The sequence below is a fragment of the Geodermatophilus poikilotrophus genome (assembly GCF_900111455.1).
Lineage (GTDB): Bacteria > Actinomycetota > Actinomycetes > Mycobacteriales > Geodermatophilaceae > Geodermatophilus > Geodermatophilus poikilotrophus.
On record NZ_FOIE01000011.1, the window covers coordinates 1 to 56,153 of the forward strand.

At 75.8% G+C, this 56,153-nt stretch carries 60 protein-coding genes and 1 pseudogene (1 of these 61 running past the window's edge); 32 read left to right on the forward strand and 29 right to left on the reverse strand.

The genetic code is table 11. The annotated features are described in order from the left end of the window. Positions 1-615, reverse strand: a 615-nt coding sequence (locus tag BMW27_RS21125) for an ATPase, T2SS/T4P/T4SS family (protein ID WP_175486605.1), incomplete at its 3' end; no start/stop codon positions are given. Between the two features lie 293 nt (positions 616-908). On the opposite strand from BMW27_RS21125, the gene BMW27_RS21130 reads away from it, so the two are divergent. Together BMW27_RS21130 and BMW27_RS21135 are read left to right on the forward strand one after the other, a co-directional pair. Beyond that, complete coding sequence (locus BMW27_RS21130) at positions 909-1,307, forward strand: MmcQ/YjbR family DNA-binding protein (RefSeq protein WP_091448105.1); 399 nt, start codon at positions 909-911, stop codon at positions 1,305-1,307. Further along, the gene (locus BMW27_RS21135) at positions 1,304-2,116 is read left to right on the forward strand and encodes a glycoside hydrolase family 16 protein (RefSeq protein WP_217638235.1); all 813 of its coding nucleotides are present in this window, start codon (positions 1,304-1,306) and stop codon (positions 2,114-2,116) included. Before BMW27_RS21130 ends, BMW27_RS21135 begins: the two co-directional genes overlap by 4 nt. A gap of 28 nt (positions 2,117-2,144) precedes the next feature. Here the strand turns inward: BMW27_RS21135 and BMW27_RS21140 are convergent, their stop codons facing one another. After that, positions 2,145-2,648, reverse strand: a complete 504-nt coding sequence (locus tag BMW27_RS21140) for an OsmC family protein (protein ID WP_091448107.1) — start codon at positions 2,646-2,648, stop codon at positions 2,145-2,147. A gap of 85 nt (positions 2,649-2,733) precedes the next feature. Continuing rightward, the gene (locus BMW27_RS21145; protein ID WP_091448110.1) at positions 2,734-2,940 is read right to left on the reverse strand and encodes a hypothetical protein; all 207 of its coding nucleotides are present in this window, start codon (positions 2,938-2,940) and stop codon (positions 2,734-2,736) included. A gap of 324 nt (positions 2,941-3,264) precedes the next feature. Between BMW27_RS21145 and BMW27_RS21150 the strand changes: the two genes are divergently transcribed. From BMW27_RS21150 to BMW27_RS23770, 3 genes and pseudogenes are all read left to right on the forward strand, one after another. Then, the gene (locus BMW27_RS21150; protein WP_139206953.1) at positions 3,265-3,657 is read left to right on the forward strand and encodes a hypothetical protein; all 393 of its coding nucleotides are present in this window, start codon (positions 3,265-3,267) and stop codon (positions 3,655-3,657) included. Positions 3,658-3,898: 241 nt separating this feature from the next. Further along, positions 3,899-4,297: pseudogene (locus tag BMW27_RS24650) on the forward strand (class I SAM-dependent methyltransferase); the annotation flags it as partial. Between the two features lie 14 nt (positions 4,298-4,311). After that, positions 4,312-4,485, forward strand: coding sequence for a hypothetical protein (locus BMW27_RS23770; RefSeq protein WP_217638241.1), 174 nt, complete (start codon positions 4,312-4,314; stop codon positions 4,483-4,485). 182 nt (positions 4,486-4,667) lie between these two features. On the opposite strand, the gene BMW27_RS21160 is transcribed toward BMW27_RS23770, so the two are convergent. From BMW27_RS21160 to BMW27_RS21170, 3 genes are all read right to left on the reverse strand, one after another. Beyond that, positions 4,668-6,218: an acetolactate synthase large subunit gene (locus BMW27_RS21160; protein ID WP_091448114.1), complete on the reverse strand. Its 1,551-nt coding sequence runs from the start codon at positions 6,216-6,218 to the stop codon at positions 4,668-4,670. Continuing rightward, on the reverse strand, positions 6,215-6,535 hold the full coding sequence (locus tag BMW27_RS21165; protein WP_091448116.1) for an EthD family reductase: 321 nt from the start codon (positions 6,533-6,535) through the stop codon (positions 6,215-6,217). The genes BMW27_RS21160 and BMW27_RS21165 overlap by 4 nt, the downstream gene beginning before the upstream one ends. Before the next feature lie 95 nt (positions 6,536-6,630). After that, positions 6,631-7,569, reverse strand: a complete 939-nt coding sequence (locus BMW27_RS21170) for an NADP-dependent oxidoreductase (RefSeq protein WP_091448118.1) — start codon at positions 7,567-7,569, stop codon at positions 6,631-6,633. Positions 7,570-7,700: 131 nt separating this feature from the next. Here BMW27_RS21170 and BMW27_RS21175 point away from each other — a divergent pair, with 131 nt between their 5' ends. After that, the gene (locus BMW27_RS21175) at positions 7,701-8,402 is read left to right on the forward strand and encodes a DUF4230 domain-containing protein (protein WP_091448120.1); all 702 of its coding nucleotides are present in this window, start codon (positions 7,701-7,703) and stop codon (positions 8,400-8,402) included. A gap of 128 nt (positions 8,403-8,530) precedes the next feature. On the opposite strand, the gene BMW27_RS21180 is transcribed toward BMW27_RS21175, so the two are convergent. Continuing rightward, a complete protein-coding gene (locus tag BMW27_RS21180; protein WP_091448122.1) occupies positions 8,531-9,730 on the reverse strand; it encodes an acyl-CoA dehydrogenase family protein in 1,200 nt (399 codons plus the stop codon). 148 nt (positions 9,731-9,878) lie between these two features. Here BMW27_RS21180 and BMW27_RS21185 point away from each other — a divergent pair, with 148 nt between their 5' ends. Next, a complete protein-coding gene (locus tag BMW27_RS21185) occupies positions 9,879-10,442 on the forward strand; it encodes a DUF4190 domain-containing protein (protein WP_091448124.1) in 564 nt (187 codons plus the stop codon). A gap of 100 nt (positions 10,443-10,542) precedes the next feature. On the opposite strand, the gene BMW27_RS21190 is transcribed toward BMW27_RS21185, so the two are convergent. From BMW27_RS21190 to BMW27_RS21200, 3 genes are all read right to left on the reverse strand, one after another. Continuing rightward, complete coding sequence (locus BMW27_RS21190; RefSeq protein WP_091448127.1) at positions 10,543-11,493, reverse strand: HpcH/HpaI aldolase/citrate lyase family protein; 951 nt, start codon at positions 11,491-11,493, stop codon at positions 10,543-10,545. A 60-nt stretch (positions 11,494-11,553) separates the two neighbouring features. Further along, a complete protein-coding gene (locus BMW27_RS21195) occupies positions 11,554-12,414 on the reverse strand; it encodes a DMT family transporter (protein WP_091448129.1) in 861 nt (286 codons plus the stop codon). A 170-nt stretch (positions 12,415-12,584) separates the two neighbouring features. Beyond that, entirely contained in the window at positions 12,585-13,454 is an 870-nt protein-coding gene (locus BMW27_RS21200) for a PhzF family phenazine biosynthesis protein (RefSeq protein WP_091448131.1), read from the reverse strand. A gap of 24 nt (positions 13,455-13,478) precedes the next feature. Here BMW27_RS21200 and BMW27_RS21205 point away from each other — a divergent pair, with 24 nt between their 5' ends. Then, positions 13,479-14,717, forward strand: coding sequence for a magnesium transporter MgtE N-terminal domain-containing protein (locus BMW27_RS21205; protein ID WP_091448133.1), 1,239 nt, complete (start codon positions 13,479-13,481; stop codon positions 14,715-14,717). Further along, a complete protein-coding gene (locus BMW27_RS21210) occupies positions 14,710-15,240 on the forward strand; it encodes a DUF1003 domain-containing protein (protein ID WP_091448135.1) in 531 nt (176 codons plus the stop codon). Before BMW27_RS21205 ends, BMW27_RS21210 begins: the two co-directional genes overlap by 8 nt. A 102-nt stretch (positions 15,241-15,342) precedes the next feature. On the opposite strand, the gene BMW27_RS21215 is transcribed toward BMW27_RS21210, so the two are convergent. After that, the gene (locus BMW27_RS21215) at positions 15,343-15,813 is read right to left on the reverse strand and encodes a DUF4188 domain-containing protein (protein WP_091448137.1); all 471 of its coding nucleotides are present in this window, start codon (positions 15,811-15,813) and stop codon (positions 15,343-15,345) included. 72 nt (positions 15,814-15,885) lie between these two features. Here BMW27_RS21215 and BMW27_RS21220 point away from each other — a divergent pair, with 72 nt between their 5' ends. Next, positions 15,886-16,500: a MerR family transcriptional regulator gene (locus BMW27_RS21220; protein WP_091448140.1), complete on the forward strand. Its 615-nt coding sequence runs from the start codon at positions 15,886-15,888 to the stop codon at positions 16,498-16,500. A gap of 151 nt (positions 16,501-16,651) precedes the next feature. Next, a complete protein-coding gene (locus tag BMW27_RS21225) occupies positions 16,652-17,140 on the forward strand; it encodes a methylated-DNA--[protein]-cysteine S-methyltransferase (protein ID WP_091448142.1) in 489 nt (162 codons plus the stop codon). 72 nt (positions 17,141-17,212) lie between these two features. Here BMW27_RS21225 and BMW27_RS21230 read toward each other — a convergent pair whose 3' ends face one another. Next, the gene (locus tag BMW27_RS21230) at positions 17,213-17,530 is read right to left on the reverse strand and encodes an AzlD domain-containing protein (RefSeq protein WP_091448143.1); all 318 of its coding nucleotides are present in this window, start codon (positions 17,528-17,530) and stop codon (positions 17,213-17,215) included. After that, positions 17,527-18,216 carry an AzlC family ABC transporter permease gene (locus tag BMW27_RS21235; protein WP_091448145.1) on the reverse strand — a complete coding sequence of 230 codons (690 nt, stop codon included), beginning with the start codon at positions 18,214-18,216 and terminating at the stop codon, positions 17,527-17,529. The genes BMW27_RS21230 and BMW27_RS21235 overlap by 4 nt, the downstream gene beginning before the upstream one ends. Before the next feature lie 296 nt (positions 18,217-18,512). On the opposite strand from BMW27_RS21235, the gene BMW27_RS21240 reads away from it, so the two are divergent. Next, positions 18,513-19,664, forward strand: coding sequence for an Mrp/NBP35 family ATP-binding protein (locus BMW27_RS21240; RefSeq protein WP_091448147.1), 1,152 nt, complete (start codon positions 18,513-18,515; stop codon positions 19,662-19,664). A 129-nt stretch (positions 19,665-19,793) separates the two neighbouring features. Here BMW27_RS21240 and BMW27_RS21245 read toward each other — a convergent pair whose 3' ends face one another. The 4 genes from BMW27_RS21245 to sigE all read right to left on the reverse strand — a co-directional run bounded on the left by BMW27_RS21245 (position 19,794) and on the right by sigE (position 23,041). Then, on the reverse strand, positions 19,794-20,156 hold the full coding sequence (locus tag BMW27_RS21245; protein WP_091448149.1) for a twin-arginine translocase TatA/TatE family subunit: 363 nt from the start codon (positions 20,154-20,156) through the stop codon (positions 19,794-19,796). A 103-nt stretch (positions 20,157-20,259) separates the two neighbouring features. After that, positions 20,260-21,831: a S1C family serine protease gene (locus BMW27_RS21250; RefSeq protein ID WP_091448151.1), complete on the reverse strand. Its 1,572-nt coding sequence runs from the start codon at positions 21,829-21,831 to the stop codon at positions 20,260-20,262. A gap of 32 nt (positions 21,832-21,863) precedes the next feature. After that, positions 21,864-22,454 (reverse strand): zf-HC2 domain-containing protein, encoded by a 591-nt coding sequence (locus tag BMW27_RS24430; protein ID WP_091448154.1) that lies wholly within the window; start codon positions 22,452-22,454, stop codon positions 21,864-21,866. Then, the gene (gene sigE, locus BMW27_RS21260) at positions 22,451-23,041 is read right to left on the reverse strand and encodes an RNA polymerase sigma factor SigE (RefSeq protein ID WP_091448157.1); all 591 of its coding nucleotides are present in this window, start codon (positions 23,039-23,041) and stop codon (positions 22,451-22,453) included. The genes BMW27_RS24430 and sigE overlap by 4 nt, the downstream gene beginning before the upstream one ends. A 271-nt stretch (positions 23,042-23,312) precedes the next feature. Between sigE and BMW27_RS21265 the strand changes: the two genes are divergently transcribed. Beyond that, positions 23,313-23,963, forward strand: a complete 651-nt coding sequence (locus BMW27_RS21265; protein WP_091448160.1) for an O-methyltransferase — start codon at positions 23,313-23,315, stop codon at positions 23,961-23,963. 57 nt (positions 23,964-24,020) lie between these two features. Here the strand turns inward: BMW27_RS21265 and BMW27_RS21270 are convergent, their stop codons facing one another. Then, complete coding sequence (locus BMW27_RS21270; protein WP_245743786.1) at positions 24,021-24,605, reverse strand: 2'-5' RNA ligase family protein; 585 nt, start codon at positions 24,603-24,605, stop codon at positions 24,021-24,023. Positions 24,606-24,626: 21 nt separating this feature from the next. Beyond that, positions 24,627-25,847 (reverse strand): glucose-1-phosphate adenylyltransferase, encoded by a 1,221-nt coding sequence (gene glgC / locus BMW27_RS21275; protein ID WP_091448163.1) that lies wholly within the window; start codon positions 25,845-25,847, stop codon positions 24,627-24,629. Positions 25,848-25,921: 74 nt separating this feature from the next. Between glgC and glgA the strand changes: the two genes are divergently transcribed. The 16 genes from glgA to BMW27_RS21355 all read left to right on the forward strand — a co-directional run bounded on the left by glgA (position 25,922) and on the right by BMW27_RS21355 (position 42,658). Further along, complete coding sequence (glgA, locus tag BMW27_RS21280; protein WP_091448378.1) at positions 25,922-27,094, forward strand: glycogen synthase; 1,173 nt, start codon at positions 25,922-25,924, stop codon at positions 27,092-27,094. A 168-nt stretch (positions 27,095-27,262) separates the two neighbouring features. Further along, positions 27,263-28,327, forward strand: coding sequence for a hypothetical protein (locus tag BMW27_RS21285; protein ID WP_091448165.1), 1,065 nt, complete (start codon positions 27,263-27,265; stop codon positions 28,325-28,327). A 60-nt stretch (positions 28,328-28,387) separates the two neighbouring features. Beyond that, positions 28,388-29,143 carry a GAF domain-containing protein gene (locus BMW27_RS21290; RefSeq protein ID WP_091448380.1) on the forward strand — a complete coding sequence of 252 codons (756 nt, stop codon included), beginning with the start codon at positions 28,388-28,390 and terminating at the stop codon, positions 29,141-29,143. 177 nt (positions 29,144-29,320) lie between these two features. Then, positions 29,321-29,746 carry a response regulator gene (locus BMW27_RS21295; protein ID WP_091448168.1) on the forward strand — a complete coding sequence of 142 codons (426 nt, stop codon included), beginning with the start codon at positions 29,321-29,323 and terminating at the stop codon, positions 29,744-29,746. 207 nt (positions 29,747-29,953) lie between these two features. Next, the gene (locus tag BMW27_RS21300; protein WP_091448170.1) at positions 29,954-30,631 is read left to right on the forward strand and encodes a response regulator transcription factor; all 678 of its coding nucleotides are present in this window, start codon (positions 29,954-29,956) and stop codon (positions 30,629-30,631) included. A gap of 25 nt (positions 30,632-30,656) precedes the next feature. Next, complete coding sequence (locus tag BMW27_RS21305) at positions 30,657-31,955, forward strand: sensor histidine kinase (RefSeq protein ID WP_175486606.1); 1,299 nt, start codon at positions 30,657-30,659, stop codon at positions 31,953-31,955. A gap of 135 nt (positions 31,956-32,090) precedes the next feature. Then, positions 32,091-34,151 (forward strand): multicopper oxidase domain-containing protein, encoded by a 2,061-nt coding sequence (locus BMW27_RS21310; protein ID WP_091448175.1) that lies wholly within the window; start codon positions 32,091-32,093, stop codon positions 34,149-34,151. Next, a complete protein-coding gene (locus BMW27_RS21315; protein ID WP_091448176.1) occupies positions 34,148-34,807 on the forward strand; it encodes a hypothetical protein in 660 nt (219 codons plus the stop codon). Before BMW27_RS21310 ends, BMW27_RS21315 begins: the two co-directional genes overlap by 4 nt. Beyond that, entirely contained in the window at positions 34,804-35,427 is a 624-nt protein-coding gene (gene lepB / locus BMW27_RS21320; protein WP_245743788.1) for a signal peptidase I, read from the forward strand. The genes BMW27_RS21315 and lepB overlap by 4 nt, the downstream gene beginning before the upstream one ends. A 116-nt stretch (positions 35,428-35,543) precedes the next feature. After that, positions 35,544-36,623 (forward strand): spore photoproduct lyase family protein, encoded by a 1,080-nt coding sequence (locus BMW27_RS21325; protein WP_091448179.1) that lies wholly within the window; start codon positions 35,544-35,546, stop codon positions 36,621-36,623. Positions 36,624-36,719: 96 nt separating this feature from the next. After that, the gene (locus tag BMW27_RS21330) at positions 36,720-38,384 is read left to right on the forward strand and encodes a SpoIIE family protein phosphatase (RefSeq protein WP_091448181.1); all 1,665 of its coding nucleotides are present in this window, start codon (positions 36,720-36,722) and stop codon (positions 38,382-38,384) included. Between the two features lie 135 nt (positions 38,385-38,519). Next, positions 38,520-40,022: a phytoene desaturase family protein gene (locus tag BMW27_RS21335; RefSeq protein ID WP_091448183.1), complete on the forward strand. Its 1,503-nt coding sequence runs from the start codon at positions 38,520-38,522 to the stop codon at positions 40,020-40,022. A gap of 200 nt (positions 40,023-40,222) precedes the next feature. Beyond that, entirely contained in the window at positions 40,223-41,170 is a 948-nt protein-coding gene (locus BMW27_RS21340) for a hypothetical protein (protein ID WP_091448186.1), read from the forward strand. After that, on the forward strand, positions 41,164-41,541 hold the full coding sequence (locus BMW27_RS21345) for a GntR family transcriptional regulator (RefSeq protein WP_091448190.1): 378 nt from the start codon (positions 41,164-41,166) through the stop codon (positions 41,539-41,541). Before BMW27_RS21340 ends, BMW27_RS21345 begins: the two co-directional genes overlap by 7 nt. Before the next feature lie 78 nt (positions 41,542-41,619). Then, positions 41,620-41,991: a PadR family transcriptional regulator gene (locus BMW27_RS21350; protein WP_091448193.1), complete on the forward strand. Its 372-nt coding sequence runs from the start codon at positions 41,620-41,622 to the stop codon at positions 41,989-41,991. After that, a complete protein-coding gene (locus BMW27_RS21355) occupies positions 41,984-42,658 on the forward strand; it encodes a hypothetical protein (protein ID WP_091448195.1) in 675 nt (224 codons plus the stop codon). Before BMW27_RS21350 ends, BMW27_RS21355 begins: the two co-directional genes overlap by 8 nt. 72 nt (positions 42,659-42,730) lie before the next feature. Here BMW27_RS21355 and BMW27_RS21360 read toward each other — a convergent pair whose 3' ends face one another. The 6 genes from BMW27_RS21360 to BMW27_RS21385 all read right to left on the reverse strand — a co-directional run bounded on the left by BMW27_RS21360 (position 42,731) and on the right by BMW27_RS21385 (position 52,384). Then, positions 42,731-44,173 (reverse strand): hypothetical protein, encoded by a 1,443-nt coding sequence (locus tag BMW27_RS21360; protein ID WP_091448198.1) that lies wholly within the window; start codon positions 44,171-44,173, stop codon positions 42,731-42,733. Continuing rightward, positions 44,173-45,675 (reverse strand): leucyl aminopeptidase family protein, encoded by a 1,503-nt coding sequence (locus tag BMW27_RS21365; protein ID WP_245743790.1) that lies wholly within the window; start codon positions 45,673-45,675, stop codon positions 44,173-44,175. The genes BMW27_RS21360 and BMW27_RS21365 overlap by 1 nt, the downstream gene beginning before the upstream one ends. Before the next feature lie 98 nt (positions 45,676-45,773). Next, on the reverse strand, positions 45,774-45,941 hold the full coding sequence (locus BMW27_RS21370; RefSeq protein WP_012947303.1) for a DUF3117 domain-containing protein: 168 nt from the start codon (positions 45,939-45,941) through the stop codon (positions 45,774-45,776). A gap of 182 nt (positions 45,942-46,123) precedes the next feature. Next, positions 46,124-46,690, reverse strand: a complete 567-nt coding sequence (locus BMW27_RS21375) for a DNA-3-methyladenine glycosylase I (RefSeq protein ID WP_281244780.1) — start codon at positions 46,688-46,690, stop codon at positions 46,124-46,126. A gap of 36 nt (positions 46,691-46,726) precedes the next feature. Then, positions 46,727-51,361: a fibronectin type III domain-containing protein gene (locus tag BMW27_RS21380; RefSeq protein WP_091448205.1), complete on the reverse strand. Its 4,635-nt coding sequence runs from the start codon at positions 51,359-51,361 to the stop codon at positions 46,727-46,729. Between the two features lie 117 nt (positions 51,362-51,478). Next, entirely contained in the window at positions 51,479-52,384 is a 906-nt protein-coding gene (locus BMW27_RS21385) for a DMT family transporter (RefSeq protein WP_091448207.1), read from the reverse strand. Positions 52,385-52,469: 85 nt separating this feature from the next. Here BMW27_RS21385 and BMW27_RS21390 point away from each other — a divergent pair, with 85 nt between their 5' ends. Genes BMW27_RS21390 through BMW27_RS21400 form a run of 3 tightly spaced genes read left to right on the forward strand, consistent with a single transcriptional unit; the run spans position 52,470 to position 54,005 of the window. Next, entirely contained in the window at positions 52,470-52,925 is a 456-nt protein-coding gene (locus BMW27_RS21390; RefSeq protein WP_245743792.1) for a DUF2243 domain-containing protein, read from the forward strand. After that, on the forward strand, positions 52,922-53,662 hold the full coding sequence (locus BMW27_RS21395) for a cytochrome c oxidase assembly protein (RefSeq protein WP_091448214.1): 741 nt from the start codon (positions 52,922-52,924) through the stop codon (positions 53,660-53,662). The genes BMW27_RS21390 and BMW27_RS21395 overlap by 4 nt, the downstream gene beginning before the upstream one ends. Positions 53,663-53,666: 4 nt before the next feature. Continuing rightward, positions 53,667-54,005: a hypothetical protein gene (locus tag BMW27_RS21400; protein ID WP_091448217.1), complete on the forward strand. Its 339-nt coding sequence runs from the start codon at positions 53,667-53,669 to the stop codon at positions 54,003-54,005. A 10-nt stretch (positions 54,006-54,015) separates the two neighbouring features. On the opposite strand, the gene BMW27_RS21405 is transcribed toward BMW27_RS21400, so the two are convergent. The 4 genes in view from BMW27_RS21405 to dapE are tightly spaced (at most 30 nt apart) and all read right to left on the reverse strand, a layout consistent with a single transcriptional unit that may run on beyond the window. Next, positions 54,016-54,483: an SRPBCC family protein gene (locus tag BMW27_RS21405; RefSeq protein ID WP_091448219.1), complete on the reverse strand. Its 468-nt coding sequence runs from the start codon at positions 54,481-54,483 to the stop codon at positions 54,016-54,018. Beyond that, positions 54,476-54,838, reverse strand: coding sequence for a DivIVA domain-containing protein (locus BMW27_RS21410; RefSeq protein ID WP_091448221.1), 363 nt, complete (start codon positions 54,836-54,838; stop codon positions 54,476-54,478). The genes BMW27_RS21405 and BMW27_RS21410 overlap by 8 nt, the downstream gene beginning before the upstream one ends. A gap of 30 nt (positions 54,839-54,868) precedes the next feature. Further along, on the reverse strand, positions 54,869-55,708 hold the full coding sequence (locus tag BMW27_RS21415) for an LOG family protein (protein WP_091448224.1): 840 nt from the start codon (positions 55,706-55,708) through the stop codon (positions 54,869-54,871). Continuing rightward, positions 55,705-56,153, reverse strand: partial view of a succinyl-diaminopimelate desuccinylase gene (gene dapE / locus BMW27_RS21420; RefSeq protein WP_091448226.1) — the 3' end only. 658 nt of this gene lie beyond the right edge of the window; 449 of the gene's 1,107 nt are visible here — the last part of the coding sequence; its start codon lies off the right edge, out of view; it ends in the stop codon at positions 55,705-55,707. Before dapE ends, BMW27_RS21415 begins: the two co-directional genes overlap by 4 nt.

The window sequence follows — 56,153 nt, forward strand, 5'->3', positions numbered from 1 at the left end:
GGTGCCGCCGGCGACCAGCACGTTGAGCCCGGAGACGACGGCGGCCTCGAGGAACCGCGCCGCCTGCGGGGTGAGCGTGCCCAGCGCGACCAGCTCGTCCAGCGAGTGCGCCTGCAGCACGAACTTGCGGATGTTGACCGCCATGTGCCGGCGGGTGATGTCCGGGATGACCACGTGCAGCCGCGACCCATCGGGCATCGTCGCGTCGACGAACGGCGTGGACATGTCGATCCGCCGCCCCGAGGTGCGCAGCATCCGCTCCACCAGGTCGGCCAGCTCACCCGGCGCCAGGATCGTCGTCGTCAGCTCACTGCGCCCCCGCCGGGCCACGAACACCCGGCCCGGCTCGTTGACCCAGATCTCCTCGACCTCCGGGTCGTCCAGCCACCGCTGCAGCGGACCGAACCCGGCCACCCGGTCCAGCACGTCGCGGACCACCGCGTCGGGGTCGCCGATCGGCGGCAGCGCCGAGGTCAGCGACCGCTCGGAGTAGTCGGCCACCACGTCACGCACCAGCAGCCGGACCGGCCCGGGATCGGTGAACGGGTCCAGCCCACGCCGGCGGATCAGCTCCCGCACCTCGCCGTCGACGACCTCCAGCGCACTGGTCGGCACGGCACCCCCGTCGTCACGCTCGGTCAGGACGACGACGGACAGTAGGCGGGCGAGCCGGTCCGCGAGCCGGCGTCGCCAAGATCTGTGGACGGCCGACGCCCAGCCCCACCCGGTCGGGTGTCACACCCGGTCCCCCGGCCGCCTGAGGTGTCCCTCTCCGGAAGCTCTACCGCTGCTCACACCTGTGGGCAGCGGTAGAGCTCGCGGAGGACCACGTCTCTCCTGCCGCGCGGAGGCACGTGCGCCAGCAGCAGCGAGGATCTCGACCCGCCACGACGGGCTAGCCTGCCGGCGTGCCCGGCTGGGAGGACGTCCGCGCACTCGCCTTCGCTCTCCCCGAGGTCGGCGAGCGGACCTCGCGCGGTCATCCCGAGTGGCGGGTGCGTGATCGGCTGTTCGTCTGGGAGCGGCCGCTGCGCCGGGCCGACGTCGCCCACTTGGGGAACCGGGCACCGGACGCGCCGCCGCTGGGTGCGTGGGTGCCCGACCTCGGTGCGAAGGAGGCGCTCCTGACCGACGACCCGGACACCTACCTGACGACGCCGCACTTCGACGGCCACCCGATCGTGCTCGCCCGACTCGACCGCATCGACCCCGGCGAGCTCGCGGAGCTGGTCACCGAGGCGTGGCTGGCCCGGGCGCCCCGGCGGCTGGCGCGCGCGTGGCTCGACGACGCCCCGCCCGCCCCGTGAGCCCGCCGACGGGCGGCACCGGTCGGCTGGACCGCTCCCGCTACGACCTGGAGTTCGGCGAGGACTTCACCGGCACGGAGGTCGACCCGCGCCGGTGGATGACCCACTACCTGCCGCAGTGGACGACCCCCGAGCGGTCGGCGGCCCGGTTCGACCTGCTGCCCGGGGTGCTCCGGCTGCGGATCGACGCCGACCAGCCCGCCTGGCGCCCCGACGACGGCGGGCTGCGGGTGTCGAACCTGCAGACCGGGTCGTTCTCCGGCGAGGTGGGGTCCGACCGCGGGACACACCGGCACCGACCCGACCTCCGGGTGGCGACCGCCGTCCCCACCCGCCGGCTCTACACGCCCAGCAGCGGGCTGGCCGAGGCCCGGCTGCGGGCCACCCCCGACCCGACCTGCATGCTCGCGGTGTGGCTCGTTGGCCTGGAGGAGGCCGACCCGGACCAGTCCGGGGAGATCTGCATCGCCGAGCTGTACGGCTCCGCCGTCGGCCCGGACGGCTCGACCGTGCGCCTGGGCGTCAAGGCCCACCACGACCCCCGGCTCAGGACGGACATGGCCGACATAGCCCTCGACCTCGATGCCACCGACTGGCACTCCTACGCCGCGGCGTGGGACGCCGGGAAGACGTGCTTCTACGTCGACGACGAGTTGGTCCGGGTGGTCCCGCAGGGCCTCGCCTACCCGCTGGTGTTGATGGTCGACCTGTTCGAGTTCCCCGCGGGGGCCGACCGGGACCCGGCGGTCTACCCGAAGGCCGCCGAGGTCGGCCCGGTCCGCGGGTACCGACCGGCCCCCGACCGGTAGGGCCGCCGGGGCCGGGCGCGGCGGACCGTCAGGCGCGGCGGACGGTGAGGTGCGGCGGCTGCGCCAGGGTCTGAGCCACGACGCAGTACCGCTCGGTGAGCTGACCCAGCTTGGCGAGGGTGGCGTCGTCGGCGTCGGTGTCCAGCTCGGCGTCCACCGTGATCGCGCCCAGGCCGACCGGCGCCTCCTTGGAGACGCCGAGCGTCCCGCGGGCGTCCATGTCGCCCCGCGCGCTGAGCCGCGCCGAGCGGATCTCGACGCCCATCGCCGTGGCGACGCTGCGCATCGTCACCCCGGCGCAGGCCAGCAGGGCCTGCAGCAGCATGTCGCCGGAGCAGGCGTCGCTGCCGTCCCCGCCGGTGGACGGGTGCAGCCCGGCGCGGGCAGGCCCGGCCCAGGTCTGCACGGTGGCGGTGACGCCCGGGTCGGCGAAGGTGGCCTCCGCGTGCATCGTCACGCACGCGGACGCTGGCTCGTCCCGGTAGCGCTGCTTGATCGGCGCCTGCAGGTCCCGCAGCTGTGCGGCGTCCATCCGAGGGGCCTCCCGTGTCGTCGAGGCCCCCATGCTCGTGGTGAGCGCCGGCCTCCGCCACGCGGAGGCAGGCGCCCGCCCCGGATCAGTCGCCGAAGGCGTCGCAGAGGTCGACGACGTCGGCGTCGAGCTGCAGGCCGTCCACGGTCGTGGACTCCCCGGTCGCAGGGTCGACCGTCCGGCGCAGCAGGACGCTGCCGTCCGTGAGGAACCCAAGCTGCGGCAGGCCGGCCTCGTCGGCCGCCGCCCCACCAGGACTCGTCGCACCGCGACCACCTCCTCGCCGAGTCACCCCCTCCCCGGCGGCGCAGCGTGGGGAGGAACGCGCCACCTCGCGCCGGTCCGAAGACGGTGCCGCGCGGACCACCGCGTTCCGTCCCCGCCCGTACGGCCGCGGCCACCGCCCGGCGCGCGTCTTCGGGAGGGGCTCCCACCTGATGGCCGGGCTCTCGGTGCGGCGGTCCTCCCGTGATGTGGGGGTGACGGTCGCGTGACGCCGTCCGTTCCAGACTCGCGGTGCCCACACCACGGCGGTCCTCGTCGGCGCCCGCCACGACCGTCGGCGCTCCAGCCGACCGGTGCAGCTCTCGTCGTTGCCGACACGGAGGTGGAGGACATGACACAGCAGGCCTTCGTCCTGTGGTTCGCCGATGACGGCAACACGAACCTGGGTGCGCTGAACAACCTCCTGGGCCAGGGCTGGCGGGTCAGGCTCGCGACGCCGATGAGCGGCAGCGGGGAGACCGGCCAGGAGACCCCGCAGAGTCCGTTCCCCTACTCCCGGGCGGCCCTCGCCCTGTCCCAGGACGGGAGGCACGAACAGCGGGCGTTCGTCCTGTGGTTCGCCGATGACGGCAACACGAACCTGCAGCAGTTGAACGGGCTGCTCGGCCAGGACTGGGAGATCTCCCAGCTGGTCGCCATGAGCGGGGGTGGAGAGCGCGGTCCGGAGACCCCGCAGAGCTCGTTCCCCTACTCCCGGGCACTGGCCGTCCTGCAGCGTTCCTGATCGGACGACGTCCGTGTGCGGTTCGTGGGCCGGGTGAGGTCGACCGCCCGGTCGCCGCGGTCCCGGAGGACGTCCCGCCGCGCCCGGCTCCCCGCCCTTGTCGTCGCCCGTGGAGCGGTCGAGGGTAGCGGTGGGGAGCGGAGGATCGTCCACGGCGGAGGGGATCGGCATGGGTGGCGCGACCGGCGGCACGGGCACGCGGACGGCGGTGACCGGCGATGAGCGTGGCTTCCTCCCCGGGATGCGGCGCACGTGGCTGCTGCCGCTCTACGACCCGCTGAACCGGCTGCTCGGCGTCCGGCGCATCCACCGGCGACTGCTCGACCGGGCCGGCCTGCGACCCGGCCAGCGCGTCCTGGAGATCGGCTGCGGCACCGGCGACCTGCTGCTCGCGGCCAAGCGGGCCCAGCCCGAGGCGGCCGTCGTCGGGCTCGACCCCGACCTCGCCGCGCTGGCCCGCGCCCACCGCAAGGCCCGCCGCCGCGGACTGGCCGTCCAGCTCGACCGCGGCTACGCCGACGAGCTGCCCTACGCCGACGACAGCGTGGACGTCGTCCTCTCCTCGTTCATGCTCCACCACCTGCCGGCCGGCGAGCGGGAGCAGGCGATGCGCGAGGTGCTCCGGGTGCTGCGGTCCGGGGTGCGCTGCACCTGGTGGACGTCGGCGGGTCCGGCGACTCCGGCCACCGGCACCGGTTCACCCGGGAGCACGCCGTCGACGACGTCCCGGGCCTGCTCCGCCGGGCCGGCTTCGCCGAGGTCGGGGAGACCGGCTCCCACGTCCACCGCTGGGTCGGCCGGTACACCTCCTACCGGGCGACCGCCTGAGGGGATCGGCCTCGTCAGCGGCCGGCCAGCTCCACGACCGCGTCGACGAGCGCGTCGCGTCCAGCGGCACGCGGTCGTCGTGGTCGGCGCCGGGGACCTCAACCAGCCGGTGCAGGCCGGCCGCCGCCGCGACGACGACTCCGGCGCGGACCAGGCGCCGCACCGGGCCGGGTGCAGCTACCTCACCTGCGGCCGGGCAGCACCGCGTCGACCAGGTGCGGGCCGGGGGCGGCGAGCGCCGTGCGCAGCTGCTCGGCCAGCTCCTCGGCGGTCGTGGCCCGGGTCGCGGGCACGCCCATGCCGGTGGCCAGCGCGACGAAGTCCAGCGACGGCCCGCCCAGGTGCAGCAGCTCCCCGGCGCGCTTGCCGTCCTCGGCCGCGCCGACCCGGGACAGCTCGTTCTCGAGGATCGCGTAGGAGCCGTTGTCGCAGACGACGACGGTGACGTCGAGCTGCTCGCGGGCCATCGTCCACAGCGCCTGGATCGTGTACATGGCGCTGCCGTCGGCCTGCAGCGCGAGCACCGGCCGGTCCGGGCAGGCCACCGCGGCGCCCACGGCCATCGGCAGCCCGTCGCCGATCGCCCCGCCGGTCAGCGACAGCCAGTCGTGCCGCGGCGCACCCGAGGTCAGCTCGGCCAGGCCGACGCCGGAGGTCAGCACCTCGTCGACGACGATCGCCCGCTCCGGCAGCAGCGCCCCGACCACGGCCGACATCGCGCGCGGCGTCAGCTCGCCGGTCGGCAGCTCGGGCCGCGTCGCCTCCAGCAGCTCCGCGCGCGCGTCCGGTGCCGCCACCTGGGCCAGCGCCCGCACCGCGGCGACGCCGTCCTCCCCCGGCGCGGCGAGCACGTGCACCGTGCAGCCCTCGGGCACCGGCGTGCCCGGCACGTCCGGGTAGCCGAAGAAGTGCACCGGCGAGGTCGCGCCGGCCAGCACCAGGTGGCGCGTCCCGGCCAGCGCGGCGAGCGCCATCTCCGGTGGGTAGGGCAGCTTGGTCAGCTCGGGCAGGCCGGCGCCGCGCACCGCGCGGGTGGAGAACGTCTCGGCCACCAGCCGCGCGCCGGTGCCGGCGGCGATCTGACCGGCGGCCAGCAGCGCCGCCTCGCTGCCGACGACGTCCCCGCCGAGGAACAGCACGGTCGGTTCGCCGGAGCGCAGCACCGCGGCCACGTCGTCCACCACCGCCGGCGCCACCTGCGGAGCCGGGCGCACCGGCTGCGGCGGTGCGGGCTCGGCGCCGTCCTCCCACGAGACGTCGGCGGGCAGCACCAGCGTGGCGATGCCGCGGCGGGCCGACTCCGCGACCGCGTCGGCGGCGTCGGCGGCGACGTCGGCCGGGGACAGCGACCGGCGCAGCCAGCCCGACACCGCGCCGGCCAGCGCGTCGAGGTCGGACTCCAGCGGCGCGTCCAGCCGCTTGTGCGAGCGGGCGTGGTCCCCCACGACGTTGACCACCGGCGCGCGGCCCCGGCGGGCGTTGTGCAGGTTGGCCAGGCCGTTGGCCAGCCCCGGGCCGAGGTGCAGCAGCGTGGCCGCCGGCTTCCCGGCCATCCGCGCGTACCCGTCGGCGGCGCCGGTCGCGACGCCCTCGAAGAGCGTCAGGACGGCGCGCATCTCCGGGACGTCGTCCAGCGCGGCGACGAAGTGCATCTCCGACGTGCCGGGGTTGGCGAAGCAGACGTCGACGCCCGCGCCGACGAGGGTCCGGATGAGTGCCTGCGCGCCGTTCACCGGGGAGCGTGCACCTCGTTCAGCTCGTAGTGCGTCATGGTCGCGCCGCCGGTGGCGAAGTTGGCGACGTCCTCGGCCGCCGCCTTCCCCTCCGCGGAGGTGAACGCGGCACCCATCTCTTGCTCGGACTCGAAGTCCAGCTCCGCCACCAGGTACGGCGCGGGCTGCGACGGGTCCAGCGGCTGGGGGGAGCCGGTGGTGAACCGGACGAGGCCGGGCATCTGCGTGGCGAGCGGCGTGTGCGTGTCGCGGTAGTAGGCGTCGAACGCCGCCGGGTCGTCGGGCTGCCCGTAGCTGACGACGAGTCTGTGCACCATCGCACCACACCTCCGCACCCCGCCGGGCTCCGCTGCCCGGGACCCCCTCACCCTGTCAGGACCGGGCGACGTCCCGCCACCGCGGGACCCCGACCTCAGAAGGCGAGCACCAGCCGCCCGCGGACGCCGCCGCGCGCCAGCCGCCGGTGCGCCTCGGCGGCCTGCTCGGCGGGCAGCACGTCGGCCACGCGCAGGGTGAGCACGCCCTGCTCGGCCTGCTCCCGCAGCCGGTCGAGCGCCGCCCGGTCCTCGGCCACCCGGCGCACGAGCGTCGGGTGCACCCGGACCCGGCCCGAGCCGTCCCCTCGGTAGCCGCGCACGGTCGTCACCGCCCCGCCGTCCCGGACGGCCGGCAGCACGGCCGCGTCCTGCACCGAGCCGTCGGCCAGCCCGTCGACGCCGTCGGGGAACTCCGCGCGGATGCGGTCGGCGACGTCGTCCCCCCGCCGGACGACGACGTCGGCACCCAGGTCGCGCACCAGCTGCTCGTCGGCCTCCGACGCGTCGGCGACGACGGTCAGCCCCTCGGCCTTGCCCAGCTGGACGACGTAGCCGCCGAACGCCCCGGCCGCGCCGGTCACCGCGAGCACCTGGCCGGGCTGCAGGCCCATGAGGTCGAGCGCCAGCCGCGCGGTGAGCCCGTTCATCGGCAGGGTCGAGGCCTCGGCGTCGGTGCTGCCGGCCGGTGAGCGGGTCACCGAGGCGGCCGGCAGCACCAGGTCCTCCCGGTAGGCGCCGTGCGCGCCGGTGGGCACCACGATCGCCATCACCCGGTCGCCGACCTGCAGGTCGGTGTCGGTGTCCGGGCCGATCTCGGCGAGCACCCCGGCGGCGTCCATGCCGGGGACGTACGGGAACTCCTGCACCGGGTCGCGCCCGGCGTAGGCGCCCTCGCGCAGGTGGGTGTCGGTGGGGCTGACCGCCGCCGCGGTCACCCGCACCCGCACCCGCCCCGGCCCCAGCGGCTCGCGCGGGACGTCGACGACGTACAGGGCCTCCGGCCCACCGAACGCGGTCACCCCGACAGCTCTCATGCCCGAAGCCTGGCCGACGCCGGCCGGCCCTGTTCCCGCGGGTGCGCTCGGCGTGTCGGGAATGGGAGCCGCGGGAACATCGCTGGACGGGTGAGCCACCGCACGCCCGCCCCCGACCCGAGAGGCCGAGCATGCCCACGCTGCTGCCGTCCCGCCCCGTCTCCCTGGACCCGGCCCCCCGCCGGCGGCGTCGCCTGCGCCCCAAGCTGGTGGCCGCGGGGATCGGCCTGGCGCTGCTGGTGCCCGCCGGCTTCCAGGTGGCCGACTGGCTGCCGGACAACCCCCTCGGTCAGGACGTCGTCGACACCAGCACTCCCCCGCTGCTGCTGGCACTAGAAGACCTGTCGGAGTACCACGCCGCGACCGGCACCTTCCAGGTCGTCGTCGAGCGCGAGGTGGACACCCGCTACGTCCCCTCGGTGATCAGCGGCGAGTCGGTGAGCTTCCTGGCGACCGGCACCGCCGACGCCTACGTCGACTTCGCGGGCCTGGACGCCGGCCGGGTCACCCTCTCCCCCGACGGCACGTCGGCCACCATCGCGCTGCCCGCCCCGCGGCTGGGCGAGGTGCGCATCGACCCGGCCGAGAGCCGCGTCCTCGACCGCGACCGCGGGCTGGTCGAGCGGGTCGGCGACGCACTCGGCGACAACCCGGTCGACGACAGCGAGCTGTACGCGCTGGCCGAGGACCGGCTGGCCGCCGTGGCCACGCAGAGCGACCTGCGCGAGCGCGCCGAGGCCAACACCCGGGACATGCTGACCGGCCTGGCCCGCTCCCTCGGCGTCCAGCAGGTCGAGGTCACCTTCGACGAACCGGCCGACGGCGACAGCTGAGAGAGGACCTCGTCCCCCTCACCGCTCGCAAGCTCGCGGCGAGCCTCTGGACGAGGCCGGCAGACACCACGGCCGCCTGCAGGGTCCCGCCGCGAGCGCGCGAGTGGTGGGGGGCAGGGGGTCCTTCTTCAGCGCTTGAGCGCGTACTCCTTGAGCAGGCCCCGGCTGATGATCGTCTTCTGGATCTCGCTGGTGCCCTCGCCGATGAGCAGGAACGGCGCCTCGCGCATCAGGCGCTCGATCTCGTACTCCTTGGAGTAGCCGTAGCCGCCGTGGATCCGGAAGGACTGGGTGGTCACCTCGGCGCAGTACTCGCTGGCCAGCAGCTTGGCCATGCCGGCCTCGACGTCGTTGCGCTTGCCGGCGTCCTTGAGCCGAGCGGCCTTGACCATCATCGCGTGCGCGGCCTCGACCTTGGTCGCCATCTCGGCGAGCTGGAAGGCGATGGCCTGGTGCTGGGCGATCGGCTTGCCGAAGGTCTCCCGCTGCTGGGCGTACTGGATGGCCAGCTCGAAGGCGCGGATGGAGATGCCGCAGGCACGCGCGGCAACGTTGACCCGCCCGACCTCGACGCCGTCCATCATCTGGGCGAAGCCCCGGCCGGGGACGCCGCCGAGCACGTCCTCGGCCCTGGCCCGGTAGCCGTCGAACACCAGCTCGGTGGTGTCCACGCCCTTGTAGCCCATCTTGTCGATCTTGCCGGGGATGGTGATGCCGGGGACGACCTCGCCGAAACCGGCGGGCTTCTCGACCAGGAACGTCGTCAGGTTCTGGTGGGCCTTCTCGGCGCCCTCGTCGGTGCGCACCAGCGCGGCGACCAGGGTGGAGCTGCCGCCGTTGGTCAGCCACATCTTCTGGCCGTCGATGACGTAGTCCCCGTCGGCCTGCCGGACCGCCTTGGTGCGGATGCCGGCGACGTCGGAGCCCAGACCCGGTTCGGACATCGAGAACGCCCCGCGCACCTCGCCGGTGGCCATGCGCGGCAGCAGCCGGTCGCGCTGCTCCTGGGTGCCGTGCTGCATCACCATGTGGGCGACGATGAAGTGGGTGTTGATGACGCCGGAGACGCTCATCCAGCCGCGGGCGATCTCCTCGACCACCAGCGCGTAGGTCAGCAGCGACTCACCGAGACCGCCGTACTCCTCGGGGATCACCAGCCCGAAGATGCCCAGCTCCTTCAGCCCGTCGACGATCTCCTGCGGGTACTCGTCGGCGTGCTCGAGCTCCTGCGCGTGCGGGATGATCTCCTTGTCGACGAAGGTCCTGACCGTCGACAGGATCTCCTGCTGGATGTCGGTCAGGTCGGCGGTCTGCGCCAGACGGGTCATCGCGTCGCTCCTCCGGGGGGACTCCGGTGTCCGGGTTACCGGTGAGTATGGGCCACCGCAGGACGCCGTCCGCGTGCGCCTGATCACTCTCCGGGCCCTGCGCGTCTAGCGTTCGGCACGAGGACCCGCCGACCGTGGGAGGACGACGATGACGCAGGACGAGCCCCACCGCGGTGCCCCCGACCCCGCAGAGCCACCCGCGGGCGGCGAGGGCCAGCGGCAGCCCGGACACCCGCCGCTGACCCCCTACGGCACGCAGGGGTCCACCTCCGCCGGCGGCCAGGAGGGGTACGGCACCCAACCCGGGTACGGCCCGCCGCCGGGGTACGGCGGCCAGCCGGGGTACGGCGGCCAGCCGGCGTACGGCGGCCAGCCGGCGTACGGCCCGCCGCCCGGGTACGGCCAGACCGCGTGGGGCCAGCCGGGGTACGGCCCGCCCGGCTACGGCCCGCCGCCCGGCTACGGCTACCCGCGGCCGACCAACACCCTGGCGATCCTGGCGCTGGTGATGGCCTTCGTCTTCAGCCCGGTCGGGCTGGTGCTCGGCGTCGTGGCCCGCCGGCAGATCCGGCAGACCCGCGAGCAGGGAGACGGCCTCGCGCTGGCCGGGATCATCATCGGCGGCATCGGCACCGCGCTGGCGGTGCTGGGCTTCCTGTTCTTCTTCCTCGCGCTGGCCGCGGCCGGCTCGTCGGGCGCCTTCGCGCCGTAGACCCGCCGCACCCGACGACGGCCCGCCCAGGTGCTCCCCGGGCGGGCCGTCGTCCGGCCTCGTCCGGCGCACCGCGCCGAGCCTGAGAGGCGGGGTCCTCCTACTCCGGCGGGGTGAAGGTCGAGGTGCGCTGCATGCCGGCGGCCCGGCCCTTGCCGGCGATCACCAGCGCCATCTTGCGGCTGGCCTCGTCGATCATCTCGTCACCGAGCATCGCCGAGCCCTTCTTGCCCCCGGCCTCCGAGGTCGCCCAGTCGTAGGCGTCGAGGATGAGCTCGGCGTGGTCGTAGTCCTCCTGGGACGGCGAGTAGATCTCGTTCGCCGCGTCGACCTGGCCCGGGTGCAGCACCCACTTGCCGTCGAACCCGAGGACGGCCGAGCGCTTGGCGACCTCGCGGAACGCCTCGACGTCGCGCACCTGCAGGAAGGGGCCGTCGATGGCCTGCACACCGCGGGCGCGGGCGGCCATGAGGATCTGCATGAGGATGTAGTGAAAGGGGTCCCCGGCGTAGTCCGGGTGCAGGGCGCCGACCACCAGCGACTTCATGTTGATGCTGGCCATGAAGTCGGCTGGGCCGAAGATGATCGTCTCGATCCGCGGGCTGGCGAACGCGATCTGGTTGACGTTGATGAGCCCCTGCGCGGTCTCGATCTGCGCCTCGATGCCGATCCGCCCGACCTCCAGGCCGTGGGCCTTCTCGAGCTGGGTCAGCAGCATGTCCAGCGCCTGCACCTGGGCGGCGTCCTGGACCTTCGGCAGCATGATGCAGTCGAGGTCGGCGCCGGCACCGCCGACGACCTCGATCACGTCCTGGAAGGTCCACTCCGTCGTCCAGTCGTTGACCCGGACGGTGCGGATCTTGTCGCCCCAGCCGCCCTCGTTCAGCGCCGCGACGATGTTCTTGCGGGCACCGGGCTTGGCCAGCGGCGCGCACGCGTCCTCGAGGTCGAGGAACACCTGGTCGGCGGGCAGGCCCTTGGCCTTCTCGAGGAACCGGGGGTTGCTGCCCGGGACGGCCAGGTTGGAACGGCGGGATCGGAGCTCGGCCACGGTGCCTCCGCTTGATCGGGATCGGGTCCACCGGAGGGTAGCGACGGCCTCCGCGGGCCCTCAGGTGCCGGGCTCGGCCAGACCCGCCGGGCGGCTGGCCCGGACCACCAGGCCGACACCGACGACCACCAGCGCCACCCCGGGCAGGGCCAGCAGCGGGGGCACCTGCTGCAGCAGCACCAGCGCGAACAGCAGGGCGCCGGGCACCTCCAGCAGGATCACCAGGCTGACCATCGTCGGGCCGACCGAGGAGAGCACCAGGTTGAACAGCGTGTGCCCGAGCAGCTGGGCGCAGACGGTGATGGCGGCGATGAGCACCCAGTCCCGCCCGGCGAAGCCGGCGAGCGGGTCGCCGACCACGACGGCGGCGACGGCGACGACCGCGGCGCACACCGAGTAGCAGACCACCGCGTACGCCGAGGTCGACAGCCGCTGCCGCGCCCGCGCCCCGGCCAGCACGTACCCGCCGGCGCAGAGCGCGCCGAGCAGCGCCAGCCCGTCCCCGGCCAGGGCGCGCAGGCTCACCGTGACGTCGACCCCGGCGATCAGCGCGACGCCGAGCACCGCCAGCACCAGCCCCCACCAGGTCGCGGTGGGCAGCCGCACCCCGCTGATCCGCGCGGCCAGCGCCGTCCAGATCGGGGTGGTGGTCACCAGCGCGGTGGAGGCGGCGACCGTCGTCATCGACAGGCTGGGCAGCCACGCGGCGAAGTGCGCGGCGAGGAAGAGGCCGGCGACGACGGAGCTGGTGAGGTCGCGCGGTCGCAGCCCGGTGAGGACCCGGCGCTCGCGCAGGAGCAGCACCGGCAGCAGGACCGCTGCCCCACCGAGGTTGCGCCAGAACGCGAGCGCGAGCATCGGCGCGGCCAGCATCGTGGTCAGCGGCGCCGACAGCGAGACGCCGACGACGGCGACGGCCATGATCCCGACGTCCCGTCCGCCCGGCCGGTGCAGCGCCCAGGCCCCGGCTCCGCCCCCACGGCCCTCCTGCGGGGACCCTGGCCCCGTCCCGGGTCCCGCCCGGAGCCTGCGAGGGGTGGGGAGGACGGGGTCCTTCCCCGGGTGGTGGGGGGCGGGGGGGTCCTCCGGCTTCAAGGCACCCGGATGCGACCGCGCGCGACCGGGACCACCGCGCCGCGGACCGTGGCCGCGACCGCGCGGCCCCCGGAGGCGGTGACCGTGCAGGAGAGCACCGAGGGCCGGCCCATCGCCTCGCCCTGGTGCACGGCGTAGGACGACGTCCCCTCCGGTGCGAGCAGTCCGGCGGCGACCAGCCAGACGCCGGTGCCGAGCGCCGCCGAGCCGGTCGCCGGGTCCTCGCCCCAGGCCAGGTCGGCGGCGAACACCCGGGCGCGGGCGGTGGCGGTGGCGCCGTCCCAGGACAGCACCGAGACGCCCTCCCCCACGCCGTGCCCACCGAGCAGCGCGGGGACCGGCGCGGCCTCGTCCACGACCTCCGGGCGGACGGCGAGGAACGCGAACGGCAGGCCGCAGCCGGCGACGTGCGCGGGCAGCCCGATGGTGTCGGCGGCCGAGAGCCCCAGCGCCTCGGCCAGCGCGGCCGGGTCGGGGCCGTCCTCGAGGGTGGGCCGGCCACCGGACAGCGTCGCGCCGTCGTCGTCGACCACCACGTCGAGGACGCCCGCACCGCACTCCTGGCGCAGCGCGCCGGCGGGCAGCCGGCCGGCCCGCACGAGCGTGTGCGCCGCACCCACGCTCGGGTGCCCGGCGAAGGGCAGTTCGGCGTAGGGGGTGAAGATGCGCACCCGGTAGGAGGCGCCCGGCTCGGTCGGCGCGCACAGGAACGACGTCTCCGACAGGTGGAACTCGTCGGCCAGCGCCTGGCACTGGTCGGTGGAGAGGTCGTCGGCGTCGAAGACCACGGCCAGCGGGTTGCCGGCGAAGGCGCGCGGCGCGAAGACGTCGACGACCTCGTAGTCCAGCTCTCCGGGGGTGGCCACGGCTCGACGGTAGCCTCGCTACCCGTGACCACGGCGACCAGGGCGTACGTCTCCCGGCTCGCCGGGCTGCCCGTCTTCGACCCCAACGGTGACCGCGTGGGCAAGGTCCGCGACGTGGTGGTGGCGCTGCGGGTGGGGACGGCGCCGCCGCGCGTGCTGGGCCTGGTCGTCGAGGTGGTCGCCCGCCGCCGCATCTTCGTGCCGATGGGCCGGGTGACCACGCTGGACCCCGGCTCGGTGGTGCTCTCCACCGGCACGCTGAACCTCAAGCGCTTCGAGCAGCGGCGCGGCGAGACGCTGGTGCTCGGCGAGCTGCTCGACCGCCGGGTGCAGATCGCGGAGTCCGGCCGGCCGGCCACCGTCGTCGACGCCGGCATCGAGCAGAACCGCACCGGTGACTGGGTGCTCTCCCGGCTCGCCGTCCAGGAGCCGGGCCGGCTGGGCCGGCGGGGGCAGCTGCACCAGCTGGCCTGGGACGAGGTGACCGGCCTGGCCCTGCCGCAGACCGGGCAGGGTGCCGAGACGCTGATCGCCACCTACCGCGAGCTCAACGCCGCCGACGTCGCCCACGCACTGCAGGACCTGCCGATCCAGCGCCGGCACGAGGTCGCCGAGGCCCTCGACGACGAGCGGCTGGCCGACGTGCTCGGCGAGCTGCCCGAGGCCGACCAGATCACCATCCTCGGCACGCTGGAGGAGAAGCGGGCGGCCAACGTCCTGGAGGTCATGGACCCCGACGACGCGGCGGACCTGCTGGCCGAGCTGTCCAACGTCGACCGCAACCGGCTGCTGGAGCTCATGGAGCCCGACGAGGCCGAGCCGGTGCGCCAGCTGCTGCAGTACACCGAGGACACCGCCGGCGGGATCATGACCAGCGAGCCGGTGATCCTCACCCCGGACGCCACGATCGCCGAGGCGCTGGCCCGCGTGCGCGAGCCCGAGCTGTCCCCGGCCCTGGCCAGCCAGGTGTACGTCTGCCGGCCGCCGTCGGCCACCCCGACCGGCCGCTACCTGGGCCTGGCGCACATCCAGCGACTGCTGCGCGAACCGCCGTCCACGCTGGTCAGCGGGGTGCTCGACGACCTGGAGCCGCTGCGCCCGGAGGCCCCGCTGGCCGAGGTCACCCGCTACTTCGCCACCTACAACCTGGTCGCCGCGCCGGTGGTCGACGCGCAGGGCCGGCTCGTCGGCGCGGTGAGCGTGGACGACGTCCTCGACCACCTGCTGCCCGAGGACTGGCGCGAGCGGGCCCGCCGTGGCTGAGAGCCGCCGGCTCGACGTCCCCCGCGGTGCGCGCGGCTTCGGCAACGTCCTGCGGCTGGACCCCGACGCCGTCGGCCGCTTCGCCGAGGCGATCGCCCGGTTCCTCGGCACCGGCCGCTTCCTCGCCGTCCAGACCGTGATCGTCATCGTCTGGATCGGGCTCAACGTCTTCGCCGTCCGGCTGCAGTGGGACCCCTACCCCTTCATCCTGCTCAACCTGGCATTCTCCACCCAGGCCGCCTACGCCGCGCCGCTGATCCTGCTGGCCCAGAACCGGCAGGCCGACCGCGACCGGGTGCAGGCCGAGGAGGACCGGGCGCGGGCGGCGCAGACCCGCGCGGACACCGAGTACCTGGCCCGCGAGCTGGCCGCGCTGCGGGTCGCCATCGGTGAGCTCGCGACCCGCGACTTCATCCGCGGCGAGCTGAACCGGCTGTCCGAGGAGACCTCCGAGGACGCCGAGCGGCGGGAGCGCAAGGCGAGGAAGAAGCGGGAGGCCGCCGCCCGCGACGCCACCGGCTGAGAGGACCACCCTCCCCCCACGCCTCGCACGCTCGGCGCGGGCCCCTGGAGGCCGGCCGCCCTGCTCGCCGCCGTCGTGGACGGTGGGGAGGGGGTCCTCTCCTCAGCCGGCGAGGCGGGCCGCGGCACGGTCCAGCCGGCCGGTCACCGGCCGGGGCGTGGTGGCGGCGGCCAACCCCTGGGTGGGCAGGTCGACGTAGACGCTCTCCGCTCGGGCGACCTCGTAGGTCTCGTGCCAGATGCCGACCGCGCCCGGGACCCGGCGGGCCCGCCGGTTGAACGCCGTCCACGCGGGCCGGTGTCCGGCACCGGTGTCGGTGGCGTAGCGGTAGAGGTCCTCCGGGCGGCGCCAGTACTGCACCACCAGCGGACCGTCCGGCCCCATCGCCAGGCGGTGACCCAGGAAGCCGGACGAGGGGTCGGTCGCGAGCTCCCGGAGCATCCGCGGCATGGCGAGGAACACCGGCAACCAGGCGTCCGGCCGCCACGGCCGGTTGATGCGCATGCCGATCAGGAAGACGGTGAGGTCTCCTTCATGGGTGTGGGTCCAGCGACCCCGGGCGATGCGTGCCATGCCGTCCTCCTGGTTGGATAGTCCGAGTATCCAACTCTAGAGAGTGTCACTATCCAATGTCGAGGGGGGCGCGTGCAGATCTCCGAACTGGCCCGCCGGACCGGCGTCCCGGTGGCGACCGTGAAGTACTACCTGCGGGAGGGCCTGCTCCCGCAGGGCGAGCTGACCGGCGCCACCCGCGCCCGGTACGGCGAGGACCACGTGGAGCGGCTGCGGCTGGTCCGCGCCCTGCTCGGCCCCGGCGGCCTCTCCGTGGCCCGGGCGCGCGCCGTGCTGGCCGCCGTCGACACCCCGGACACCTCGGTGCACGCGGCCCTGGGCGCCGCCCACCGGGCCCTGCCCGGCGTCGGGGCCGAGGGCCCGGCCGACCTCGAGCAGGCCCGCAGCGTCCTGCGGCGCCGGGGGTGGCGGGTGGCCGAGGACTCCCCCGCCCTCGTCGCGCTGGCCGGTGCCCTCGAGGCCCTGCGCGCTGCCGGCGCCGCCCCGACCGACGAGCTGCTCGACCGCTACGCCGAGGCCGCCGGTCGGATCGGTGAGCAGGACGTCGCCGAGGTGCCGACCGGCTCCGTGGCCGAGGCCGTGCGCTTCGTGGTGGTGAACACCGTGCTGCTGGAGCCGGTGCTGCTGGCGCTGCGCCGGCTGGCCCAGGAGGACGCCTCCCGCCGCCGGTTCCCGGGCGACTGCTGAGGGGTCAGCCGAGCAGCGCGGCCAGGACGTCGAGGCCCCGGCGACGTCGGCGACCGCCTGCACCCGGTGCCCGGCGGGTCCTGTCGGTCCCCCGCTCTACGGTCACCCCACGTGGGACCTCGGTCGTCCACCGGACATGGGGAGGTTGACGATGCGCAGAACGCACACGGTGGTGCCGTCGCCGATCGGCCCGCTGACCGTCGTCCGGGACGAGGACGGCGCGCTGGTACGGCTGGCGATGTCCCCTCCGGACGCACTCGGGGCCGACGCGCTCGGTGAGCGGACCGACGCGGGGTTCGAGGACGTCGCGCGCCAGCTCGCCGAGTACTTCGCCGGCGAGCGGACCGCCTTCCACCTGCCCGTGCGACCCGTCGGCAGCCCCTTCGAGCTGGCCGTGTGGGACCAGCTGACCCGCATCCCGTACGGCGAGACCCGCTCCTACGGGTACGTCGCCACAGCGGTCGGCGACCCGGGCGGCGCCCAGGCCGTCGGCGCGGCGAACGGGAGGAACCCGATCGCGGTCGTGGTGCCCTGCCACCGGGTGATCGGCGCCGACGGCAAGCTGGTCGGGTTCGGCGGAGGGCTGCCTCGCAAGCGGTTCCTGCTCGACCTGGAGCAGCGCGCGGACCGGCTGTTCTGACCTGCGGCGGAGCGGTTCGAGGCGGTGGTGCGGCGGCACGGACCGGTCGTCTCGAGGGTCTGCCGCACCGGGTCAGCCGGCGAGGGCGTGCACCAGCGCGCCGGTCGCCCCGGCCAGCACCAGGACGACGATGAACGGCGCCCGCACCGCCAGCGCCAGCGCGGCGACCGCCAGGCCGGCCAGCCGCCCGTCCACCACCAGGTCCGGACCGGAGGTGGCCGCCTGGACGGCGACCAGCGCGGCCAGCAGCGCCGCCGGGACGAACTCCACGACGCGGGTCACCCACGGGTGCTCGACCCAGGCCGCCGGCACGGACAGGCCGGCCAGCTTCAGCAGGTAGCAGCCCACGGCCGCGACCAGCACCACCGTCCACAGCGACCCGCCGATCACCGGACCGCCTCCTCGTGCCGCGGCCGGCCGGCCAGCGCCACGGCGACGACGGCCGCGACTACCTGCACACCGGCCGGCACCACCGGGGTGAGCAGCAGCGCGACGACCGCCCCGCCGACGGCGACCCGCCGCTGCACCACCGCCTCGGGGGACGTGCGCTGCAGCCGGGGCCACAGCAGGGCGAGGAACGCGGCCGGGACGACGGCGTCCAGCGCGGCCTGGGCCGTGCCCCCCAGTCCGGAGGCGCCGAGTGCGCCGAGCACCGTGGTCAGGTTCCAGCCGACGTAGATGGTCGCCCCGGTGACCCAGAACGCCAGCCGACCCAGCTCCCGGTCCGGGGCGGCGACGGCCATCGCGGTGGTCTCGTCGATCACCCAGTGCGCGGCGCCGACCCGGCGGAGCACGCCGCGGGGGGCGAGCAGCGGGGCCAGCCGCACCCCGTAGACGGTGTTGCGGGTGCCCAGCAGCAGGGCGCTGCCGATGGCGGCGAGCCCGCTGCCCCCGGCGCCCAGGACGCCGACCAGGGCGAACTGGGACGCACCGGTGAACATCAGCGCGGAGAGCACCAGCGCCTGCCAGACGTCGAGGCCGGCGGCGTCCGCGGCGGCGCCGAAGGCCACCCCGTAGAGGCCCACTGCCAGGCCCAGTCCGACGGCGTCGCGGAGGGTGGCGGTGCGGGCGGACACGGCAGCGAGGCTAGCCAGGCAGCCGGGCCGGCCCCGCACCCCTCCGAGGGGCGCAGCGCAGCGGCTGACGGGGCACGCCGACGCGCACCTCCACCGCGCCGAGGCCACCGGCAGCGCGGTGTGCGCCGACCCGTGCGCGCCGGTCGCTGAGCGCCCGGTTGAGCAGTAGATCACCCTCCGCACGACGGCCGACCCGCCCGACGGCCGTACAGTGGGCGGAGGCCCGTGAACGCAGGTCACCGCCACTCCTCGGCGGACCGGACCGGGTCCCCCGTCGAAGGAGACAGACGCACACGATGTCCGCCCCGCTGACCGGCGCGCCGGCGCTCGACGCCGTCAACGCCGCACTGGCCACCGTCCAGGACCCGGAGATCAACCGCCCGCTCCCCGAGCTCGGCATGGTCAAGGACGTCCGGATCGCCGACGACGGCACCGTCCGCGTCGAGGTCTACCTCACCGTCTCCGGCTGCCCGATGCGCGAGACGATCACCAACCGGGTCACCCAGGCCGTGTCCGCCGTCCCCGGTGTCACGTCGGTCCAGGTCGCGCTCGACGTGATGAACGACGAGCAGCGCGCCGAGCTGCGCAAGACGGTGCGCGGCACCGACGCCCCGGAGCCGGTCATCCCGTTCGCCCAGCCGGGCTCGCTGACCCGCGTGTACGCCGTGGCCTCGGGCAAGGGCGGCGTCGGCAAGTCGTCGGTCACGGTGAACCTGGCCGCCGCGCTGGCGAAGAAGGGCCTGTCGGTGGGCGTCGTGGACGCCGACATCTACGGCCACTCGGTGCCGCGGATGCTCGGCGTCGACGACAAGCCGACCCAGGTCGACAACATGATCATGCCGCCGCAGGCCTACGGCGTGAAGGTCATCTCGATCGGCATGTTCACCCCGGGGAACACCCCCGTGGTGTGGCGCGGGCCGATGCTGCACCGCGCGCTGCAGCAGTTCCTCGCCGACGTGTGGTGGGGCGACCTCGACGTCCTGCTGCTCGACCTGCCGCCCGGCACCGGCGACGTGGCGATCTCCATCGCCCAGCTGCTGCCCAACGCCGAGATCCTCGTGGTGACGACGCCGCAGCTGGCCGCCGCCGAGGTGGCCGAGCGGGCCGGCGCGATCGCCACGCAGACCCACCAGCAGGTTGTCGGCGTCATCGAGAACATGTCCTGGCTGGACCTGCCCGACGGCGGCCGCATGGAGGTCTTCGGCTCCGGCGGCGGCGAGGCGGTCTCCGACGCGCTCACCCGCACCCTCGGTGCGCGGGTCCCGCTGCTGGGTCAGATCCCGCTGGACACCCGGGTCCGCGAGGCCGGGGACGCCGGTGCGCCGGTCGTGCTGGCCGACCCCGACTCCTCCGCCGCGCAGGCGCTGGCGAAGATCGCCGACGGCCTGGCCACCCGCCAGCGCGGCCTGTCGGGCATGTCGCTGGGGCTCACCCCGGTCCGCCACTGAGCTGACCTGCGACGAGGCCGGTCCCCGTTCCCGGGGGCCGGCCTCGTCGCTGTCTCCTGCGGTGTTCCGCGCGCTCCTGCGGCGGTGCAGCGGCGCCGGAGCGACTGCTGGACCGCAGGAGCCGACAGGTCACGTCGCGTCGGGGTCGAACGGGGGCGGGGCGGAGTGGTCCCGCGTGCGCGCGGCGGCGGCCGCCACCGTGGTCGCGGCCGTGGCCCCGGCGGGCGGCCGGGGGGCGTCGTCGTCGGCGAGCAGCTGGTTCCTGATGAAGGTCCGCGGGTGGTACTGCCGCAGGTCGAGGTCGCGGAGCCGGGCGAGGTCGTCGCCCAGCGACTCGTCGACCTGGGCCCGGACCCCGGTGATCGCCGTGCGCACCTTCTTCAGCCCGGCGGCGGCGTCCTTGGCGAGGTCCGGCAGCCGGTCGGGCCCGAAGATGAACAGCGCGGCGAGCGCGAGGACGATGATCTCGCCCCAGCCGATCGAGTCGAACACGCGCCCGCTCCTCTCCTCGTGCGCCCGGTCCGGCCGTCGCGCGTGTCCAGCGTAGGCAGCGCGCTCGCCACGGTCAGTGCCCCGATGAGGGGGGTCCTTCTGCTCAGGCCTCGTCGAGCGTGGCCTCGACCGTGGTCGACGACCCGTCCCGCACCAGCTCCAGGCCGATCGTCTCCCCCGGCTCGTGGGAGTCCACCGCCACGACCAGCTCCTCGGAACTGCCGACCGGCTCACCGTCGACGGCGATGACGACGTCCTGCTCGCGGATGCCGGCCTCGGCCGCGGCGCTGCCCGGCTCGACGTTGACCACCAGCGCGCCGTCGCGGGTGCCGTCGGTGACCGAGCGGGCGTTGACCCCCAGCGCGGCGTGCACCGCGCGCCCCGTGCCGATGAGCTGCTCGGCGATGTCGCGCACGGTGTCGACCGGGATGGCGAAGCCGAGGCCGACGCTGCCGCCACCCAGCGAGGCGATGGCGGTGTTGATGCCGATGACCTCGCCGGCGCCGTTGACGAGCGCGCCGCCGGAGTTGCCGGGGTTGATCGGGGCGTCGGTCTGCACCGCGCTGATCACCGCGTTGGTGTCGCTGCCCTCGCCGGCCAGCCGGACCGGCCGCTCGAGCGCGCTGACGATCCCGCTGGTGACCGTGCTGGCCAGGCCCAGCGGGGAGCCGATGGCGACCACCGGGTCGCCGACGACGACGTCGCCGGAGTTGCCGAGGGCGGCGGTCAGCAGGCCGGGCTTCTCCACCTTGAGGACGGCGAGGTCGCTGGCCGGGTCACGGCCGACGATGCGCGCCGCTGAGCCGCTGCCGTCGGAGAAGACCGCGCGGATCTCGGCGCCCTCGACGCCGTCGGCGCCGGAGATGACGTGGTTGTTGGTGACGATGTAGCCGTTGGCGCCGTCGATGACGACCCCGGACCCGGTGGCGCCGGCCTCGCCGATGCGGACCTCGACCGAGACGACCGCCGGGGTCACCCGGGAGGCGATGTCGGACACCGAGCCCGGCTCGCGCGCGATCCCCTCGTCGGTCTCGTTGAGCTGGGTGCCCGGGGCCAGCAGCGGCGACTCGTCGGCGGTGCGGGTCAGCCAGTAGCCGGCCGCACCCCCCACCAGGCCGGTCAGCAGCACGGCGAGCAGGGCGAGCACCGACAGCCGGATCGACACGTCGGCCAGCCGCAGCCGACGGCGTCCCCGGCCGTCGACGACGACCGGGCCGGTCCGCTGCTCGGGCTCCTCGAACACCGCCGGGCCGGTGAGGCCGGCCGGGGCGTGCGGGTCGCGCCAGGGGTCGGAGCGGGCGTCGGGCTTCCACCACGGCCCGGTGGCGGTGCGGCGGCGTCCGGGCCGGCCGCCGGGCGGCTCCTGCAGGCCGCGCTGGCCGGCCCCGGGGGCGAAGGCGCGCAGCACCGCCTCCGGCGGCGGTGGCGGCAGCGGGCGGGGCGGCGCGACCGGGCGGTCGCCGGCGAAGCCGCCCTGCACCGCGGCGGGTCGCCCGAAGGCGGCCTGCTGGGCGGGGCTGGGCGGGGGCAGGTGCTGCGGCGCGGGCTGCGCACGAGCGGGCGGGTCGAAGCCGCCGACGCCGTCCCGGGGGCGCGCGAACGCCTCGTCCGGCAGCTGTGCCGCCTGGTCGGGACGGCCGTCGGCGGTGTGCGGGGTCTGCGGATCGGGGTCCACCGGATCTCCCGACGGGGTGCCGGCGTGGGTGGTCAGGGCGTCCCGCCCGGGCTCGCCGAGGGCTGGACGGCGGTGCCGACGGTGGTCGCGCGCACCACCGGGGGGACGATCTCGGTGCGCTCCTCGAGCGTGGCCCCGGCCACCGGCTCCTGGGACGGGCGGACGCCGTCGGAGCTGCCGGCCGGCAGGTTCAGCGCCAGCGCGGTCACGCCCACGCCGAGGATGCCGAGCGCCCCCGTGAAGCCGCGGCGCAACCAGCGGGCGTGACCGGGCCGCTGGTGGCCGGCCGGCGCCGGGGCCAGCGGCACCGCCCACGAGCCGGTGGCGCCGCTGACGGTGAGCTGGCCGGGGCCGGCGCTCAGCGCGCCGAGCCCGCCGCCGGTGCCCGGGACGTCGGCGGTGAACGGGATGGCGCGCAGCCGGGACAGCAGGTCGCCGGGGACGGCGACGTCCGCGGAGGCGTGCAGCGCCTCCTTGGCCTCCCGTTGCGCCTGCACCGCCATGCGGCACTGAGCGCAGCCGGTCAGGTGGCGCGCCGCGCGGGCGGCGGGACCGCCGGCCAGCTCGCCGTCCACGAGGGCGGCGACGGCCTCCTGGGCCAGGTGGCTCTCCGGGATGTTCACCCCACGCTCCCCTCCGCGACGGCGTCCTGGGTGGGAGCCGGCCGGCGCGGGGCCAGGTGCGCGAGCGCCTCGCGCAGCTGGACGCGGCCGCGGTGGATGCGGCTGCGCACCGTGCCGAGCTTGATGCCGAGGGTCGCCGCGATCTCCTCGTAGGTCAGTCCCTCGATGTCGCAGAGGACGACGGCGACGCGGAACTCCGGGGAGAGCGCGTCGAGCGCGGCCTGCACCTGCGGGTCGAGGTGGGTGTCGGAGTACACCTGCTCCGGGCTGGGCGCCGTCCCGGGCAGGCGCTCGGTGTCCTCCGGCAGGGCGTCGAACCGGATCCGCTGCCGGCGCCGCACCATGTCGAGGAAGAGGTTGGTGGTGATGCGGTGCAGCCAGCCCTCGAAGGTGCCGGGCGAGAAGTCGGCGAGCGAGCGGAAGACGCGGACGAAGGTCTCCTGGGTCAGGTCCTCGGCGTCCTGCGGGTTGCCCGAGAGGCGGTAGGCCAGCCGGTACACGCGGGCGGAGTGGTCGCGCACGACCTGCTCCCAGGTCGGGGCGACCCACGCCTCGGTCACGGGGGCGGGATCGGCGGCGTCGGACACGGTCCCAGGATCGCAGACCGGAGCCGTCGTCGACCCCCCGACGTCGGCGGGTCGGGCGGGGGCGGCTCTCTCGGGGCGCACGACACGTCCAACGGGCCGGGGACCGGGCGGTGTTCCCGTTCACAGGGAGCTCACAGCTGCGCGGGCGGCCGGGCGCGGGCCGCACCGGCCACTACCCTCGGCCGGTGATGAGCGCCGCGACGACGACGGGCAGGCGAGCGTCGCAGCCGGCGTCGGTGAGCGAGCAGCGGAACGAGCCAGGGGTCGAGCAGTGACCATCGCGGCACCCGGACCGGGGAGGAACGGCGCGGCCTACGCCGACCGCTTCGCCGCCGAAACGCCCGCACTCGTGTCGGCCCGGTCCCGCGCGGCGGGGCTGGCCGGCGCACCACTCGTGACACCGGCGGTCGGTGCCACCCTCGCCGTCCTGGCCGCCGGGGCCGCTTCCCGCACGGTGGTCTCCATCGGCAGCGGCGGCGGCATCGCCGGGTTGTGGCTGCTGGAGGGGATGCGGCCCGACGGCGTCCTCACCGTGCTGGACAGCGACGCCGAGGCGCTGCGCGCCACCCGCGGGGCCTTCGCCGAGGCCGGCCACCCGCCCGGGCGCACCCGGATGATCTTCGGTACGACCGGGGAGGTCCTCCCCCGCCTCTCACCCGGCGCCTACGACATGGTCGTGTGCGCAGGGGCGCCCACCCAGTACGCCGCGCACCTCGGGGCGCTGCTCGAGCTGGTCCGGGTCGGCGGCACGGTGGTGTGCCACGGGCTGCTCGACGGCGACCGGATCGCCGACCCCCACGCGCGGGACGACCAGACGACGGCCTGGCGGGACGTCGCCCGCGCCGTCCGCGAGCACGAGGACCTCACCTCCGCCGTCCTGCCGATCGGGGCCGGCCTGCTCGTCGCCACCCGCCGCCGCTGAAGAAGGACCTCGTCCCCCTCACCGCTCGCAGGCTCGCGGCGAGCCTCTGGACGAGGCCTACCCGGGACGGGGACACGGGCCGGTGTCAGCCCCGAACGGGTACTCCGCGACCGGCGCCCACGGCCCGCCCAGGTAGCGCCACAGACCCAGGCCGCGTGCGCCGACCCGGTGCGGCACGAACCCGGCGGCCAGCCGGTCGCGCAGCACGCGGGCGACGGCCGGCTCCACCTTGTTCTGCACCGTCACGTGCGGCGCGTGCCGCTGCCGGTCCTGCCGGGTCAGCCACGGCTCCCAGGCCGCGGCCAGCCCGGCGCGCAGCGCGGTCAGCTCCGGGGCGTCGAGCGTGTACGCCACGCCCCGGCCGAGCAGTCGCAGGCCGGTGACGGCGACGTCGAAGGCCGGCCGGCGTGCCGCGTCAGCGAGGTCGGCGGCGACCGCGTCGGCCTGCTCGCCGGGCAGCGCGTGGAACAGCGTGACGTGCGCGCGCAGGTGGTTGCGCTCGGCCGGGAAGTGCGCCGCGCGCAGCCGGTCGAACCGCTCCTGGGCCTCGGGCTCCAGGAGCAGCGTGACGACCAGAGGGGACGTGCTGGAACGGCCCTCGTGCAGGTGCCCGGGCCGAGCGGAGCGAGGGTCGGGGGGCACGAGGGTCCTCACGGGGGCCGTTCAGCGATGGGCCCGGGCACCCTTGCCGAGGACCGTCACGCCGCCGGAGCTGACGTGGTAACGCTCGCGGTCGGCGGCGAGGTCGACGCCGATGCGGGTCCAGTCCGGGACGACGACGTTCTTGTCGAGGATGGCCCGCCGGACGTAGGCGCCCTCGCCGACGTACACGCCGTCCATCAGCACGCTGTCCTCGACCCGCGCGCCCCGCTCGACACGCACCCCCGGCGAGACGACCGAGTTGTGCACCGAGCCGCCGCCGATGATCGCGCCGGCACTGACCATCGACTCCTCGGCCCGTCCGCCGAGCACGAACTTGGCGGGCGGCTGCTGCGGCGGCAGGGTGAGGATCGGCCAGCGGTCGTTGTAGAGGTTGAAGATCGGGGTGACCGACACCAGGTCCATGTGGGCGTCGAAGTAGGAGTCGATCGTCCCGACGTCGCGCCAGTAGCCCTGGTCCCGCTCGGTGGCGCCCGGGACGACGTTGGTGGAGAAGTCGTAGACCCAGGCGTCCCCGGCGTCGGCGAACATCGGCATGATCGAGCCGCCCATGTCGTGCGCCGAGCTCTCGTCCTCGCCGTCCTTGCGCAGCGCCTCGAGCAGGGCGTCGGTGGAGAAGACGTAGTTGCCCATGGAGGCGAAGCTCTCCTCGGGCGAGTCCGGCAGCCCCGGCGGGTCGGCCGGCTTCTCCAGGAAGCCGCGCACCCGGCCGTCGGCGTCGGCGTCGATGACGCCGAACTCGGTGGCCTCGTGACGGGGGACCCGCAGCCCGGCGATCGTCACCCCCGCGCCGGTCCTCAGGTGCTGGTCGATCATCTGCGCCGGGTCCATCCGGTACACGTGGTCGGCGCCGAAGACGACGACGATGTCGGGCCGAGCGTCGTAGATGAGGTTGAGGCTCTGCAGGATCGCGTCGGCGCTGCCGGTGTACCAGCGCGGGCCGAGACGCTGCTGCGCGGGGACCGGGGTGATGTAGTTCCCGAGCATCTGCGACAGCCGCCACGTCGTGGTGATGTGCCGGTCGAGGCTGTGGCTCTTGTACTGGGTGAGCACCGCGATCTGCCGGATCTCGGCGTTCACCAGGTTGGACAGGACGAAGTCGATGAGCCGGTAGTTGCCGCCGAAGGGCACCGCCGGTTTGGCCCGGTCCTGCGTCAGGGGGGCCAACCGCTTGCCCTCACCGCCGGCCAGGACGATGCCGAGAACCCGAGGACCGCCACGCATGGGTCGCAACGTATCCGCTGTTCGCCGCGGGCGCTCCACCGCGGTGCGCGCCATTCACCCCTAGGGTGACCTGCGTGCGCATCGGCATGGTGACCCGGGAATGGCCGCCGGACGTCTACGGCGGCGCAGGCGTGCACGTGGAGCACCTCGCGGCGGCGCTGCGCGCGCTGCCCGACGGGCCCGACCTCGACGTCCACTGCTTCGGCGGACCGCGGGCGGACGCGACCGGGCACGAGGTCCCCACTGGGTTGCAGGGCGCCAACGGCGCACTCCAGGCGCTCGGGGTGGACGTCGAGATCGCCGGGGCGCTGGCCGGTGTCGACCTGGTGCACAGCCACACCTGGTACGCCAACGGCGCGGGCCTGTTCTCCTCGCTGGTGCACGGCACCCCGCACGTGGTGACGGCGCACTCCCTGGAACCGCGCCGGCCGTGGAAGGCCGACCAGCTGGGCGGGGGCTACCGGCTGTCCTCCTGGGTGGAGCGCACCGCCTACCTCGCCGCCGACGGCGTGGTCGCGGTCAGCAACGGCATGCGCGCCGACGTGCTCGACGCCTACCCCGACCTCGACCCGGCGCGCGTGCACGTCGTCGGCAACGGGGTGGACGCCGAGGCCTACCGGCCGGTGCACGACCCCGACGTCGTCCGCTCGCTCGGCGTGGACCCCGACCGGCCCTACGCGCTGTTCGTCGGCCGGATCACGCGGCAGAAGGGCGTCGTCCACCTGCTGCGGGCGGCCGAGCAGCTGCCGGCGGACGCCGGGCTGGTGCTGTGCGCCGGCGCCGCCGACACCCCGGCGGAGCGCCAGCAGGTCGCCGACGCGGTCGCCGAGCTGCAGTCCCGGCGGGATGGCGTGGTGTGGATCGAGGCGATGCTGCCGCGCGAGCAGCTGGTGCCGCTGATCACCGGCGCGACGGTCTTCGTCGTGCCCTCGGTGTACGAGCCGCTGGGCATCGTGAACCTGGAGGCCGCCGCGTGCGGCACCGCCGTCGTCGCCAGCGCCGTGGGCGGCATCCCCGAGGTGGTCGCCGACGGCCGCACCGGCCTGCTGGTCCCCTACGACCCCGACGCCGTCGACGCCTTCGAGGCGGGCCTCGCCGAGCGGGTGACCGAGCTGCTGCACGACCCGGAACGGGCCACCCGCATGGGCGCCGCGGGTCGCGAGCGGGTGCTGGCCGAGTTCGGCTGGCCGGCGATCGCGCGGCAGACGGTGGACGTCTACGCCGCGGTCCTGGCCGCCCGGGGCTGAAGGAGGACCACCCCCCTCCCCACACCTCGCAGGCTCGGCGCGGGCCCCCGGAGGGTGGCGGTTCCAGCACGTCACCGAGCTCGTGGCGGGCCCCTGCAGGGGGCCGCGGACCTCCCGGGATGATCGGGCCCCGGCGCGCCACCTGGGCCGCGTCGGGAGGGAGCACCGTTGTCGCAGGCCGTCGCGCCCGTCGTCCAGGTCGGGCTGGTCGCCGCCCCCGGGGCACCGGCCGAGCTGGCCGGCTGGCTGGCCGGGGAACTGGGCACCGAGCTGGCCGCGGCGCACCCGCAGGTGCGCTGGGACGTCCGGGCGGTCGAGGACGGGCTGGTGCAGCCCCCGGCCGACGACGACGAGATCGTCGCGGCCACCCGTCAGCGGCTGCTCGCCGAGGACTGGGACCTGGCCGTGGCCCTCACCGACGTCCCGCTGGAGGTCGACCGGCGGCCGGTGGTCGGCTCGGCGAGCCCGGTGCACGGCGTCGCGCTGCTGTCGCTGCCGGCGCTCGGCGCGGTCGGGCTGCGCAAGCGGGCACTGCAGACCGCGCTCGGGCTGGTGCGCACCCTGCTCGGCACCCCGGAGGACGGCGACGCCGACGACCACGCCGCGATGGGACGGCGGCTGCGCGAGCTGGCCACCGACCCGGCCGACGCCACCGCGGGCGTGGCCTTCACCGCCCGCGTGCTGACCGGCAACCTGCGGCTGCTGCTCGGCATGGTGCGGGCCAACCGGCCGTGGCGCCTGGCGGTGCGGCTGTCCCGGGCGCTCACGGCGGCCATCGCGGCCGGCGTCTTCGCCCTCATCACCGCCGACATCTGGCGGTTGGCCGACAACTCCGGCTGGCCGCGGCTGACCGTCGTCGCCGTCGGCTCGGTGGCGGCCGTCGTGGCCACGCTCGTGGTCGGGGCGCAGCTGTGGGAGCGGCCGCGCTCGCCCCGGGTGCGCAAGCAGGTGCTGCTGTTCAACGTGGCGACCACCGCGACCGTCGTCATCGGCGTCCTCACCTTCTACGTGGTGCTCTTCGCCCTCGCCCTCGTCGGCGCGCTGCTGCTGGTCGTCGGGCCGCTGTTCGCCGAGGGGCTGGGACACCCCGCGTACCTGTCGGACTACCTGGAGCTGGCCTGGCTCACCTGCTCGCTGGCGACGGTGGGCGGTGCGCTCGGGGCCGGGCTGGAGTCCGACGAGGCGGTGCGGGAGGCCGCCTACACCTACCGGTCGGAGCAGCCGGCGCACTGATCCGGCGCCGCGGCAGACCCCGGCACCCCTGTTGCCCGGGCGTGCCGGATCATCGTGGTCGTGTCGTCGATCGCCGAGCGCTTCCGCGTCGCGCTGGAGGACGTCCGCGAGCCCCGCCTCGCCGTCCCCGAGCTGCTCCCGGTGCAGCTGGCGCGCGCCTGCGCCCGGACGCTCGGGGTGGATGCCGCCGGGCTGAGCGTCACCGCCGGCGAGGAGGGCCGCGCCCCCCTCGGGGCCAGCTCGGCGACCGCCGACCTCGCCGAGCGGCTGCAGTTCACCGCCGGGGACGGTCCGTGCACGTCCGCGCACCGGGACCAGGAGCCGGTGTTCGCGGCGTCGGCGGACCTGCAGCGCCGCTGGCCGGCGTTCGCCCGGCTGCTGGCCCAGCACACGCCCTACCGCGCGGTGGTCGCCCTGCCGATCGGCGAGACGCTGGCCGGCCCGGGCGCCCTGGACCTCTTCTTCACCGACGAGGCGGCCGTCCCCCGGCTCGACGTCTTCGAGGCCATGGCCGTCGGCGACCTGACCTGCGCGGCGCTCGGCGACGCCGCGGTGTGGGCACCGTGGTCACCGCGCGGCGGGCCGGCGTGGCTGCACGGTCCGGCCGCCCAGCGCCGGGCGCTGGTGTGGACGGCGATCGGCCGGGTCGCGATGGCCCAGGACACGACCGCGCCAGCGGCCCTGGACGTGTTGCGGGCCGCGGCCGCGAGGACCGGGCGCACGGTGGACGAGCTCGCCGGGGACGTCGTCGCCGGCCGGCTCGACCCGACCGTCCTGCCGGCACCGGACGACCTCCCGCCGGCCCCTCGGGGCTGATCGACGAGTCGGCCGGGTCGTCGCCCGGTCCCGGAGCCCCCGAGGTGGGGGGTCGGCTCCCCCCGGGGTCGGGCTGTCCCCGGCCGTGGGCGGTCGGCAGACTGACCGGGTACCGCCAGCAGCGGCACGGCGGCCGGTGGACACGACCGCCACGGAACGGCGGGATGGAGGCGCGGCGTGATCACTGTCCTGGTCGCGGACGACCACGCTTTCGTCCGCGACTCCCTGGTCGAGCTGTTCACCGCCAGCGGCGACCTCACGGTGGTGGCCGAGTGCGAGGACGGGGCGCAGGTGCTCGACGTGGCCCGGCGCACCCGACCCGACGTCGTCCTCCTGGACCTGGCGATGCCGCGGGTCACCGGCCTGCAGGCGGCCCGGGAGCTGCTCGCCGACCGCCCCGAGTCGCGCGTCGTCGTCCTGACCGGCTCGCTCACCCCGGCACTGGTGCGGGAGGCGCGCGAGATCGGCGTCGTGGGGTACCTGCTCAAGGGCGATGACCCCGGCGCCCTGCCCGGCCACGTGCGCACGGTGGCCGCCGGAGGAACCGCCTGGAGCGATGCCGCCGCCTCGGCGACCACCGGCGACGGCGGGCGCGGTCGCTGAGGCCTCACCCCGGAGGGTGAACCCGCGGACACGCACAGGCACCGCGCCCTGTACGCAGAGTCGTGACTCGCTCGCAGGTGACGCAGGAGACCGGGACCTTCGTCCCATAGGGGTGTAACGGCCCTGGTCAGTCGGCCGTGAGTCAGGTCCCATGATCGGGCTCCCCCGCAGCGGCGGCCGGGGCACGGGACGACAACGGGGGTTCCCATGAGGCTTGCCCAGCTGGAGCGGCCGACCGACCTGGCGCGGGTGCTGGTGGTCGACGACCACCGCACGTTCGCCGAGCTCCTCTCCGGGGCGTTGGCGTCGGCCGGGATGGACGCGATCGGCACCGCCCACTCGGCGGCGCAGGCCGTGGCCATGGCGCAGGACCTGCAGCCCGACATCGTGGTGATGGACATCGAGATGCCCCGGCAGGACGGGCTGGCGGCCACCCGCCGCATCCGCGAGGTCGCGCCGGACGCCGTCGTCGCCGTGGTCACCGCCCACCGCGACCCCGACTGGGTCGTCCGCGCCGCGCAGGCCGGCGCCTCGGCGTTCATCCCCAAGGACGGCTCCCTGGCCGAGATGATCGACGTCCTCTCCCGCGTGCAGCCGGGACAGATGCTGGTCGCCCCCTCCACCTTCGCCGGTGGCGCGCCTCGCACCTCCTCGGCCGGGAACCGGGGCGCGGTGCCGCAGCTGACCCGGCGCGAGCAGGAGGTGCTCGACTGCCTGGGTCGCGGGATGCAGGTCAAGGCCATCGCCCGGGTGCTCGGCATCACGCTGGAGACCTGCCGCGGCTACGTGAAGTCGCTGCACGCCAAGCTCGGTGTCCGCTCCCAGCTGGAGGCGGTCGTCAAGGCCCAGCAGCTGGGGCTCCTCAGCGCTGCGGATGAGCGCTGAGCCCGGTTCCTCCTCCGCGGGACCCGTGCCCGCCCGTCGTCGCACCGTCTGGGGCCGTGAGCTGGCGGCCTTCTGCGCCACCGCGCTGCTGGTCCTGCTCGCCGTCTCGGCGGGCACGGTCTGGCTGAGCGAGCGCATCGCACGGGCGAACGCGCTGGAGGAGGCCGAGCGCACCGCGCAGCGGCTGGCACAGTTCCTGGTCGAGCCGGCGCTGGCCGAGGCAGCGACCGGCGCGCCGGGGCGGTTCGACGAGCTCGACAGGGCCGCGGAGAACCGGATGAGCGACGGGTCGGTCGTCCGGATGGTCGTCTGGCGGGCGACCGGCGAGGTCGTCTGGGCCACCGAGCCCGAGCTCCTCGGCCGGGAGTTCGACCCCTCCGACGGGGTGCTGGCCGCGATCGGCGGCGACACCGTCGCCGAGGTCGACGAGCGACCGGAGACCACGGCCGACGGCGAGCCGCAGGCGCTGCTGGAGGTCTACACCCCGCTGGCCGGACCCGGTGAGCAGCTGGCCTTCGAGGCGTACCTCGCCTACGACGGCATCGCCCGCCAGGCGGCGCGGCTGCGCGGCCAGATCATCCCGATGGCCATCGGGGCACTGGTCGTCCTGCAGCTGGTCCAGGTGCCGATCGCGACGTCCCTGGCCCGCCGGGTGCGCCGCCAGGAGGCCGAGCGGACGGCGCTGGTGCAGCGCAACGTCGAGGCCTCGGACCGGGAGCGGCGGGCGATCGCCGCCGACGTGCACGACGGGCCGGTGCAGGACCTCGCCGGGGTGAGCTACGCGCTGTCGGCGCTGCGCGGCAGCCTGCCCGAGGAGCGACAGCCCACCGCCGACAAGCTGGTGGGTGCCATCCGGCACGCCGTCCAGTCGCTGCGCCGGCTGATGATCGACATCTACCCGCCCGACCTCAGCGGGCCGGGCCTGGGGGTGGCGATCTCCGACAGCGCCGAGCCGCTGCGCGCGGCCGGCATCGAGGTGCTCATCGACGCCGCCCCGCTGCCGGAGACGCCTCCGGAGGTGACCGCGGTGCTGTACCGCACCGCCAAGGAGGCGCTGGCCAACGTCGCCCACCACGCGCAGGCCAAGCGCACCTGGATCACCCTCGAGGAGACCGCGCTGCGCGGCACCCCCGCGGTGCGCCTGGAGGTCGCCGACGACGGCGTCGGCTTCCCGGCATCCACCGACAAGCGCGCCGAGGGCCACCTGGGGCTGGCCCTGCTCCGCGACCGGGTGGTCGACCTCGGCGGGACGGTGACCCTGGGTGATCGTCTCGGCGGTGGCGCACTGCTGACCGCTGTGGTGCCACTGCACCACGGACAGTGACGCCACGAGCGTCTGACCTGCACGGACCCCCCAAATGCGGGAGCCCCCCGCCCCCCTCGTTCCGGCTGTGACGAGGGGGGCGGACGCGGGAGTGTTCCTCCACCGATCACCAGCGGTAAGTGAGGAGCACCCCCGATGGAGACGCCGAGCCTGAACCGCCGCGACGTGCTGAAGGTGTCGCTGGCCGGGACGGCGGCCATGGCCCTGCCGTACCAGGCCGTCCTGTCGGCGCGGACCGCCTCGGAGCTCGACTCGAAGAAGATGCCGCGGCCCTACGTCGCCGCCTTCACCGCGCCGCCGGTGCTGGCGCCCTACCGCTCCGACGACAAGCCGGGCAACAGCTACGGCGCCGTCCCGGGCACCGGCGCCCCGATCGTCGGCGCCGCCTACACCGGCACCGACTACTACAAGATCGAGCAGAAGCCGACCCAGGTCGAGCTCATCAAGGGCATCAAGACCACGATGTGGGGCTACAACGGCCTGGTCCCGGGGCCCACCATCCGCGTCTACCAGGACAGCTACGTGACCACCGGCCAGAGCCGCCGGGTCGTCATGCAGCAGATCAACAACCTGCCGGCCAAGCACCCGACCATGGGCTACGTCCCCTGGACCTCCACCCACCTGCACGGCTCGCCGTCCAAGCCGCAGTTCGACGGCTACGCCGGCGACCTCACCGACCCGGGTGAGTGGAAGAACTACATGTACCCGAACAACTGCTCGCCGCGGACGCTCTGGTACCACGACCACGGCGTCCACCACACCGCACAGAACGTGTACATGGGCCTGGCCGCCCAGTACCACCTGGTCGACGAGCGGCTCGAGCGCGACCTCGGCATCCCCCGGTACGACCGGGAGAAGGCCCGGCTGGGCCGGCCGCAGTACGAGTTCCCGCTGATCATCAGCGACGTCATGTTCGCCAGGAACGGCCAGCTGATGTGGGACGACGACGGGGAGTCCGGCCTCTACGGGGACGTGATCCTGGTCAACGGGGTGCCGTGGCCGACGATGAAGGTGGAGCCGCGCAAGTACCGCTTCCGGGTGCTCAACGGCTCACTGGCCCGCGGCTACACGCTCAAGCTGAGCAACGGCAAGCCGTTCCAGGTCATCGCCACCGACGGCGGCTTCATGCACGCGCCGCAGACGGTGACCACGCTGACGATCGGCATGGCCGAGCGCTACGAGATCGTCATCGACTTCGCCGACCTGAAGGGCACGAAGGTCCAGCTGCTCAACGGCGGCGTCAAGAACGCGCGGGACTACGACCACACCGGCAAGGTGATGCAGTTCGAGGTCGGGCACACGGTCACGAGCACCGACGGCAACACCGTGCCGCGCACCCTCGGCGCCCCGCACCCGGTGATGGCGCTGGACCCCGCCGAGTCCAGGGCCACCCGCCGGATGCGCCTGGAGCGCAGCAACGGCCTGTGGGTCATCAACGGCGAGACCTGGGACGACGTGGTGAAGAGCAGGTACGAGCACGTCTTCGCCGCGGTCGAGCCCCGCAGCACCGAGATCTGGGAGGTCGAGAACTCCTCCGGTGGCTGGTTCCACCCGCTGCACGTGCACCTGGTCGACTTCCAGGTCCTCAGCCGCAACGGCCGCCCGCCGCGGCCGGAGGAGCTGGGCCCCAAGGACGTCGTCTACGTCGGCGAGGGCGAGACCGTCCGCCTGCTCCTGCACTTCGAGCACGAGGAGGGGCGGTACATGATCCACTGCCACAACCTCTCGCACGAGGACCACGACATGATGACCCAGTACCAGGTGGGTCACCACGACATCGACTGCGACTCGATCAACACCTGCCCGCCCACGCGCGGCACGCCCGACGACTTCGAGTCGGCCGACCCCGACGAGGTGCTCAAGGCGTACGAGAAGGCGCTCGAGGAGCAGGCCGAGGCGGCGGAGGAGGCAGCCGAGCAGGTCGCCGAGACGCCGCCGGCGGCCCCGACGACGGGCACCGGGACCACGGGCACCGGGACGACGACGGCCACCGGGACCACGGCCACCGGGACGACGACGGGCACCGGGACCGCGGGTACCACCGCCACGACGGCACCGGCGGCCCCGAGCTCCTCGGCTGCGGCACCCACCACGTCGGCTCCCGCCCGCCGCGGCGCCAGCACGACGCCGACGCCGACCCCGGCGACGACGCCGGCCCCGGTGACCACCACCGCGCCCCGCCGGCGGACGCGGTGACCGCCGTCGCCGACGCCCCGGCCGCTCCCCGGGTCGAGCTGAGGGCACGTCGCAGCAGCGCCCGGTGGCAGCTGGTCGCGGCGCTCGGCCTGGCCACCGCCGGCGGGCTGCACGTGGCCGCCGCGGTCGACCACCTGTCCGCAGGCCAGCTGGCCGTCGGGTTCTTCCTGCTCACCGCGCTGGCCCAGGCCGCGCTGGCTGCCCGGCTGGTCCTCGGCGCCTGGGCCGGCACCCGCCCGGACCGGCACCTGGTGGCCGTGGCGCTGCTCGGCACGGTCGGCCTGCTGGGCCTCTACGTCGTCGCGCACACGACCGGGCTGCTGGATTCCTTCGCCGTGCACGACGCCGCGGCGGCCGGGCACCTGCACGACGTCCCCGGCCGGCTGACCACGGCGGTCGACCCGGTGACCGGCGTCGAGTTCGCCCGGGGCATGCCGCTGGGCTCGTCCGGGCCGGTGGCGATGGACGGGCTGTCTGCGTCCTCCGGCGGGCACGGCCCCGAGGCCGTCGGCACCGCGGTCGTCACCGCCGAGCTGCTGGCCGTGGCTGCCCTGGCCGCGCTGCTGCCGACGTCCTGGCGGCGTCGCACGCTCGACGCCCTGCTGGTCCTGGGCGGGTCCGCGTGGGCACTGTGGCTCACCGGCGTCCTCGGGTGAGGACCGCCCCCCGAACCGCCGTCGCGGTCTCCGGTGACCCCCGCACCGGAGACCGCGGCGGCTCCCCCCGGCACCGGGCCCCGCGGTCCGGCGGCCGGCCCGGGCAGCGGCTGCGCGACGCCGTCCTGTGGGTCGCGGCCGGGGCGGCGCTGCTGCTGGTGGCGGCCACGGCCGGCTTGCTGCCGGTGCAGCCCATGCGGGTCGACTCCGACAGCATGACGCCGACCGTCGCCTCCGGTGACCTGCTCCTCGTGCGGCACGGGCAGGGGCCGGTGCGGCGCGGCGACGTCGTCGCCGTGACCGCCCCGCTCGACGACGGCCTGCTGGTCAAGCGGGCCGTCGGGGTGGGCGGGGACGAGGTGGCCATCGAGGACGGCGTCCTGGTGGTCGACGGGACGCCGGTGTGCGAGCCGGCGATCGACCCCGCCCGGCTGGACGGCGTCTGGTTCGGGCCGGTGACGGTGCCCGAGGGCCAGCTGTTCCTGCTGAGCGACTCCCGCGACGGGTCGGTCGACTCCCGCTCCTTCGGCCCGGTGCCGACCTCCTCGCTCGTCGGCACCGTGACCGCCCGGCTGTGGCCCCACCCGGGGTCGCTGCCGTCGCCGTCGGCCGGCTGCTGAGAACCCGCCGCGACGCGTCGACCAGGGGGAACACCGCGTGCGGGCGCGGCGCTGCACCCGTCGTGGGAAGCCCTGCTGCTCCGTCGTCCGCCGCCCGCCCTGCCGCACCGCCCCCCGTGCCCCGCTCCGCCGACGCCCTCTCCCGCCTGCTGCAGGTGCGCCAGGTCTACGCCGAGCCCGCCGCCCTGGCCTCACCGCGCGGGCAGCAGGTGCTGGCCCGCTTCCCCGCCGCCGAGGTCGTCGAGGTCCCCTCGCACTGGAAGATCCCCGAGCTGCACGGCAACGAGGGCAACGTCGAGCGCTGGGTGCGGGTGAAGTCCGAGACGCTGGTGCTGGGCGTCAAGAAGTCCCTGACCGCCCGGCCAAACGGCCGCTCGGCGAACTGGATCGCGCCGTCGACGGCCAACGGCTGTGCCATGGCGTGTTCCTACTGCTACGTGCCGCGGCAGAAGGGCTACGCCAACCCGATCACCGTCTTCACCAACATCGAGCAGATCACCGGCTACCTCCGCCGGCACGTGGCGCGGCAGGGTCCCAAGACCGAACCCGACCAGTGCGACCCGAACGCCTGGGTCTACGACCTCGGCGAGAACAGCGACTGCTCGGTCGACGCGCTGGTCAGCGACAACGTCGCCGACCTGGTCGAGACCTTCGCCGAGCTGCCGACGGCCAAGGCGTCCTTCGCCACGAAGTACGTCAACCGGCAGCTGCTCGAGCTCGACCCGCGTGGCCGGACCCGCATCCGCTTCTCGGTGATGCCGGAGGACGACGCCAAGGTCCTCGACATCCGCACCAGCCGGGTCGCCGAGCGCATCGCCGCGGTCGACGACTTCGTCGAGGCCGGCTACGAGGTGCACCTCAACCTCTCCCCCGTCGTGCTGCGCGAGGGCTGGGAGGCCGACTGGGCGCAGCTGCTCCGCCGGCTGGACGACGAGCTCTCCCCCGCGGCCAAGGCCCAGGCCGCCGCGGAGGTCATCCTGCTCACGCACAACCGGGACCTGCACCAGGTCAACCTGGGCTGGCACCCCAAGGCCGAGGAGCTGCTGTGGCGCCCGGACCTGCAGCAGCCCAAGCGCAGCCAGAACGGCAGCTGGAACGTGCGCTACCGCAACGACGTCAAGCGCGCCGGCGTGACCCGGGTCCAGGAGCTCATCGCGGCGCACGCGCCGTGGCTGCGCATCCGCTACGCGTTCTGACCCGGCACGCGCTGCCGACATGTCGACAGCCCGTGCCGAGACGCTGACGCAACGTGTGGTTTCCTGGAAGCCCGCCCCCAGGGAAGAGGTGAGGGGATGGCACTGGACCACGACGCCGCGGTGATCGCGCCGTCTCTGCTGTCCGCGCTGCCGGACGCGGTCGTCGTGGCCGACCGGCAAGGCCGCATCGCCTACGTGAACCCCGCGATCCGGACGTTGCTGGGGCACGAGCCGGCCGACCTGGTGGGCGGGCCGCTCACCGTGCTCATGCCCGAACGCCTCCGGCGGGGTCACGGGGAGGGCTTCGCCCGCTACGCGGCCACCGGCCACGGCAAGCTCGTGGGGGCGACCACCCAGCTCCCCGCCCTGCACGCCGCCGGCCACGAGGTCGCGATCGACCTCACCCTGTCCCGGCTGCCGCAGGCGGCCGATGACGGGCTCGTGGTCGCCGTCCTGCGTGACGCGAGCACGACGATCCTGCTCGAGCGGCAGTTCGAGGTCAGCCGCTACCTGGCGGCGACCCTGCGGGTCACCGCGGCGCTCACCGAGGCGCCCGACGCCGACGTCGCCTTCCGCGACCTGCTGCCGACGCTGTGCACGGAGCTGGACTGGGACGCCGCCACCCTGTGGGAGCCCGACGGCGCCAGCCGCCGGCTGCACCACGTCGGCACCTGGACCACCCCCGGCTCGGCGGCGCCGGCCCTGCACGCCGCCTCCCACGCGCACCGCATCGGCCGCGGCGAGCCGTTGCCGGGCCTGGTCTGGTCCCGCCGGGAGCCGGTCGTCATCGAGGACCTGTGGGCCGAGCCCCGCCTCACCCGGCTCTCGGCCGCCCGCACCGACGGGCTGCGGACCGGCGTGGCCTTCCCGGTGGTGCGCGGCGACGAGCTGCTCGGGGTGTGCGAGCTGTTCTCCCACGAGCAGCGGCCGGTACCGGACGAGCTGCTCGACGTGCTCGCCCACGCCGGCCGCCAGATCGGTCAGTTCCTCGGCCGGCTGCGCGCCGAGTCCGAGGTCCGCAAGCTGGCCGACACCCTGCAGCGCAGCCTGCTGCCCTCGCACCTGCCTGCCATCCGCGGCGTGGAGCTGGCCGCCCGCTACCGACCCGGCGGCGGCGGCGGGCTGGTCGGCGGCGACACCTACGACGTCATGCCGCTGCCCGACGGCCGCTGGATGGTGCTGATCGCCGACGTCTGCGGCACCGGCGCCGAGGCGGCTGCGGTCACCGCGCTGACCCGGCACACCGCCCGCGCGGCGGCCAGCCCCGCGGCCGAGACCACGGCCGGCCCGGCCGACGTGCTGCGCGCGGTGAACGCGGCGCTGCTGCGGGCGCACACCGGCGGCCCGCTGCGCTTCGTCACCGCGGTCTGCCTGGTGCTCTCCCCCGGTCCCGGCGGTGTGTGCGCGACCGTCGGCGTGGCCGGCCACCCGCTCCCGGTGCTCGCCTGTCCCGACGGTCCGCGGGAGATCGGGGTGCCCGGCCGCCCGCTGGGCATCTCCCCCGACCTCGACGTCCCGGTGGTGCAGGTCGAGCTGCCGCCGGGGACGACGATGGTGCTCTACACCGACGGTGTCACCGAGGCCCGCGACGACACCGGTGCACAGTTCGGCGAGGACGGGCTGCACCGGGTGCTCGCCACGGGTTGCCGGGACGCGGAGGCGACCGTCGAGGCGGTCACCGCCGCGGTGGAGGACCAGCTGCGTTCCTCCCGCTACGAGGCCGACGACCTCGCCGTCCTCGCCTTGTCGGTACCTGCGTGAACCGTTCCCCCGGGACGGCGAGATCTGCACACCCGCTGCCATCAGGCCGCTGAAGACCGCCAGTGTGCAGACCTCGCAGGGCCGTGGCGGCTCCGGCCGGCTCGCTCGTCGTCGGGGTCGCCGTACCGTGGCGGCGTGGCTCGGGTGGCGGTGGTGGGCGCCGGACTCGGTGCCCTCGCGGCCGCGGCCCGGCTGGCCGCCCTCGGCCACGCGGTGACCGTGCTGGAGCAGGCGCCGCAGGTGGGCGGCAAGCTCGGCTGGTACGCCCGCGACGGGCACGGCTTCGACACCGGGCCGAGCCTGGTCACCCTCCCGCAGCTCTACCGCGACCTGTTCGCGGTCACCGGCGGGCCGCTGGAGGACGCCGTCGACCTGGTGCGCCTGGACCCGGCCGTCGCCTACCGCTTCGCCGACGGGACACGGCTGTCGGTGCCGGGCCACGCGGCTGCCGTCCCCGGCGCGCTGGACGCCGCACTGGGGGCCGGCAGCGGCGCCCAGTGGTCGGCGCTGATGGCCCGGGCCGCGGCGATGTGGCGGATCACCGAGCAGCCGTTCCTTCGGTCCCCGCTGGCCGGGGCGGCCACGCTGGCCCGGCTGGCGCTCAGCGGCTCCGACGTCGCGACGGTCGCGCCGTGGCGCACGCTGCGCGGCCTGGGGACGGCGTACCTGCGCGACCCGAGGCTGCGCACGCTGCTCGACCGCTACGCCACCTACTCCGGCTCCGACCCGCGGCGGGCCCCGGCGGTGCTGGCGACCGTGCCCCATGTCGAGCAGGCCTTCGGCTCCTGGTACGTGCGCGGGGGGCTGCGCCGGCTGGCCGGGGCGGTGGCGCAGCGGGCGGTCGAGCGCGGCGCCGTCGTGCGCACCGGGACCCCCGTGGAGCAGGTGCTGGTGGAGGGGGGCCGGGCCGCGGGTGTGCGGCTGGCCGGCGGCGAGGTGCTGCGGGCCGACGTCGTGGTCTCCGGCGCCGACGCCGCGGCGCTGTACGCCGATCTGCTCCCCACCTCCCGCCCGACCCGGCGGGTGCGGCACGACCTGGCCCGGAGCACGCCGTCCCTCTCGGGGTTCGTGCTGCTGCTGGCGCTGCGCGGGCGGACGCCGGGACTGGCGCACCACACGGTCCTCTTCCCCGACGACTACGACGCCGAGTTCGACGCGGTCTTCGGTGTCGGCCGGTTTCGCGGCGCCCCCCGGCCGGTCGCCGACCCCACCGTGTACGTCAGCGCGCCCGACGACCCGGCGACCCGGCCGGACGACGCCAGCGAGTCGTGGTTCGTGCTGGTCAACGCGCCGCGGCACGATCCGGCCGGCGGGGTGGACTGGGACGCCCCGGGGCTGGCCGACCGGTACGCGCGGCAGGTGCTCGAGGTCATGGCCCGCCGCGGCCTCGACGTCCGCGACCGGGTGCGCTGGTGCGTCGTCCGCACCCCGGCCGACCTGGAGCGCGACACCCGCAGCGTGGGCGGCTCCATCTACGGGACGTCGAGCAACGGCGCCCGGGCGGCGTTCCTGCGGCCGGGCAACGCCTCGCCCGTGCCCGGGTTGTTCCTGGTCGGTGGCTCGTCGCACCCGGGCGGTGGCCTGCCGCTGGTGGCGCTGTCGGCGGAGATCGTCGCCGGCCTCGTCGGTCCGGCCTGACCCCGGCCCTCCTCAGCGCACCGGCCGACCCACGTGGGTCGAGCCGTCGCGTGGTGGCGGCGGCGCGGACAGCACCACTCCCCGCCGTGAGCATCCGGGAGCGCTGCCGCCGGGGACCGGACCCGTCCGGTGGCTTGCCGACCACCACGCCCTTCAGGCATAGTTGTTCTAGTAGAACTAGAACAACCTGGAGGTGTCCGGTGCAGCGCACGCTCCCCGTGACCGTCGGGGCGCCGCTCCTGGCAACGGGCGCGGTGGCCCTCGCTGCGCTGGCCTGGCGGGACCGGTTCCCGGCAGGGGTGGCCTCGCACGTCGGTCCCGGCGGACTCGTCGACGACGTCACCACGACCGGGACGTTCGCCGCGACGGCGCTGACGATCGGCGCCGGCCTGGCCGTGCTGTGGGGTCTGGTGGCACGCAGCGTGCGGAGCAACCCGACCGGGCTGCGGGTGCTCGCGGCCGCCTCGGTGGGCTCGGCCGCCGTGCTCGCCGCCGGCCCCGCGGTCCTGCTCGTGACCAGCCTCGACCGCGGCAGCGTCCTGGGGGAGCCGGCACCCGCCTGGCTGCTGCCGGTGGTCGTCCTGGCGCTGGCCGCGGGGAGCCTGCTCGGGTGGGCGCTGGCGCGGGTGCCGGCTCCGGCCGAGACGCGGCAGCCCCCGCCGCCGGACGCACCCCGGGTCGAGCTGCCGGCAGGCGGTCGCGCCGTGTGGACCCGCGTGGTGGTGGCCCGCCCGGTGCTCGTCGGCGCCGTGGCGCTGGCCGCCGTGGGCGTGGCGCTGTCGGCCACCGTCAGCCCCGGCGCCGGCGTCCCCGCGCTGGTCGTCGCCGCCCTGCTGGCCCCGACCACCTCCGTCCGCGTCACCGCCGACCACGCCGGGGTGAGCGTCCGCGCGACCCTCGTCCCGCGTCCCCGCGTGCACGTGCCGCTGAGCCGCGTGGTCCGCGCCGGGCGGTCCGACGTCCGGGCCCGGGAGCTGGGCGGCTGGGGGCTGCGGGTGCGCGGCGAGCGGACGGCGGTCCTCCTCCGGAGCGGCGAGGCGCTGGACCTGGAGCTCGCCGACGGCTCCCGCCTCCTCGTCACCGTCGACGACGCCGCGACCGCCGCCGCCCTGGTCAACACCCTCGCCGAGCGGAGCCGGGTGTGCTGATCGGGATCGACCCGGCCGCGCAGGTCCCGCTGGGCGACCAGGTGGCCGCGGCGGTCCGCCGGAACATCGCCACGGGCGCGCTCGGCCCCGGCGACCGGCTGCCGGCGGCCCGCGACCTCGCCGTCTCGCTCGACGTCAACGTGCACACGGTGCTGCGCGGGTACCAGCTGCTGCGGGACGAGGGACTGATCGAGCTGCGCCGCGGCCGGGGAGCGGTCGTCAGCGCGGCCGCGACGGCGGACGGAGCGGAGCTGGCCGAGGCCACCGGCCGGCTGGTCGCCGCGGCACGCCGGCTCGGCCTGGCGGAGGCGGACGTCCTGGAGACCGTGCGGCTGGCGCTGCGCCGGCCCACGACCGCGCCACCCGGCTGACGGCCCCGGCCCCGCGCTCCCCCCGCGACACACCGCGGGTGCGCGGCGCACGGGCCGTCGACCGCTACCTTGTTCTGCATGAGTCCGCCGGTGGAGCGCCGCTCGCTCGTCCTGCGCGGCGTGCTGGACCTCTGCCTGCTCGCCCTGCTGCAGGACCAGCCCGTCTACGGCTACGAGCTCACCGAGCGGCTGGCCGACCGCGGCCTGCCCGTGGCCGCCGGCTCGACCTACCCCCTGCTGGCCCGGCTCGAGAAGGCCGGGTTGGTGGTCACCGACCAGCGGCCGTCGCCGACCGGTCCGCCGCGCAAGTACTACTCGCTGTCGGGCGCCGGACGGGCCGCCCTCGATGCGGGCCGCGCCGAGTGGCTCGACGTCGCCGGCGCCGTCAGCGGCCTGCTGTCCCCCGCACTCGCCTCGCCCGCCGTCCCCCAGGAGGTCTCCCGTGCCTGACACCGCCGTCCGTCCCGACCCGACGCGGGAGCGGCAGGCCGCGCTCACCGAGGCCGACCGCGCCTGGCGCCGCGCCGGCGTCCGGGCCCGGGACCGCGCCACCCTCGCGCGGGAGCTGGAGGCCGAGCTGATCGGTGCGCAGGACGACGCCCGCCCGGTGCGGGCCGTCCTCGGGGAGGACCCGGCCGCGACCGCACGGCAGTGGGCCGAGGAGCGTGGGCTCACCGGACGCGCCCTGCGCCTCGGGCTGCTGCTCCCGATCGCCCTCCTCGGCGTGCTGGCGGGCTCCACCGTCACCCTCGTCGACCTCGGGGTGGGCTTCACGACCGGCCACGGCTCGGGGCACGCCGCCGTCGTCCTGACGGTCTGGGCCACCAGCGTCGTGCTCGCCGTCCTGCTGGCCGCCCTGGGGTGCTGGGCCGCGCTGGCCCGCCTGGGCGATCCGCGCGCCGCCGGCACCGCGGGCTGGGTGGCCGGCCTGCTGCCCCTCGGTGGCGGCGTCGCGGCGGTGGCCGGCGCGGTCACCGCCGCGACCCAGCACTTCAGCGTCCGTGCGGAGACGTTCGTCGCGGTGGGCGTCGTCGTCCTCGCCGTGCTGGCCGGGACCGTCGTCCTGGCCCGGCTGCTCGCCGTCCGGCTGGTGCGCCGGGAGGACCCGACCGGCTGAGCGAGGACCCCCACCCCACCATCGGCCTCCCCGCAGGGGCCCGCCGCGGACGTGCGCACGGTGGGGGGTCCTTCAACTGCGGGCGGCGCCGTAGCCGAGCAGGGCCGCCAGGCCCAGCGCGCTGCGCGGGGCGTAGGCCGCCCGCCACAGCCCGCCGTGCACCGCCGCGTACGCCTCGTCCTGCCACGGCTGCTCGTGCGCGGGACCGCCACCGGTGTGCAGGTCGTGCACCAGCAGTGCGGCCATGAGCACGTTGGACGTCGCCGGCTCGAACACCTCGACGCCGAACCGGTGCGCGCCTGCGTAGGCCGCCGCGAGGGCGCGGTTCTTCAGCACCGAGCGGGTGCGGGTCGGCGGCGCGACGTTCATCGACACCGTCGTCCCGGCGGCCCGCGCAACCGTCGCCCGCCACCGCTGCAGCCGCTTGGCCAGCGCGTAGTTCGGCCCCTGCTGGGCCACCAGGCTGTCCAGGACGCCGGGGTCGCTGCCCGGCAGGTACGCGCGCTGCAGCAGCCGCCCGGCCGACAGCGTCCGCAGCGGCCGGCCCAGCAGCTTCGCCGCCCGCGACCGCCCGGCGTAGGCGCGCACCGACTGCGCCACCGCGTCCGGCGGGACGGCGAAGACGTCGGTCGGCGTGGCGAGGAAGGCCAGCGCGACGTCGTTCCGGGCCGCGGCCAGCCGGACGGTCAGCGCGTCGACGGCCGTCGACACCCGCACGTTGGTGGCCCCGTCGGCGTAGACGTAGTCGCCGAGCACCAGGCGCCCCGGCAGGCCGGTCAGCCAGTCGGCGACGGCCGGCACCTCGGTGATCAGGTCCGCACCGACGTCCTCCCCGGCGACCGGGTACAGCAGCGTCCCGGCGCCGCGGCGGGCGGTGTCGAGCACCCGCTCCCACAGCTGTGGGCGGGGCAGGTCCACACCGGCCACCCGGGCGCCCCAGCGCAGCAGCGCGGTCAGCGGCCCCATCTCCGCACCGGCACCGAGCACGACGACCGTGGTGTCCGGCAGCGCCAGCCACTCCGGGTGCGCGACCACGGTGCGCACCGCCTCGGCGGCCGAGGGCTCCACGACCCCGTTCTCCACCCAGGCGTCGAGCCGGCGCAGCAGCGCGTCGCCGCGCAGCCGCTCGCCACGGAAGGGCAGCGACAGCTCCCGCTCGGGCTCGGCCGTGCCGGTGACCTCCGCCGTGCCGAGGACGCGGCCGGCCGGTGCGGCGACCAGGTCGCCGAGCGCGGTCTCCGCACCGTCCGGGGCGGCCACCCGCATCCGCCGGTGCAGCGAGGCCAGCCCCGCATCGGCGATCGCCAGCGCCGCCTCCCGCGAGGCGATCCCGGCCTCGACCAGCCGGCGGAAGTGCGGCAGGTAGCCGGCCCGCCAGTTCGTCTCCCGCTCGGCTGCGCCGGCACCGGCCGGGTCGACCGGCCGCAGCGCGTCGGCGACGACGGCGCGGCCGAGGGCAGCGGTGCTGCGCCGGCCGTCCGGCCCCGCCGGGAAGACGACGCCGAGGTCCGCCATCAGTCGACCACCGAGGACGCGTCGACCGGCGCGCCGGCCTCCAGCCAGCGCAGCAGGGTGCGCGCGCCGAACCCGGTGCCGCCCTTGACCACCTCGGCCTCGTCGGACCCGGCGCGGGCCGGCCCGGCGACGTCCAGGTGCGCCCACGGCAGGTCCCCGGCGAAGGGTCGCAGGAACAGCGCGGCGGTCGTGCCGCCCGGGTTGCCCGGGGCGTTGTTCGCGTCGGCCACGGCGCTGTCGAGCAGGTCGGCGTGCTCCTCGGCCAGCGGCATCCGCCACACCGGCTCACCGGCGTGGCCGGCGGCGGTGCGCAGTGCGTCGGCCAGCCCGTCGCTGGTCGCGTACAGCCCCGCGGTGCGGGTGCCGAGGGCGACCTTCATCGCCCCGGTCAGCGTGGCGACGTCGACCAGCACCGTGGCGCCCAGCTCCAGGCGCCCCCACGCCAGCCCGTCGGCGAGCACCATCCGGCCCTCGGCGTCGGTGTTGAGCACCTCCGTGGTCCGGCCGCCGACGTGCCGCACCACGTCGCCCGGGCGGTAGGACGAGCCGGAGACGGCGTTCTCCGCGGCCGGGACGACGGCGGTGACCGTCACCGGCAGCTCCAGCCGGGCCGCGGCGTCGACCGCGGCCAGGACGGCGGCGCCGCCGGCCATGTCGGTCTTCATCTCCCGCATGCCGGCGTTGGGCTTGATCGAGATGCCGCCGGTGTCGAAGGTGATCCCCTTGCCGACCAGCACGACGTGCGCGGCCCCGGCGCCCGGCGGGCGGGAACTGGCCACGACCACCCGGGGCGGGCTGGCCGAGCCGCCGCCCACGGCGAGCACGCCACCGAAGCCGCCGGCCCGCAGCTCCTCGGGGCCGAGCACGGTGACCGTCACGTGCGGCAGCCCGCCCAGCCGCTCGACGGCCCGGTCGGCCAGCCAGGCCGGGTCCTTGGTGTTGCTGGGGGTGTTGACCAGGTCCCGGGCCCAGGCGACCGCGGAGGCGGTGACCTCGCCGGCCCGCGCGGCGGTGGTGACCGCCGGGTCCGTGCCGTCGGCGACGACGACCGTGACGGTCTCCAGCCGCGGCGGGTGCGGCGCCGAGGTCTCCCGGAAGCGGTAGCCGGCCAGCAGCGCGGCCTCGACGGCGACGCGCACCTCCTCCGCACCCGCGGGGGCGGCCGGCTCGTCCAGCGGCAGCACCAGCCGGCGCGCGCCGTGCTCGGCGAGGGTCTGCGCGCGGCGGACGGCGGTGGCCACGTACCCCCGCAGGTCCGGCAGCGTCGCGTCGCCGATCCCGACGGCGACCACGCTGCGCGGCCGGCGGCCGGGGACCGGCAGGTTCGTGACGTTCCCCGGGCGGCCGGTGTTGCCGGTGTCGGCCAGCGCGCCGGCGAGCAGGCCGGTGTCGACCGGTGCGCCCGCACCGGTCAGCCACGCGGGCAGCGTGGCGCCGCTGCCCACCGGCACGGCCAGGACGTCGTCCTCGCCGAGCGCCGGGAGTTCGGTGCGGACCTCCACGCGCGGCAACGGCGCGGCCCCGGTCGCCGGCGTGCTGCCGGCGGCCGGGGCCGCGTCGTCCTGCGCGGGACTGCCCGGGGGCAGGTGCGCTGCGGTGTTCAGCTGGTCGCGCCCTTCAGGGCCTCGGAGAGGGCCGCGGCCTCGTCGGGCGACAGCTCGACGACGAGACGGCCGCCGCCTTCCAGCGGAACGCGCATGACCAGACCGCGCCCTTCCTTGGTGACCTCGAGGGGACCTTCACCCGTGCGCGGCTTCATGGCCGCCATGCGTGCCTCCTTCGTCGGCCGAGCGCAGCCCGTGGGCTGCTCACGGCGTCGTCGATGCTGTGCGCTCCGCTCCCATGATCCCGTATCCCGCGCGCAGGTCCAACCCGAGGGGGAAGGACCCTCCTGCCCCCCAGCCCTCGCAGGCTCGGGCCGGGGCCCTGCAGGAGGGCCGTTCCAGCACGTCACCGGGCGCGGAAGCAGGTGGTCACGTGGTCGTCGACCATCCCGGTCGCCTGCATGAGCGCGTAGGCGGTCGTCGGGCCGACGAAGGCGAAGCCGCGGCGCTTGAGCTCGCGGGCCATCGCGGTCGACTCCGGGCTGGTCGCCGGGACGTCGGCGAGGGTGGCCGGGCGGGGCCGCGGAGCCGTCGGCGCGAAGGACCACAGCAGCGCAGACAGCCCCTCGGGGACCCGCTGCGCGGCGCGGGCGTTGCCGACGGCGGCGGCGATCTTGGCGCGGTTGCGGACGATGCCGGCGTCGGCGAGCAGCCGCGCCTCGTCGGCGGCGCCGAACCCGGCCACCGCGTCGATCGAGAAGCCGGCGAAGGCGGCCCGGAACGCCGGGCGCTTGCGCAGGATGGTGATCCAGGACAGCCCCGACTGGAACGCCTCGAGGCAGAGCCGCTCGAAGAGGGCGTCGTCGCCGTGCAGCGGCGTCCCCCACTCCTCGTCGTGGTAGGCCACGTACTCGGGGGCGCTGTCGCCCCATGCACACCTGACCAGCCCCGCACAGCGGGTGCGCTCGTCCACGACCGGCACGCTAGCCACCGGCAGTGACGGCGGGTGTCAGCCCAGGCCCACACCCACGGCGCCGGTCCGCAGGTCCTTGGTGTACAGGTCCCTCAGCCGGTTGACGTCCGACGCGGCCAGCGGCTGCGACGTCGTCACCAGCACCCGGTCGCCGGTGACCGCCAGCAGCCGCCCGTACTCGGCCGGCGTGATCGCGCCGGTGGGGCCGGTGGTGGGCCGCCCGGAGGCGTCGGCGGTCACCAGCACGAGGGACCCGGCGACACCGCCGTCGAGGTCGCGCCGGTAGTGGTCGGTGTGCCCGTTGGTGTCAGCCGGCAGCGCGGCCGCGGCGGTCGAGTAGAAGGCGTAGCGGCCGGTCGGGTCGAGCTCGACCTGGTGCTCCCACACCGTCGTCTGCCCCGTCCCCAGGGGGACGACGGCACCGGTGACGGTGTCGACGCGGTACGCCAGCCCGGTCGACCAGGTCTGCGCGGGGAAGTTCGTGGTGACGCGGTTGCTGGTGACGAGGGCGACGTAGCGCCCGTCGTCGCTGACCGCCAGGTCGCCGGTGTCGCGGAAGACGGCGAACGGGAGCATGCGGCCGGTGGAGGTGGTGACCTGGGAGACCACCCGCAGCTCCCCCGCGCCCGCCCCGGACAGCGTCTTGCGGTGGGCGACCACGCCGGAGGCGCTGTCGGCACCGAAGACGGCGAACCGGCCGTCCGGGGTCAGCGCCAGGGCGGGGCCCGTGGCGGGGCCGCTGAGCTCGCCGCCGGTGGTGGTCGTGGAGACCCGGGTGACCGTCCCGTCGGAGAGCCGCTTGGCGAAGACGTCGACCCGGTTGTTGGTGTCGCCGGCGACGAGGTCCGCCCGCGCCGAGTAGAAGAGCACCAGGTCGCCGTCGCCCGACACCGCCACCGACGGGCCGGTGGCGTACACCGACGCCGCGGGCTGCAGCAGGGTGCCGGCCACCGACGGGGAGGCGGTGCCGCCCCGCGGTGCGCTCACCAGCGCCCAGCTGCGGGCGCCGACGTCGAACCGGTAGACGTCGGCCAGCCTGTTGGTGTCGCGCGGGTCCAGGGCCGCGGTCGTGGCCAGGACGACGGAGCGCCCGTCGTCGCTGATCGCCGGGACGCTGGTGTTGGTCGCGTCGCCCGCGCCGGTGGCGGTCGGCGGCAGCGGCGCGATCCGCGTGCGGGTGCCGACGGTGCGGTCGACGACGTACATCTCGTATGCGGTGTTGGTGTCCGACGGCTCGAGGCGGGCCCGGGTGCCGACGACGACGAACCGGCCGTCGCTGCTCGCGGCCACGCCGCCGCTCTCCCCTGCCCCCTCGACCGGGACGGCGGCGTAGCCCGGGGTCACCGACACCGCGGCGGAGCGCGCCGAGACGTTGCCCGCGGCGTCGACCGCCACGACGGTGTACGCGTCCGTCGTGTCGTTGGTCAGGCCGGTCACCGTTGCCGAGGTCCCCGGCGCCGGCACGGTGGCGACGGTGCTGCCGTCGGCGGCCAGCACCCGGTGCTCGACGACGTCGGCGCCCGCGGCGTCCCACCGCAGCTCGGCCTGCCGGTTCCCCGCGACGGCGGTCACGCCGGTCGGCGCCGGCGGCGGGGTGAGGTCGGTCGGGGTGGCGCTCGCGGTCGCGGCGTCCGAGCGCTTGCCGCCGGCGTCCACGGCGACCAGCGCGTAGGCGTAGCTGCGGTCGTTGACCAGCCCGGCATCGGTGTACGTCGTCCCGGCCGGGGTGGCGATCTCCACCCCGTCCCGCAGCAGCACGTACCCGGCCAGGTCGGACTCCCCGTTGGCCGTCCACGTGAGCGAGACCTGCCCGTCGCCGCGGACGGCGCTGAACGCCTCCGGCACGGCCGGGGCCAGGTCGACGGGCGTGGCGCCGGCCGTGGCGGGGGCGGAGCGGTTGCCGCAGGCGTCCACGGCGACCAGCGCGTAGGCGTAGCTGCGGTCGTTGGTCAGCCCGGCATCGGTGTGGCCGGTCCCGGCCGGGGTGGCGATCTGCACCCCGTCCCGCAGCAGCACGTAGCCGGCCAGGTCGGGCTCGCTGTTCGCCGCCCAGGTCAGCGCGACCCGTCCGTCCCCGCGGACCGCCGTGAACCCGGCCGGCACGGCCGGCGGGGTGAGGTCGGTCGGGGTGGCGCTCGCGGTCGCGGCGTCGGAGCGGTTGCCGCGGGCGTCCACCGCGACCAGCGCGTAGGCGTAGCTGCGGTCGTTGGTCAGCCCGGCATCGGTGTGGCCGGTCCCGGCCGGGGTGGCGATCTGCACCCCGTCGCGCAGCAGCACGTAGCCGGCCAGGTCTGACTCACCGTTCGCCGCCCAGGAGAGGGTCACCCGCCCGTCACCGCGGACCGCCGTGAACCCGGTCGGCACGGCCGGCGGGGTGGAGTCGAGGGGCCGCGCCACCCCGGGCTCCGAGGGCCCGGAGGCGTTGGCCGAGGTGTCGACGGCGACGACCTGGTAGCTGTACCAGCGGTCGTTGACCAGCCCGGCATCGGTGTAGGTCGTGCCGGTCACGGTGTCGATCTCCACGCCGTCCCGCAGCAGCAGGTAGCCGGCCAGGTCGGGCTCGGTGCTCGCCGTCCAGACGAGCGCGACCCGCCCGTCGCCGGCGGTGGCGACCAGCCCGGTGGGCGCGGCCGGCGCCGTCCGGTCCGCCGGGGGCACCGTCGCCGCGGTGGAGGGGGCCGACCGGTTGCGGTGGGTGTCGACGGCGACCACCGCATAGCCGTGGGTGGCACCGTCGACGGGGCTGCTGTCGACGTGGGTCGTCCCCGGGACGCTCGCGATCTCCGTGCCGTCACGCAGCACGACGTAGCCGGCGAGGTCGGGCTCGCCGTTCGCCGTCCACGAGAGGCTGACCCGACCACCGCTCTCCACCGCGGTCACGCCCTGCGGCGCGGCCGGTGCCGTGAGGTCGATGGGCGTGGCCGACGCCGTCGCGGCGGCGGAGCCGTTGCCGGAGCCGTCGACGGCGACCAGCGCGTACGCGTAGGTGGTGTCGTTGACGATGGCGGTGTCGGTGTACGTGGTCGCACCGGTCACCGTGGCGAGGACGGCGCCGTCGCGCAGCACCCGGTACCCGGCGAGGTCCGGCTCGCCGTTCGCCGTCCACGACAGGTCGACGCGCCCGTCGCCGCGGGTGGCGGTGAGGCCGGTCGGCCGGGCCGGGGCGACGCGGTCCGCCGGCGTCGCGCGCACCGTCTCCGACGGGGCGGAGGCGTTGTCGTGGGTGTCGACGGCGACCAGCGCGTACGCGTAGCTCGTCTCGTTGACCACGGCGGTGTCGGTGTGGGTCGTCGCGCCCGTGACCGTGGCGAGGACGGCGCCGTCGCGCAGCACCCGGTACCCGGCGAGGTCCGGCTCGCCGTTCGCCGTCCACGACAGGTCGACCCGCCGGTCGGCGGCGGTGGCGGCCACGCCGGAGGGCGGCGCCGGCGCGTCGAGCTCGTGCGGGGTCGCCGTCACCGCGGCCGACGAGACGGACCGGTTGCCGTGGGTGTCCACCGCGGCCAGCGTGTAGCGGTAGGGGGTGTCGTTGACCAGCGCGGTGTCGGTGTGGGTGGTCGCCCCGGTCACCGTCGCGACCTCGACGCCGTCGCGCAGCACCCGGTAGGAGGCCAGGTCGGGCTCGGTGTTCGCCGTCCAGGAGAGGGTCACCCGCCCGTCGCCGCGGACGGCGGTCAGGCCGGCCGGCGCGGTCAGGTCGGTGGGCGTGACCCGGACCGCGGCCGAGGGCGCCGACCGGTTCCCGTGGCCGTCGACGGCGACCAGCGTGTACGTGTACGTCCGGTCGTTGACCAGGCCGGGGTCCAGGTACGTCGTGCCGGTGACCGCGGCGACCTCGACGCCGTCGCGCAGCACCCGGTAGGAGGCCAGGTCGGGCTCGCCGTTCGCCGTCCAGGAGAGGCCGGCCCGGCCGTCCCCCCGGCCGCCGACGAGGCCGGTCGGCGCGGCCGGCGCGGTGAGGTCGGTCGGCGTCGCGCCGACCGCGGGCGCCGAGGAGGCCGACCAGTTGTCCGAGGTGTCGTGCGTCTGCACCGTGTAGGTGTAGGTGCGGTCGTTGACCAGCCCGGTGTCGACGTACGTGGTGCCCGGGAGGGTGGCGACGACGACGCCGTCGCGCAGCACGCGGTAGCCGTCCACGTCGTAGTCGGCGCCGTTGGCCGCCCAGGACAGCGTGACCCGGCCGTCGCCGCGGGCAGCGGTCACCCCCGTGGGCGCGGCCGGTGCCACGGAGTCCTGCGGCTCGCCGGGCGCGGTCGCGCCGGTCTGACCCACGTACGTGCGCGGGAGGAGGAGAACGACCTCGCTGGTCACGGTGCGGACGGTGACCGTGTACTGCCTGCCGTTCACCAGCCCGCCGGTCAGGGTCGCGGACCTGGTGGAGGCGTTCGTCGTGACCCGCGGCTCGGTCTCCGCGTCCAGGAAGACCTGGTACCCGCTCGTGGCGGTCTCGGGTGACGCGGTCCAGGAGACGGTGAGGGCGCGGTCGGCCGGGGTCACCAGGACGCTCGCCGGCGGTGCCGGGTCCTGGGTGCTGACCGTCTCCAGCCGCGGTGCCGGCACGGGCTGCCCGCCCAGCGCCACGGCGAGCACGGCGATGACGACGGCCAGCAGCCGCAGCAGGCGGCTGCTGGAGCGCCCGGCCGCCCGCTGAGCAGCGCCGACGTCCCGCATCTGTCGCGTCCCTCCTGGCGGAGGCGCCCGCGGACCGGCGGGTGCCGGAGTCGTCCTCGACACGCACCGGGCCGTTGCTTGAGCCCAGCCCGACGGCACCCCACCCGGACGGGGGACTCAGGGGACGGCGGCGTCCACGTCCCCCAGCTCGGCGCGGTCGCGGCGCACCGGGCTGCGGCGGGTGGCCAGCACGCAGCCGAGCACCACGACCGGCAGGCCGACCGCCAGGCCGAGGGTGAACGGCTCGTCGAGCAGCAGCACGCCGAGCAGCACCGCGACCGCCGGGTTGAGGAAGGTGATGACCAGCGCCCGCTGCGGGCCGACCTCGCGGATCAGGGCGAAGAACAGCGCGAGCGCGACGGCGGTGCACACGACCCCCAGGACGAGCACGGCCAGCAGCGCGTCGGCCGGGGCCCGCGCCGTCTCGTCGAGCCGGGGGACGGCGAACGGCGCGTAGACCGCGGCGGTGACGGTGAGCGCGACGGCGCTCGCCGCCACCCCCGGCACGTCGGGCAGCGACCGTTCGACGATGAGCGGCGCGGTCGCGTACCCGACGACGACCAGCCCGACCGCGAGCAGCGGCAGCGGCGCGATGCCCTCGACGTCCAGACCGAGCAGCACCGCGATGCCGGTCACGCCCAGGCCCATGCCGAGCAGGCGCACCCGGCCCAGCCGGTCCTCGCCTCCGGTCAGCCGGCCGGCCAGCGCGGCGACGAACGGCACCCCGGCGACGAGCAGACCGGTGAGCGAGCTGGACAGCGTCTGCTCCGCGTAGGCCAGCAGCAGCCACGGGCCGGTCATCTCCAGGAGCGTGAAGGCCAGCAGCGGCCGCCAGCGGCGCAGCGCCGGGCCCAGCTGGCCGCGGGCGACGGTCCACGGCAGCAGCAGCGCCGCCCCCAGCACGCACCGGCCGAAGACCACGACCACCGGCGGCAGCTCCTCGACGGCCACCTTGATGAGCAGGTACGGCACGCCCCAGATGAGCGACATCGCCAGGAACAGCGCCCACCCCCGTCGGCTCACCGCTGTCCCGCCGCTCCGCCGCACCCGCGCACCCCGCCATCCTGCCCGGGCGTTTCCCCGCCTCCGCACCGGGCACCGCCCGACGGTGAGCGCTGCCCCTCCCGTGCCCGGCCGGCGGCCGGCGGCCTCGGGGCTGCTGGTCGGTGCCGGTCTCATGGGGTCGGTCGACGAGATCGTCTTCCACCAGCTCCTGGCCTGGCACTCGTTCTACGACCGCGCCGGCGGGACGGTGGGCCTGGTCTCCGACGGCCTGCTGCACGCCGCGACGCTGTCGGCGGTGGTCGCCGGGCTGGCGCTGCTGGCCGACCTGCGCCGCCGGGGCGCGTTCGACGCCGTCCGCTGGTGGGCGTTCCTGCTGCTGGGCGCCGGGGCCTTCCAGCTCTTCGACGGCGTGGTCGACCACAAGCTGCTGCGGGTGCACCAGGTCCGCTACGGCGTCGACCTCACCGGCTACGACCTGGCCTGGAACGCCTCGGCCGTCGTGCTGCTCCTGGCCGGCGCAGCGCTGCTCGTCCGGGCCCGCCGCCGCGCCGTCCGGTGACCGGCGTCTGCGTCGTCGTCCTGCTGGGCCTCGGTGCGCTCCACGTCGCGGCCGGCTGGCGGACCCGGTGGCCCCTCCGCCGGACGGCGTCCTGGCTGGCCGGCCTGACCGCGGCCGGCGCCGGCGTCGTCCTCTCCGCCGCTCACGACGACCTGCGCCTGCACATGGCCGGGCACCTGCTGCTGGGCATGGTCGCCCCGCTGCTGCTGGTGCTGGCCGCCCCGGTCACGCTCGCGCTGCGGGCGCTGCCGGTCGCGGCGGCCCGGCGGCTGAGCCGCGTGCTGCGGTCCCCGCCGCTGCGGTGGGCTACCGACCCGCTGGTCGCCGTCCCCGCCAACGCCGCCGGGCTGTGGCTGCTCTACGGCACCGGTCTGCACGCCGCCGTCGTCCACCGCCCGGCGCCGGCCGCGCTCGTGGCGCTGCACGTGCTGGTGAGCGGATACCTCGCGACCGCTGCGGTGCTGGCCGTGGACCCGGCGCCGCACCGTCGCGGGGTCGGGGTGCGCGCCGGCGCGCTGGCCGCCGGCGCGGCCGCGCACGACGTCCTGGCGAAGTGGCTGTACGCCACTCCCCTGCCGGGGGTGCCGTTCGCCGCGGAGGGCGCACGGCTGATGTGGGACGGCGGCACGGTCGTCACGCTGGTCGTCGCGGGGGTGCTGTGGCGGCGCTGGTACGTCAGCCGCGCCGCCGTCCGCGCCGCCGGAGCGCCCACGGCCGCCGTCGCCGGGCCAGCATGAGGGCGTGGACGCCGCCGACCGCCTCGCCGCCCTCGTCGACGCCCTCACCGGCGAGCCCGGGGTGACCCCGCCCGACACCAGCGGCCCCCGCCGGTTCGGCTCGCGGGCGCTCAAGGTCGACGGCGCGGCCTTCGCGATGGTCGTGCGCGGCGCGCTGGTGCTCTCGCTGCCCGCGGACCGCGTCGCCGCGCTCCTGGCCGACGGGCGCGGCGGGCCGTTCGGCGGCCGGGGGCGGCCCTACCGCGAGTGGGTCGCGCTGGCCGACGGCCGGCCGGACACCGACCTGCCGCTGGCCCGCGAGGCCCTCGCGTTCGCCCGCACCCGGCGGGGCGCCGTTCGCTGACCGGAGGCGCTCAGCGGGCCGTCCGGCCGGTGTAGCGACGCGCGAAGTCGGCGAAGCGGTGCAGGGAGAGGCGGACCCCCGCCACCGCGGCCGGCTTGACCAGCGGCCAGCCCAGCTGCCCGAGCGGGCCGAAGGGCAGCCACAGCTGCTCGGTCCAGGTCACGAGGGAGCCCGCGCCCTGGGGGGTGACCTCGAAGGTGCCGGGCCCGCGCACGATCCGGCCGGTGTGCTGGACGACGGCGCGCCGCGGCGGGTCCCACTCGGTGATCACCATCGTGTCGAGCACCCCCCGGCGCCGTCCCCGCACGGGCAGGCCGGTGCGGGCCGCGAGCCGGCCCCCGACCGCGTGCGGGTCCCCGCCGGTGACCTCCACGTCGGTGAGCAGCATCCACTCCCCCTGGCGGGTCCAGTCGGTGAGCGCCGCCCACACCTGCTGCGGCGGCGCGTCGACGACCACCGTCTCCACCAGTTCACGCATCGGCGCGCGCTCCGTTCCCGCCCGGCCGGGCGTCGTCCGTGCCGGGCGCGTGCCCGGCCTCCTCCAACCGGGCGCGCAGCGCCGCGGTCTCCGCGTCGCGCTCCTCGAGCGCCCGGGCCAGCTGTTCGAGCAGCCAGTCGACCTCGGTCATCCGGTAGCCCCGGACGGTCACCGACATGCGCACCCCGCGGACGTCGTCCGCGGTGACCGGCCGGTCCTCGGGCAGCTCCAGCGGCGAGCGGTCGGGGTCGGCCGGGGGCCGGGTCTCGCCCCGGCCGAGCAGCACCGAGCCACCGAGGAAGACCAGCCCGCCGACCACCGCGACGGTGAGGACGAAGACGACCGCCTCCAGCACGCCGACCTCAGTCCCTTCCCTCGGCCGTCGTCACGCGTCGCTCGGCGCGTCGTCGACGGGGAAGGCGCGCATGCCGCCGCCGTTGTCGCCGGCCTGCCGCGCCTTCTCGGCCTCCTGGACGATCCGCACGACCGCGTCGACGTCGTCGGTGACCGTGAACAGGTCCAGGTCGCTGTCCTTGATGGTGGCCGCGGGCACCATCGTCGTCCGCAGCCAGTCGACCAGCCCCGACCAGTACGCCGACCCGAACAGCACCACCGGGAAGCGGGTCACCTTGCGGGTCTGCACCAGGGTGAGCGCCTCGAAGAGCTCGTCGAGGGTGCCGAAGCCCCCGGGGAGGATGACGAAGGCCTGCGCGTACTTCACGAACATCGTCTTGCGGACGAAGAAGTAGCGGAACGCGATGCCGACGTCGACCCACTCGTTGAGCTCCTGCTCGAACGGCAGCTCGATGCCCAGGCCGACCGAGAGCCCGCCGGCCTCCGACGCGCCGCGGTTGGCGGCCTCCATCGCGCCCGGGCCGCCGCCGGTGATCACCGCGTACCCGGCATCGGCCAGCGCCGCGCCGATCGCCACGCCCGAGGCGTAGTGCGGCGAGTCCTGCGGGGTGCGGGCGCTGCCGAAGACGCTCACCGCGCGCGGCAGCTCGGCGAGCAACCCGAAGCCCTCGACGAACTCGCTCTGGATGCGGAGGACGCGCCACGGGTCGGTGTGCACCCAGTCGGTCGGGCCGCGGCGGTCGAGCAGCCGCGCGTCGGTCGTCGTCCCCTGCAGGCGGGGGTCCGGCTCGCCGCCGCGCAGCATCACCGGGCCGCGGTGGCGGGTGGGCCGCGGCTTGCGGCCGTTGGCCGGCTCGGGGGTGGTCGTCATGCGGTGCTCCCGGAGAGATGGGCGACGAGCGCGTCCTCGGCCGGCTGCAGCCGGTCGACCAGCACGTGCTCCTCGCGGGTGTGGGCCAGCTGCGGGTCGCCGGGGCCGTAGTTGACGGCGGGGATGCCGAAGGCGGCGAAGCGGGCGACGTCGGTCCAGCCGAGCTTGGCCCGCGCCGGACGGCCGACGGCGGCGACGAAGGCCGCGGCCGCCGGCTCGGACAGCCCCGGCAGCGCCCCACCGGCGTTGTCGACGACGGCCAGCGTCGCGCCGGCGGCCACGGCGTCGGCGAAGACCTCTCGGACGTGCGCCTCGGCGGCGTCCTCGTCCCGGTCGGGCGCGTAGCGGAAGTTGACCGTCACCGTGCAGGCGTCGGGGATGACGTTGCCGGCGACGCCGCCCTCGATGCGGACGGCGTTGAGGCCCTCGCGGTAGACGCACCCGT

Bases quoted from the DNA above. Each gene is read 5' to 3' on its own strand.
- BMW27_RS21165 (WP_091448116.1), bottom strand. From the start codon at position 6,535: ATGGTGCACAGACTCGTCGTCAGCTACGGGCAGCCCGACGACCCGGCG.
- BMW27_RS21150 (WP_139206953.1), top strand. From the start codon at position 3,265: ATGACACAGCAGGCCTTCGTCCTGTGGTTCGCCGATGACGGCAACACG.
- BMW27_RS21405 (WP_091448219.1), bottom strand. From the start codon at position 54,483: ATGCGTGAACTGGTGGAGACGGTGGTCGTCGACGCGCCGCCGCAGCAG.
- BMW27_RS21240 (WP_091448147.1), top strand. From the start codon at position 18,513: ATGTCCGCCCCGCTGACCGGCGCGCCGGCGCTCGACGCCGTCAACGCC.
- BMW27_RS21310 (WP_091448175.1), top strand. From the start codon at position 32,091: ATGGAGACGCCGAGCCTGAACCGCCGCGACGTGCTGAAGGTGTCGCTG.
- BMW27_RS21180 (WP_091448122.1), bottom strand. From the start codon at position 9,730: ATGACCCGTCTGGCGCAGACCGCCGACCTGACCGACATCCAGCAGGAG.
- BMW27_RS21225 (WP_091448142.1), top strand. From the start codon at position 16,652: ATGCGCAGAACGCACACGGTGGTGCCGTCGCCGATCGGCCCGCTGACC.
- BMW27_RS21170 (WP_091448118.1), bottom strand. From the start codon at position 7,569: ATGAGAGCTGTCGGGGTGACCGCGTTCGGTGGGCCGGAGGCCCTGTAC.
- BMW27_RS21415 (WP_091448224.1), bottom strand. From the start codon at position 55,708: ATGACGACCACCCCCGAGCCGGCCAACGGCCGCAAGCCGCGGCCCACC.
- BMW27_RS21175 (WP_091448120.1), top strand. From the start codon at position 7,701: ATGCCCACGCTGCTGCCGTCCCGCCCCGTCTCCCTGGACCCGGCCCCC.
- BMW27_RS21215 (WP_091448137.1), bottom strand. From the start codon at position 15,813: ATGGCACGCATCGCCCGGGGTCGCTGGACCCACACCCATGAAGGAGAC.
- BMW27_RS21350 (WP_091448193.1), top strand. From the start codon at position 41,620: ATGAGTCCGCCGGTGGAGCGCCGCTCGCTCGTCCTGCGCGGCGTGCTG.
- BMW27_RS21300 (WP_091448170.1), top strand. From the start codon at position 29,954: ATGAGGCTTGCCCAGCTGGAGCGGCCGACCGACCTGGCGCGGGTGCTG.
- BMW27_RS21360 (WP_091448198.1), bottom strand. From the start codon at position 44,173: ATGGCGGACCTCGGCGTCGTCTTCCCGGCGGGGCCGGACGGCCGGCGC.
- BMW27_RS21370 (WP_012947303.1), bottom strand. From the start codon at position 45,941: ATGGCGGCCATGAAGCCGCGCACGGGTGAAGGTCCCCTCGAGGTCACC.
- BMW27_RS21195 (WP_091448129.1), bottom strand. From the start codon at position 12,414: ATGGCCGTCGCCGTCGTCGGCGTCTCGCTGTCGGCGCCGCTGACCACG.
- BMW27_RS21330 (WP_091448181.1), top strand. From the start codon at position 36,720: ATGGCACTGGACCACGACGCCGCGGTGATCGCGCCGTCTCTGCTGTCC.
- BMW27_RS21140 (WP_091448107.1), bottom strand. From the start codon at position 2,648: ATGGACGCCGCACAGCTGCGGGACCTGCAGGCGCCGATCAAGCAGCGC.
- BMW27_RS21185 (WP_091448124.1), top strand. From the start codon at position 9,879: ATGACGCAGGACGAGCCCCACCGCGGTGCCCCCGACCCCGCAGAGCCA.
- glgC (WP_091448163.1), bottom strand. From the start codon at position 25,847: ATGCGTGGCGGTCCTCGGGTTCTCGGCATCGTCCTGGCCGGCGGTGAG.
- BMW27_RS21380 (WP_091448205.1), bottom strand. From the start codon at position 51,361: ATGCGGGACGTCGGCGCTGCTCAGCGGGCGGCCGGGCGCTCCAGCAGC.